The 51,810-nt window shown below is 71.3% G+C and carries 45 protein-coding genes; 38 read left to right on the top strand and 7 right to left on the bottom strand.

All coding sequences use genetic code 11. The annotated features are described in order from the left end of the window. The 5 genes from ACTIF1_RS22225 to ACTIF1_RS22245 all read left to right on the top strand — a co-directional run. On the top strand, positions 1-465 hold a 465-nt coding region (locus ACTIF1_RS22225), incomplete at its 5' end, for a cupin domain-containing protein (protein WP_439598637.1). A gap of 330 nt (positions 466-795) precedes the next feature. Next, a complete protein-coding gene (locus ACTIF1_RS22230; protein WP_439598638.1) occupies positions 796-4,575 on the top strand; it encodes a glycosyltransferase in 3,780 nt (1,259 codons plus the stop codon). Position 4,576: 1 nt separating this feature from the next. After that, positions 4,577-5,644, top strand: coding sequence for a glycosyltransferase (locus ACTIF1_RS22235; protein WP_439598639.1), 1,068 nt, complete (start codon positions 4,577-4,579; stop codon positions 5,642-5,644). 188 nt (positions 5,645-5,832) lie between these two features. After that, positions 5,833-7,566, top strand: coding sequence for a glycosyltransferase (locus ACTIF1_RS22240; protein WP_439598640.1), 1,734 nt, complete (start codon positions 5,833-5,835; stop codon positions 7,564-7,566). Beyond that, the gene (locus tag ACTIF1_RS22245; protein WP_439598641.1) at positions 7,563-8,330 is read left to right on the top strand and encodes a hypothetical protein; all 768 of its coding nucleotides are present in this window, start codon (positions 7,563-7,565) and stop codon (positions 8,328-8,330) included. The genes ACTIF1_RS22240 and ACTIF1_RS22245 overlap by 4 nt, the downstream gene beginning before the upstream one ends. Before the next feature lie 36 nt (positions 8,331-8,366). Here ACTIF1_RS22245 and htpG read toward each other — a convergent pair whose 3' ends face one another. The 3 genes from htpG to ACTIF1_RS22260 are packed head-to-tail and all read right to left on the bottom strand — an operon-like array spanning position 8,367 to position 11,166. Then, positions 8,367-10,196, bottom strand: a complete 1,830-nt coding sequence (gene htpG, locus ACTIF1_RS22250; protein ID WP_439598642.1) for a molecular chaperone HtpG — start codon at positions 10,194-10,196, stop codon at positions 8,367-8,369. Positions 10,197-10,252: 56 nt separating this feature from the next. Further along, positions 10,253-10,603 carry a hypothetical protein gene (locus ACTIF1_RS22255; RefSeq protein ID WP_439598643.1) on the bottom strand — a complete coding sequence of 117 codons (351 nt, stop codon included), beginning with the start codon at positions 10,601-10,603 and terminating at the stop codon, positions 10,253-10,255. Next, positions 10,600-11,166 carry a histidine phosphatase family protein gene (locus tag ACTIF1_RS22260; protein WP_439598644.1) on the bottom strand — a complete coding sequence of 189 codons (567 nt, stop codon included), beginning with the start codon at positions 11,164-11,166 and terminating at the stop codon, positions 10,600-10,602. Before ACTIF1_RS22260 ends, ACTIF1_RS22255 begins: the two co-directional genes overlap by 4 nt. 147 nt (positions 11,167-11,313) lie before the next feature. On the opposite strand from ACTIF1_RS22260, the gene ACTIF1_RS22265 reads away from it, so the two are divergent. The 21 genes from ACTIF1_RS22265 (at position 11,314) to ACTIF1_RS22365 (ending at position 35,859) form a co-directional block, all read left to right on the top strand. Next, complete coding sequence (locus ACTIF1_RS22265; protein WP_439598645.1) at positions 11,314-12,393, top strand: methyl-accepting chemotaxis protein; 1,080 nt, start codon at positions 11,314-11,316, stop codon at positions 12,391-12,393. 82 nt (positions 12,394-12,475) lie between these two features. Further along, on the top strand, positions 12,476-12,778 hold the full coding sequence (locus ACTIF1_RS22270; protein ID WP_439598646.1) for an STAS domain-containing protein: 303 nt from the start codon (positions 12,476-12,478) through the stop codon (positions 12,776-12,778). A gap of 4 nt (positions 12,779-12,782) precedes the next feature. Beyond that, complete coding sequence (locus tag ACTIF1_RS22275) at positions 12,783-13,148, top strand: response regulator (RefSeq protein ID WP_439598647.1); 366 nt, start codon at positions 12,783-12,785, stop codon at positions 13,146-13,148. A 5-nt stretch (positions 13,149-13,153) separates the two neighbouring features. Beyond that, on the top strand, positions 13,154-15,187 hold the full coding sequence (locus tag ACTIF1_RS22280) for a chemotaxis protein CheA (protein ID WP_439598648.1): 2,034 nt from the start codon (positions 13,154-13,156) through the stop codon (positions 15,185-15,187). A gap of 17 nt (positions 15,188-15,204) precedes the next feature. Beyond that, a complete protein-coding gene (locus ACTIF1_RS22285) occupies positions 15,205-15,735 on the top strand; it encodes a chemotaxis protein CheW (RefSeq protein WP_439598649.1) in 531 nt (176 codons plus the stop codon). A gap of 22 nt (positions 15,736-15,757) precedes the next feature. Then, positions 15,758-17,992 (top strand): methyl-accepting chemotaxis protein, encoded by a 2,235-nt coding sequence (locus tag ACTIF1_RS22290; RefSeq protein WP_439598650.1) that lies wholly within the window; start codon positions 15,758-15,760, stop codon positions 17,990-17,992. A gap of 66 nt (positions 17,993-18,058) precedes the next feature. Continuing rightward, a complete protein-coding gene (locus ACTIF1_RS22295; RefSeq protein ID WP_439598651.1) occupies positions 18,059-20,434 on the top strand; it encodes a methyl-accepting chemotaxis protein in 2,376 nt (791 codons plus the stop codon). Next, on the top strand, positions 20,431-21,273 hold the full coding sequence (locus ACTIF1_RS22300; protein WP_439598652.1) for a CheR family methyltransferase: 843 nt from the start codon (positions 20,431-20,433) through the stop codon (positions 21,271-21,273). The genes ACTIF1_RS22295 and ACTIF1_RS22300 overlap by 4 nt, the downstream gene beginning before the upstream one ends. Before the next feature lie 17 nt (positions 21,274-21,290). Continuing rightward, positions 21,291-21,842: a chemotaxis protein CheD gene (locus ACTIF1_RS22305; protein WP_439598653.1), complete on the top strand. Its 552-nt coding sequence runs from the start codon at positions 21,291-21,293 to the stop codon at positions 21,840-21,842. Beyond that, positions 21,842-22,870, top strand: coding sequence for a protein-glutamate methylesterase/protein-glutamine glutaminase (locus ACTIF1_RS22310; RefSeq protein WP_439598654.1), 1,029 nt, complete (start codon positions 21,842-21,844; stop codon positions 22,868-22,870). The genes ACTIF1_RS22305 and ACTIF1_RS22310 overlap by 1 nt, the downstream gene beginning before the upstream one ends. Before the next feature lie 82 nt (positions 22,871-22,952). After that, the gene (locus ACTIF1_RS22315) at positions 22,953-23,828 is read left to right on the top strand and encodes a TauD/TfdA dioxygenase family protein (RefSeq protein WP_439598655.1); all 876 of its coding nucleotides are present in this window, start codon (positions 22,953-22,955) and stop codon (positions 23,826-23,828) included. A 58-nt stretch (positions 23,829-23,886) separates the two neighbouring features. Next, positions 23,887-24,924 (top strand): ABC transporter substrate-binding protein, encoded by a 1,038-nt coding sequence (locus tag ACTIF1_RS22320; RefSeq protein WP_439598656.1) that lies wholly within the window; start codon positions 23,887-23,889, stop codon positions 24,922-24,924. Then, positions 24,924-25,553 (top strand): cysteine hydrolase family protein, encoded by a 630-nt coding sequence (locus ACTIF1_RS22325; protein WP_439598657.1) that lies wholly within the window; start codon positions 24,924-24,926, stop codon positions 25,551-25,553. Before ACTIF1_RS22320 ends, ACTIF1_RS22325 begins: the two co-directional genes overlap by 1 nt. A gap of 96 nt (positions 25,554-25,649) precedes the next feature. Further along, on the top strand, positions 25,650-26,405 hold the full coding sequence (locus ACTIF1_RS22330) for an ABC transporter ATP-binding protein (RefSeq protein ID WP_439598658.1): 756 nt from the start codon (positions 25,650-25,652) through the stop codon (positions 26,403-26,405). Positions 26,406-26,415: 10 nt separating this feature from the next. Then, complete coding sequence (locus ACTIF1_RS22335) at positions 26,416-27,234, top strand: ABC transporter permease (protein ID WP_439598659.1); 819 nt, start codon at positions 26,416-26,418, stop codon at positions 27,232-27,234. Beyond that, positions 27,231-28,379 carry an acyl-CoA dehydrogenase family protein gene (locus tag ACTIF1_RS22340; protein WP_439598660.1) on the top strand — a complete coding sequence of 383 codons (1,149 nt, stop codon included), beginning with the start codon at positions 27,231-27,233 and terminating at the stop codon, positions 28,377-28,379. Before ACTIF1_RS22335 ends, ACTIF1_RS22340 begins: the two co-directional genes overlap by 4 nt. After that, a complete protein-coding gene (locus tag ACTIF1_RS22345; RefSeq protein WP_439598661.1) occupies positions 28,376-29,245 on the top strand; it encodes an amidohydrolase family protein in 870 nt (289 codons plus the stop codon). The genes ACTIF1_RS22340 and ACTIF1_RS22345 overlap by 4 nt, the downstream gene beginning before the upstream one ends. Further along, positions 29,242-30,687 (top strand): class I adenylate-forming enzyme family protein, encoded by a 1,446-nt coding sequence (locus tag ACTIF1_RS22350; RefSeq protein WP_439598662.1) that lies wholly within the window; start codon positions 29,242-29,244, stop codon positions 30,685-30,687. Before ACTIF1_RS22345 ends, ACTIF1_RS22350 begins: the two co-directional genes overlap by 4 nt. A gap of 156 nt (positions 30,688-30,843) precedes the next feature. Beyond that, positions 30,844-32,043 carry an efflux RND transporter periplasmic adaptor subunit gene (locus ACTIF1_RS22355; RefSeq protein WP_439598663.1) on the top strand — a complete coding sequence of 400 codons (1,200 nt, stop codon included), beginning with the start codon at positions 30,844-30,846 and terminating at the stop codon, positions 32,041-32,043. A gap of 10 nt (positions 32,044-32,053) precedes the next feature. After that, the gene (locus ACTIF1_RS22360; protein WP_439598664.1) at positions 32,054-35,212 is read left to right on the top strand and encodes an efflux RND transporter permease subunit; all 3,159 of its coding nucleotides are present in this window, start codon (positions 32,054-32,056) and stop codon (positions 35,210-35,212) included. Continuing rightward, complete coding sequence (locus tag ACTIF1_RS22365; protein ID WP_439598665.1) at positions 35,209-35,859, top strand: TetR/AcrR family transcriptional regulator; 651 nt, start codon at positions 35,209-35,211, stop codon at positions 35,857-35,859. The genes ACTIF1_RS22360 and ACTIF1_RS22365 overlap by 4 nt, the downstream gene beginning before the upstream one ends. Positions 35,860-35,862: 3 nt before the next feature. On the opposite strand, the gene ACTIF1_RS22370 is transcribed toward ACTIF1_RS22365, so the two are convergent. The 4 genes from ACTIF1_RS22370 to ACTIF1_RS22385 are packed head-to-tail and all read right to left on the bottom strand — an operon-like array spanning position 35,863 to position 42,912. Further along, positions 35,863-36,681 (bottom strand): helix-turn-helix domain-containing protein, encoded by an 819-nt coding sequence (locus ACTIF1_RS22370; RefSeq protein ID WP_439598666.1) that lies wholly within the window; start codon positions 36,679-36,681, stop codon positions 35,863-35,865. Next, the gene (locus ACTIF1_RS22375; protein ID WP_439598667.1) at positions 36,678-38,213 is read right to left on the bottom strand and encodes a UxaA family hydrolase; all 1,536 of its coding nucleotides are present in this window, start codon (positions 38,211-38,213) and stop codon (positions 36,678-36,680) included. Before ACTIF1_RS22375 ends, ACTIF1_RS22370 begins: the two co-directional genes overlap by 4 nt. Positions 38,214-38,239: 26 nt before the next feature. Further along, a complete protein-coding gene (locus ACTIF1_RS22380) occupies positions 38,240-41,704 on the bottom strand; it encodes an AAA family ATPase (RefSeq protein ID WP_439598668.1) in 3,465 nt (1,154 codons plus the stop codon). After that, on the bottom strand, positions 41,701-42,912 hold the full coding sequence (locus ACTIF1_RS22385) for a metallophosphoesterase family protein (RefSeq protein ID WP_439598669.1): 1,212 nt from the start codon (positions 42,910-42,912) through the stop codon (positions 41,701-41,703). Before ACTIF1_RS22385 ends, ACTIF1_RS22380 begins: the two co-directional genes overlap by 4 nt. Positions 42,913-42,985: 73 nt before the next feature. Between ACTIF1_RS22385 and ACTIF1_RS22390 the strand changes: the two genes are divergently transcribed. The 12 genes from ACTIF1_RS22390 (at position 42,986) to ACTIF1_RS22445 (ending at position 51,712) form a co-directional block, all read left to right on the top strand. After that, the gene (locus ACTIF1_RS22390; protein WP_439598670.1) at positions 42,986-43,735 is read left to right on the top strand and encodes an MBL fold metallo-hydrolase; all 750 of its coding nucleotides are present in this window, start codon (positions 42,986-42,988) and stop codon (positions 43,733-43,735) included. Continuing rightward, on the top strand, positions 43,732-44,385 hold the full coding sequence (locus tag ACTIF1_RS22395) for a hypothetical protein (protein WP_439598671.1): 654 nt from the start codon (positions 43,732-43,734) through the stop codon (positions 44,383-44,385). Before ACTIF1_RS22390 ends, ACTIF1_RS22395 begins: the two co-directional genes overlap by 4 nt. Next, a complete protein-coding gene (locus tag ACTIF1_RS22400; protein WP_439598672.1) occupies positions 44,382-44,654 on the top strand; it encodes a DUF3297 family protein in 273 nt (90 codons plus the stop codon). Before ACTIF1_RS22395 ends, ACTIF1_RS22400 begins: the two co-directional genes overlap by 4 nt. Before the next feature lie 52 nt (positions 44,655-44,706). After that, positions 44,707-45,192 carry a YcgN family cysteine cluster protein gene (locus ACTIF1_RS22405; protein ID WP_439598673.1) on the top strand — a complete coding sequence of 162 codons (486 nt, stop codon included), beginning with the start codon at positions 44,707-44,709 and terminating at the stop codon, positions 45,190-45,192. 24 nt (positions 45,193-45,216) lie between these two features. Next, positions 45,217-46,155 (top strand): dihydrodipicolinate synthase family protein, encoded by a 939-nt coding sequence (locus ACTIF1_RS22410; protein WP_439598674.1) that lies wholly within the window; start codon positions 45,217-45,219, stop codon positions 46,153-46,155. Next, a complete protein-coding gene (locus ACTIF1_RS22415; protein ID WP_439598675.1) occupies positions 46,152-46,466 on the top strand; it encodes a cupin domain-containing protein in 315 nt (104 codons plus the stop codon). Before ACTIF1_RS22410 ends, ACTIF1_RS22415 begins: the two co-directional genes overlap by 4 nt. Before the next feature lie 3 nt (positions 46,467-46,469). After that, entirely contained in the window at positions 46,470-47,087 is a 618-nt protein-coding gene (locus ACTIF1_RS22420; RefSeq protein ID WP_439598676.1) for a DNA-3-methyladenine glycosylase I, read from the top strand. A 32-nt stretch (positions 47,088-47,119) separates the two neighbouring features. Further along, positions 47,120-47,821, top strand: a complete 702-nt coding sequence (locus ACTIF1_RS22425) for a M48 family metallopeptidase (RefSeq protein ID WP_439598677.1) — start codon at positions 47,120-47,122, stop codon at positions 47,819-47,821. Positions 47,822-47,842: 21 nt separating this feature from the next. Then, positions 47,843-48,595, top strand: a complete 753-nt coding sequence (locus ACTIF1_RS22430; protein WP_439598678.1) for an SDR family NAD(P)-dependent oxidoreductase — start codon at positions 47,843-47,845, stop codon at positions 48,593-48,595. After that, positions 48,592-48,966 (top strand): hypothetical protein, encoded by a 375-nt coding sequence (locus tag ACTIF1_RS22435; RefSeq protein ID WP_439598679.1) that lies wholly within the window; start codon positions 48,592-48,594, stop codon positions 48,964-48,966. Before ACTIF1_RS22430 ends, ACTIF1_RS22435 begins: the two co-directional genes overlap by 4 nt. 123 nt (positions 48,967-49,089) lie before the next feature. After that, positions 49,090-49,542: a (2Fe-2S)-binding protein gene (locus tag ACTIF1_RS22440; protein ID WP_439598680.1), complete on the top strand. Its 453-nt coding sequence runs from the start codon at positions 49,090-49,092 to the stop codon at positions 49,540-49,542. 13 nt (positions 49,543-49,555) lie between these two features. Beyond that, positions 49,556-51,712: a molybdopterin cofactor-binding domain-containing protein gene (locus ACTIF1_RS22445; RefSeq protein WP_439598681.1), complete on the top strand. Its 2,157-nt coding sequence runs from the start codon at positions 49,556-49,558 to the stop codon at positions 51,710-51,712. The last annotated feature ends 98 nt before the right edge of the window (positions 51,713-51,810 follow it).

Genomic DNA, 51,810 nt, shown 5'->3' on the forward strand with positions numbered 1-51,810 from the left:
CTGGAGGATGTGGTGCTGGTGGTGACGGACGACGCGGTGCTGGCCTGCCACCGGGACCGGGCCCAGGACGTGAAGAAGATGGTGGAGCAGCTGAAGGCGGGGGGCCACAAGGAGGCGACGGAGCACCGGCGGGTCTACCGGCCCTGGGGGTCCTATGAGGGGGTGGCGCTGGGGACGCGGTTCCAGGTGAAGAAGATCACGGTGCGGCCGGGCAGCAAGCTGAGCCTGCAGAAGCACTACCACCGGGCGGAGCACTGGGTGGTGGTGGCGGGGACGGCGGTGGTGGAGCGGGACGGGGAGCGGATCCTGCTGCGGGAGAATGAGAGCGTCTACCTGCCGCTGGGCTGCGTGCACCGGCTGGAGAACCCGGGGATGATCCCGCTGACGCTGATCGAGGTGCAGTCGGGGTCCTATCTGGGCGAGGACGACATCGTGCGCCTGGAAGACACCTACGGCCGGGCCTGACCAGCGTGCCGTGGCACAACCGTGACGGGTGGCGACACAGCCCTGACGCGTGGCGGCTTGATTTTTACTTACATCGATTCCCTAATGTCCTGGGGAACCCAGGAAGCCGCTACGGTCGTAACGCCTTGAGCGCGACCAAATTTGGATCGGGATGGTCTCCCTATTTAGATGAATTCCAATTAATTGATCATCGCATGGACGGTGGCTTGACCTTGGGGTATGGCGCCCTTGCCGTCCGGGCGCCGGGTTCGTCTTGTCTCGTTGGCGTTTCGGCGGCTGTTCCAGGAAGGCGCCGGGCCGACAGGCTTCCAGCAGGAATCGGAGCGCGCCTTGTCTGAATCCAACCCGGAAGTGGCGGTCAAGGACGGCAATCTGCGCGCCGCACCGAAGCCGCCCGCCTGGGCCGCGGGCCTGGTGGACCTGCTGCTCGGGCAGGCGGATGCCTCCCGGCTGCCCCCGGGCGCCACGGACCCGCTGGCGGCGGCGCGCGCGATCCTGCTCTCCGATGCCTTCGCCGAGACGGTGCTGGCGCCGCTGGCCGCCGGTACCGCCCCGCCGCAGGCGGCGCGCGGCGCCACGGTGCCGGAGGCGCTGCGCCGGCTGGCCGAGATCCATGTCTTCGCGGGGCGGCTGCAGCTCTCCGGTCCCAGCTTCGCCGATCGCTGGCCGCGCTTCCTGCTGCGCCTGCTGACGCATGAGGATTCCGCGCTGCGGCTCGGCACCCCCGGCTGGCAGTCGGCACCGCCCGAGGCGCAGGCCCGGCTGGCGGAGCGGACCGAGGCGGCGCTTCGCGCGCAGGCGGTGGAGGATCCGCTGCTGCGGCATCGTGTCTTCACCGCCGCCACCTCGCCGCTCGGCGTCGATACGCTGTTCCGCTACGTGCTCGGCCGCCCGCCGACCCCGCGCGACAATCTGGTGGCCTCGGCGCGGGAGGGCTACCACCACTGCATCCGACGCTTCCTGCTGGCGCCGGAATTCGACCGCAACGTGCTGGTCCCGCTGCGCGACGGCAAGCCGCCGCAGCACGCGGCGCAGCAGCCGCTGGAGCCGGGGCACCTGGCGATGCTGCAGGCGCTGTTCGGCCGCGCCGAGGTGCCGCTGGAGGATTGGTCGGCGGAGGTGCTGCACTTCCTCGGCCAGGCGGATCTGATCACCGGGCTGATCGGCCCCGCGGCGGCGCTGAACCCGAAGCAGCGCGCCGTCGCCGCGCGGCTGCGGGCGGTGGTCGCGGTGGCGGGCGCCACGGCAGCCCCCGGCGCCGCCAGGCTGCCGGTGACCACGCGCTGGCGCGATGGCCGCGTGCTGGTGGTGCATGTCGATACCGCGCAACTCGCCCTGGCGCAGCCGCTGCGCTGCCCGCTGCGGCTGGAGCTGACGGCACCGCAGCCGCTGGCGCTCGACTTCAAGCCCGAAAGGCTCGTCCGCGGGCTGCTCGAGGCGAGCGTGACGGTGCCGCTGCTGGCCCCGGTCCCGCATACCATCGAGGGTGAGCTGCTGGTGCATCCGGCGGAGGCGCCGGCGGCCGCGCCGCTGGCCCGCGTGCCGGTCTATGCGGAACTGCCGGCGGAAGCGATCCAGGGCATCCTGGCCCGCAAGAAGGAGGAGCTGGACCGCGCCGGCTATCTGGCCCATCGAGGCCGCACCGGCGATGCGCTGAAGCAGCTGGATGCGCTGCTGGCCGATGCGCCCTGCCTGCCGCTGCCGCGCGCCCTGTCGCTCAGCCTGCGGCTGCTCTCGGGCCTCATCGATCCGGCCTCCGCGCTGCAGCAGATCGACCAGGCACCGCGCGACCCGGCGCTCGCGCGCCTGGCGGTGGCGCTGCAGCTGCAGGCGGATGCGCCGGCGGAGGCGCTGCGGCGGCTGGAAGCCCTGCCCGCGGCCACCGAGCCCGCCTGGCGGGTGCTGGAGGCGGTGATCCGCCAGCGTGCCACGGGCGCCCCCGGCGCCGCGCTGGAGGGGCTGGCGCCGGGCTGGGCGCAGCGCCTTCTCCTCGGCCTTTTTGAAACGGGCGCCCGGTCGCCGGCCATGCCGGCCAGTGCGCTCGGCGTGCTGCCGCCGGATGCGGTGCGCGCGGCCCTGGCGCGCGGCGTGGTGCAGGCCATGGCGCTTGCCTTCCTGCCGCCGCGCCGCATCGCGGAGACGGTGCAGGCCTTCGACCGCGCCGGGCTGCTCGGCATCGCGCAGCTCTGCAAGGACGCGATGGCGCAGGACTGGATGGCGCAGCTGCTGCCGGCGCTCGGCCTGCTGCCGCCGGAATCCATCGTCGATCCCTGGATGCAGCTTTCCGCCGCCCGCGTGCAGCAGGCCGCGGGCCAGCTGGAGAATGCCCTGGGCCTCGCGGAATCGGTGCTGCGCCGCAAGCCGGCGGAGATGGATGCGCTGCTGCTGGCGGCGACGCTGAAGCACCGCCTGGGCGCGACGGAGGAGGCGATCCGCCTGCTGGATCGCGCCCTGCTGCAGAAGCCGAAGGATCCGCGCCTGAATGAGCGGGTGCTGGCGCTGGAGCTGGACCTGAACAAGCGGGAGCCGCTGCGCTCCCGCCAGCGCGCCGACCGGCTGATGGCGCAGCTGCTGGAGATCCGGCAGCGCGAGCTGGCCGCGGCGCCGAGCGATGCGCCGACGCGCTACGAATATGCCCGCACCGTCGCCATGGCGGAGCGTTTCGACGAGGCGATCCCGATCCTCGAAAGCCTGGCCGAGGCGGCGCCGGAGGAGCTGCGCTACAAGACCGAGCTGATGCGCCTCGGCCAGCTCTCCGGCGACCACAAGACGGTGCTGCGCTGGTTCCGCGCGATGCAGCCGGAGGAGCGGGACGAGCGCGCCACCGTCTTCGCCATCCGCGCCCATCGCGGCCTGGGCGAGGTGGAGGAGGCGCAGGCCCTGCTGGATGGCGCCGCCTCCCGCGACAGCGGGCAGATGCAGCGCGAATACGTCCGCAACCTGTTCTTCACCGGCCATTTCGACCGTGCGCTGGAGGCCGCCGAGGAGGCGATCGCGCGCACGCCGGCGGATCTGGAACTGCGCCTGCTGGCGGCCGCGGTGAACCTGGAGACCGGCAACAACGCGCGCGCCGCGCAGCATGTGGACTGGACGCACCGGCATGGCGGCGCTGCCGCCTATCCGCTGGAGATGCCGCTGTTCCGCTACGCCGTCGCGCACAAGGCGGGCGATACGCCGGGCGCGCTGCGCTGCCTGGACCCGATGTTCGCGCGCGTCGGCGCGCAGCCCGTGCTGCTCGACCGCAGCCAGGGCGCCCAGGCCTTCGACCAGCTGGTGGGCAGCGGCCGGCATGGCCGCTTCGCCGGCGCCTTCCCGCCGGTCTTCGACGGGCCGATGGTCTCCGTGGTGATGACCTCCTACAACGTCGAGGCCTATCTGCCGACCGCGGCGCGCTCGATCCTGCAGCAGAGCTACCGCAACCTCGAGCTCATCATCGTCGACGATGCCAGCACGGACCGCACGCCCGAGATCCTGATGGAGCTGGAGCGGTCGGACCCGCGGGTGAAGGTGATCCTGAAGACCACCAATGACGGCACCTATGTCAGCAAGAACACCGGCATGCTGCAGGCCCAGGGCGAATTCATCGCGCTGCAGGATTCCGACGACTGGTCGCATCCCGACCGCCTGGCCAGCAGCATCAGCGTGCTGCTGCGCCGGCCGGATGTGGTGGGGCTGACCACGGACTGGCTGCGCATGACCTCGGACGGCGACATCGTCATCAAGGCCGGCGGCCAGATCTCGCATCTCTGCTGCATCTCGCTGGTCTTCCGGCGCGATCCGGTGATCGACAAGGTCGGCTTCTTCGACAGCGTGCGCATCGCGGCGGACCTGGAATTCATCCAGCGCATCGGCCTGACCTACGGCGCCCGCGCCGTGCCGCGGCTGCGCTGGCCGCTGCTGTTCGGCCGGGCGCGGTCGGACAGCCTGACGGCGAGCGAGGAATTCGGCATCTCCCGCACCGGCTTCACCGAGCCGCGGCACATCTACCACGAGAATTCCGAATCCTTCCACGCGCGCATCAAGGCCGGCGAGCCCGCCTATATGCCCTTCCCGCTGCGCGTCAGGCCTTTCGTCGCGCCGAAGATCATCCTGCCCGTGCGAGAGAGCTGACATGCCGGTTCCGGTGATCAACTGCACCATGTATCGGGACAACCCCTATACGGAGGTGCTCTATTCCGGCCTGGCCGAACGCTACGTGCCGCTGCGTGGGCGCATCGACGATGCCATCGCCCGCCTGCAGGCGCGGGAGAAGGTGCTGCTGCACATCCACTGGGAGGAGCACATCGTGCGCCCCTGCCGCACGGAGGTGGAGGCGCGCGTCGCCGCCGACTATTTCCGCGGCGCGATCGAGCGTTTCGTCGCCATGGGCGGTCGACTGGTCTGGACCGTGCACAACAGCCTGCCGCATGAGCTGGAGCATGTGCAGCAGTTCCTGCAGATCCGCCAGGCGATCGGCGATGGCTGCGACCGGATCCTGGTGCACAATACCGAGGCGATCAACGTGCTGGCGGACCAGATCCGCCTCGACCGCCGCAAGATCTACTTCCTGCCCCATCCCTCCTATCTCGGCGTCTATGAGCCGGAGGCCGCGGCCCAGGCCGCCATCGCCGCGCCGCCCGCCACGCCGCATGGCCGCAATATCCTCTCCTTCGGCAAGATCCGCCGCTACAAGGGCACGGAGCGGCTGATCGAGGTGCTGACGCCGGATTTCCTGGCCGCGCAGCAGGCGAAGCTGCAGATCAGCGGCGAGCCGATTCCGGAGGATCCCTTCCTCGATGAGCTGCGCACCCAGGCCGCGGGGCGCGAGGATATCCTGTGGGACATCCGCAAGGTGGAGGATGCCGAGGTGCCGGCGCTGATGCGCGGCGCCGCCTGCGTGGTGATCCCCTATGAGCGTTTCCTCACCTCCGGCGTCGCGCTGCTCGCGCTCAGCGTCGGCTCCCTGCTCATCGGCCCGGCGACGCGCCAGCTGCGCGAACTGCTGCCCGTCGTCTCCCAGCGCTTCCTCTTCGAGCCGGATTCGGCCGAGGATCTGCGGCGCGCGGTCGCCGATGCGCTGGCGCTGACGGCGGAGGAGCGCGCCGGGCTGGCGCGCGCCTATCTGGACCGCGCCGCGCATTTCCATCCGCAGCGCATCAGCCAGCACCTCGGCCGCGTGCTCGACCCCCTGCTGCACTGATGTTTCCGGCCGCCGGCGCCGCCGCCCGCAGGCTGGTGCCGCCCCTGTCGCGATGTTAGCCTTGGTCCAGCCATGCAATGGTTGCCTTTCGCCTGCAGGGCCCCGGCAGGGGGCGCCTGCGGCCCGCGTGACTGGCCTGCCTTTCCCCCTCCGAACCCAGAGGCCCCCCGGTGCCTGAGGCTCCTTCCTTGATCGACGCAAGCAAGACCGAGATCGGCCTGTCCCAGGCCTATGCCGAGGCCGCCGCCCTGCTGCGGGACCTGGCAGCGATGCCGGGCGAGGCGCTGGCCGGGGCCGCGGCGCAGGCGATGGACCGGCTCTGGGCGCTGCCCGACCCGGCGGGCGCCTGCGCCCTGTTCCGGCAGACGCGGGACCGCGTGGCCGGCGCGGCGCCGGAGGCCGTGACACCCTTTCTGCTGCGCGGCGCCGCCGCGCTTTTCGCCACCGGCGCCGTGGCGGAGGCGCGGGCGCTGCTGCAGGGGCTGGTCGCCAGCCAGCCGGAACTGCTGGCCGCGCGCCGCCTGCTTGCCGCCGGCCTGCGGGCGGAGGCGCCGGCCCAGGCGCTCGCCAGCCTTGCCGCCGCGCGTGGCACGCCCGCCTTCCAGGCGGATGCCGCTTCCGTCGCGCTCTATCTCGACCTGCTGCTGCGCAACCGCCAGTCCGGCCTGGCGCATCTGGAGGCCGGCCGCCTGCAGGCGGCGCTGCCCGCGCCGGAGCTGATGCTGCTGCTGGCCAATGCCGAGCCGCTGGCCGCCGACAAGCTGGTGCTGCTGAACGCCTTCTTCGAAAGCCAGCAGCTGGCGCCCCTGGCGGCGCGGCAGCCGGCGCCGGCGGGCGGGCTGCTGGATGGCTTCGCCTGGCCCTGGCGCGCCGCCGGCGACGGGCCGCTGGTCTCCGTGCTGATGGTGGCGACCGACGCCGCCGCCAGCCTCGCCTCCAGCCTCGCCGCGCTGCAGGCGCAGACGCATGGCAATTGGGAGGCGCTGGTCGTCGACAATGCCAGCACCGATGCCACATCCGGGCTGCTGCGCGGCCTGGCGCAGCAGGACAAGCGTATCCGCCCGATCGTGCAGGCCAGGCGCCTGCCGGCCGGCGCCGCGCTGAACCTGGCGCTGCAGGCCGCCGCCGGCGAATTCGTGCTGTGTCACGCGCCGGGCGTGGTGTCCCACCCCGAGCGCCTGAAGCGGCAGGTGGCGGCGCTGGCGGCGCAGCCCACGCTGCTCGCCTGCATCTCGCAGCTGGTCCAGCTTGACTTCGCCGGCCAGGCGCTGGCGGGGCCGGAGGGCACCTTCCGCCAGCCGCATCGCGCCGCGCTGCTGTTCCGCCGGGCGGAGGTGGTGCGCGACATCGGCTATTTCGCCGCCATCGACCAGGGCGCGGAGCAGGACTTCCTGGCCCGCATCACCGGCTTCTGCGGCACCGCCAGCCTGGTGCAGCTGCCCGAGGCCCTGGCCCTGGCGCCGGAGGGCCCCGGCGCGGGTTCGGCCGCGCTGCCGGCGCTGGACCCCTGGCTGGACTGGCTGGCCGCCTGCCTGGCGGAGGGCCGCGCGCCCTTCATCCTGCCGGATGGCACGCCGGGCGCGGCCGGGGATGGCCTGCCCGATCCGCAGGCCCCGAAGGCTGACGCGGCGGCCTTTGCCCGGCTGCACCTGACCCCGCGCACGGCGCCGCGGGTCGGGGCCGAGCCGGCCTCCCCGGCGCCGGGCGCCGATCTGCGGCCGGTGCTGCATGTCGCGGATCTCGGCTCGGATTCCCAGCTGGCGACGATGCTGCTGAACCACGCCGTGATCGAGCATCGCCAGGGCCTGCGCAGCCAGGTCTGGAACATCCTCGGCACCGCGCCCAAGGCGCTCTGCTGGCAGGCGCAGCGGCTGCGCGGCGCCGGCATCGGCATCCTGGACGAGCGCCCGAGGGGCCGGTGAGCCTCTTCGTCTATGGCCGCCGGGCGCTGGACATGCTGGCCCATGCGACGCGGCCGCATGCCGAGAGCCAGCTGGTGGTGCTGGTGCCGACGCCGGCGGAAGCGGCCGAGGCCGGCAAGCGGCTGGCGGAGCTGCGCCTGCCCGGCCGCGTGCTGCCGGTGAACTTCGCGCTTTTCGTCAACCGGCCGGACCTGGCGCAGGGCCAGGCGCTGCACGACCGCTGGGACATCGCCCTGGCCAGCAATCTGTTCGGCGACAGCCGCCCGGCAGCGGAGCTGGGCGGCATCGGCGTCTCGCTGGTCGGCCGTGGCGTGACGGAGGAGGATCTGGCCTTCATCGCCGCGCTGAAGGCGGCCACCGGCACCGCCCCCGTCGTACTGGTGGACCCCGATGCCAGGGACAGCCTGGCCGGGTCCCCCGCCCGGGTGGTGCTGGCCAGCCGCGGGCGCAACTTCTGGAACGACTTCTTCGCCGATGTGACCCTGCTGGTGGAGCGCGAGGCGAAGGTCGCCAAGCTGGGCCTGCTGAGCGGCGTGGCGCAGGCCCTGCTGCGCGCCCGGCCGGTGGCGCTTGTGACGGAGGAGGCGGCCGCCACGCCGGGCGTGCTGACCTTCCCGCAAGCGGAGGAGATGCTGGGCTTCCTGGCCGACCTGGCGCGCAACCCCGCTTCCTATGCCGCCATGCGGGAGACCGGGCAGGCCGAGCTGCGCGCGCAGCTCGGCGATGGCTTCCACATGCAGCGGCTGCGCGAGCTGGAAGGCTGAAGCCCGGCGCGGCGGAGGCCCGCCGCGCCGGCTCGCTCAGCCGAGCGCCAGCGCCTCCGCCACCCGGCGGGCGAAGGCCACCGGGTCGCGCGGCGTATCGCCATCCTGCACCCGGGCCAGGTCCAGCAGCAGGCCCGCGCTATCGGCCATATCGGCATCGCCCGCGGCCTGTTCCGCCAGGCGGCGGATCAGGGCGTGGCGAGGATTCACCTCCAGCACCGGCAACCCGCCCGGGAAACCGCGTCCGGCGCGGCGCATCAGGCGCTGCATCTGCAGGTCCGGCCCCATCTCGCCGGCGGCCAGCACCACGGCGCTGTCCACCAGCCGGTCCGTGGCGCGCACATCGGCCACATCGGCCTTCAGCGCCTCCTTCAGCAGCGGCAGCAGGCGGGAGAGGTCGGCGGCCTCACCCTCCTGCGCCGTGCCCTCAATGGCCGAGAGGTCGATGCTGCCCTGGGTGATGCTGCGGATCGGCTTGTCCTCGAACTTCTCCAGACGCTCCGGCCAGAAGGCGTCGATCTGGTCGGTCAGCAGCAGCACCTCCACGCCCTTGGCCCGGAACCCTTCGAGCTGCGGCGACTTGGCCAGCGCCGCGGCATTGTCGCCGAGCAGGACATAGATCGCCTCCTGCCCCGGCTTCATGCGGGACACGTAGTCGGGCAGGGAGGTCCAGCCCTCGACCGCGGAGGAGCGGAAACGCAGCAGGGGGGCGAGGTCCTTGCGATGCTCCGCATCTTCCCAGACGCCCTCCTTCAGGATGGCCCCGAAATTCTCCCAGAATTTTCCAAAGCTCTCGGCGTCCTTGGCCTTGGTCTTCAGCTCGGACAGCACGCGGCTGGTCACCGCGCGGCGGATGCGGGCCAGCACCGGCGTGGCCTGCAGCATTTCCCGGGAGACGTTGAGGGGCAGGTCCTCGGTATCCACCACGCCCTGCACGAAGCGCAGCCAGGGCGGCAGCAGCGCCGCTTCCTCGGTGATGAACATGCGGCGGACATGCAGCCGCACGCGGCTTTCGCGCTCGCCCTCCACCGCCTGGAAGGGCTTCATGCCGGGGATGAACAGCAGGGCGGTGAAATCCAGCGCGCCCTCCGCGCGCCAGTGGAGGGTTGCCCAGGGCTGGTCAAAGATATTGCCGAGGTGGCGGTAGAATTCGGTGGTCTGCTCCTCCGTCACCTCGGACTTCGACTTGCGCCACAGCGCCGTGCCTTCGTTCGCGGCTTCCTCCACCCCGTCCTTCGCCACGGTGATGGGGATGGTGATGTGGTCGGCCCATTTGCGGATGATGGTCTGCAGCCGCAGCGGCTCCAGGAATTCCTCCGCATCCGCCTTGATGTGCAGCACGATGTCGGTGCCGGCCTCGGCGCGGCTGCCCGGCGCCAGCGTATAGGCCCCGGCGCCCTCGCTGGCCCAGATCCAGGCCTCCTCGGCCCCGGCGCGGCGGGAGGTGACCTCGACGCGATCCGCCACCATGAAGGCGGAATAGAAGCCGACGCCGAACTGGCCGATCAGGCTCGGCTTTTCGGCGGCCGGCGCATCCGCCAGCGACTTCGCGAAGGCCAGCGTGCCGGAGCGCGCGATGGTGCCGAGATGCTGCGCGAGGTCGGCCTTGGACATGCCGATGCCGGCATCCGAGATGGTGAGCGTCCGCGCCGCCTTGTCGGGCACGATGCGCACCTTGGCGTCCTCCGGCAGCATCAGCGCCGCATCGGTCAGGGATTCGAAGCGGCGGCGGTCCACCGCATCCGCCGCATTGGCCACCAGCTCGCGCAGGAAGATCTCGCGTTCCGAATACAGCGCATGCACCACGAGATCGAGCAGGCGGCCGACCTCGGCGCCGAATTCATGCCGCTCCACGGTTTCGCTCATGACGGGTCCCTTCTGGCTATGCGCGGCCGGCGATATGCGAGAGGGCGGCGGGCTTTTCAACCGCCCCCGCGCAGCCAGGCCAGCAGCACCAGGAAGCCCGCCACGCCGACCAGCGCATGGGCGGCCAGCGCCAGCCTGGCGCGGGGGCGGCCGCGGCCGAAGAGGCGCGGCGCGAACCAGCCGGCGGCCAGCGCCAGGCCCAGCAGCAGCGGCGGCAGGGCATCCGGCGGGCTGCCGCCGCGCGGGGCGGAGACCGCCAGGCCCGCCACCAGGGCGGTGGCGGCCAGGGCCAGCAGCAGATGTGCCCGCGTCAGCCAGGGCCGGCGCGCCCGCTGCAGATAGAGCAGCCCCGCCGCCACGCCGGCGGCCAGGGTCAGCACCACCAGCAGGATGGCCGCGGCCCTCACGGCAGCAGCCGCCCGGCGGGCTGCAGCGCCGCCCCCTGGCGCCGCAGCAGCATGGCCTCGCCCGAGGCGGGGAACAGGCCCGTCAGCGCCGTGATATTCACCTGGTGGGTGACGGCGACCAGCGCGCCCGGCCCCTCCCAGCCCAGCAGGATGCGTCGCGCGGCGGCGGTCCGCTCCGGCTCCGCCGCCCGGTTGCCGAAGAAGGAATCGAAGGCCGGCTCCAGCCGCACCGCGCCGGGAAAGGCCAGCTCCGCCGTCTCCCGCGTGCGGCACCAGGCGGAGGCGAGCACGGCGCCGACCGCGATGCCGCGGCTGCGGAAGGCCGCGCCGATGCGGCGGGCCTGGTCGCGGCCCGTCTCGTCCAGGTTGCGCTGGGTCTCGCAGGCGCCGAGGCGCATCCCCGGCGGGTCGCCGCCGCCCGGCGCCTGGGCATGGCGGAACAGCGCGATGCCGCCCTGGCGCAGCACCTCCCAGGCCGGGTCGTCCCCGGGCTGCGCGGCCCAGCCGGTGGCCGGGCCGGCCAGCAGGCCGAGGGCGGCGCGGCGCGTCAGGGCGGGCGTCATCCGGTGGCGGTTCCTCCCCTTCCGCCCCGCATGTCGGGGCGCGCGGGCGGAAGGCAAGCGTCCCGGCCAGGCCGGCGCCGCTTTACCGAATCTTGTCACCCCCCCGCGCAGGATGCCCCCGCACTGGCAGGAAGCGGGATTTTCAGCGTGGCAGGTCTGCAAGCCCAGGCGGCATTGGCCGAACCCCGGGAGGCCATGGCCGATCCCAAGCTGGAGCTGCTGCGCCGCTGGCTGGAGCTCGGCGAGATCGAGCGCCGCGCCTTCATCGCCATGACGGAGGAGCTGACCGCCTCCGCCGGCCTGATCGAGCAGAGCACCATCGAGCTGAGCGGCCGCTTCCGCGAGCTGGCCGATGCGGCGGAGACCCAGGGCGGGCTGGTGACGCGCGTCGCCGGCATCGTCGAGACCATCCAGGTGGCCGGCGAGGCCGTGCCCATGGTGCAGGCCACGCGCTTCGTGGAGACGGCGCTGCTGCAGGCGATCGAGGCGCTGGGCCAGGTCTCCGACCAGGCGACGCGGATGGTGCAGGCCCTGGCCGAGGTGACGGCGGAGGTGGTGGGCGCTGAGCAATGCGTGGCGCGGATCGATACCATCAACCGCCAGACCCGCTTCGTGGCGCTGAATGCGGCGATCGAGGCGCAGCGCGCGGAAGGCGCCGGCGGCACCTTCAAGGTGATCGCCATGGAGCTGAAGGAGCTGTCGCAGGAGACCGACACCACCTCCCGCCTCGTGCGCGAGAGAATCGCGGCGGTGGCGCGCGGCGTGCGCGGCGCGCATGCGGAGCTGCAGGCGATCGCCGGCCGCGACCGTTCGGCGGAGGCCGCGACGCGCGCGCGGCTGGATGCGGTGCTGGAGGGGATGGTGGCGCAGAACCAGGCCCTGGCCGCCGTGCTGGCGGAGGCCGTCACCGCCTCCACCGCCATGGCCGGCACCATCTCCCACCTCGTCACCGGCGCGCAGTTCCAGGACCGCACGACCCAGCACCTGACCCATGTGACGGATGCGATCGGCGCGCTGGGGGAGGCGACGGAGGCGCTGCAGGGCGACAGCCGCGCGGCGGTGCCGGAGCTCGGCGGCGCCATCGCGCCGGATGCGGCGCTGCTGCAGCGCATGCTGGACCGGCAATCGCTGAGCAGTGTGCGCCAGCGCTTCCTGGCCCGGCTGCTGGACGATTCCGGCGCGGCGCCGGAGGCGCATGCGGCGGGCGGCGAGGTGGAGCTGTTCTGACCGCACCCGGCGGGCCGGCCGCTTAACCGGCCGCCAATCTAATTGGCGCAGGATGCGCGAGACTCGCAACGGACCAGGCCCCATGCCCACAACCCGCGATCCGGCCTCGCAGGATTCCCCAAGCCTGGTCCTTCCGGCCTCGCTGGACCTCACCCAGGCGGAACCGCTTTGCCAGGCGCTGCGCGAGCGGCTGCAGGATTCGGCGCTCTGCCTGGAGGGCAGCGCGGTGGAGCGCGTCTCCACCCCCTGCCTGCAATTGCTGGCGGCCGCCCATGCCAGCGCCCGGGCGCGCGGCATTCCCTTCCGCCTGCATGGCGCCTCCGCCGTGCTGGTCGCCGCGATCGCCGATCTCGGCCTTTCCACCGCCATCCCCCTCGAGGTCTGACACCATGGCGAAGCGCGTGATGACGGTGGATGACAGCCGCACGATGCGGGAGATGGTGGCCTTCACCCTCCGCAAGGCCGGCTTCGAGGTGAGCGAGGCGGCGGATGGCAAGCTGGCGCTGGCCGCGCTACAGGCCGCGCCGGTGGATGTGGTGATCACCGACCTCAATATGCCGAACATGGACGGCGTCGCGCTGATCCGCGCGCTGCGCGCCGATCCGCGCATGCGCGCCGTGCCGATCCTGATGCTGACGACGGAATCGGAAGCTTCGAAGAAAGCCGAGGGCAAGAGCGCCGGCGCCACCGGCTGGCTGGTGAAGCCCTTCGACCCCGAGAAGCTGGTCGATGTCGTGAAGCGCGTGGCCGGCTGAAGGCGATGAGCTTCGACCACCTCCGCGCCACCTATTTCGAGGAGAGCGCGGAGCTCCTCGAAAGCGCCTATGCGCAGCTCTCGGACCTCGCCGAGGGGCGGGAGGATGGCGAGACGGTCCATGCGCTGTTCCGCGCCATCCATTCCATCAAGGGCGGCGGCGGCGCCTTCGGCTTCGAACGCCTGGTGCGCCTGGCGCATGGCATGGAGACGCTGCTGGACCTGCTGCGGGACGGCACCCTGGCGCTGGACCAGGGGCGGGTGGCGCTGCTGTTGCGCGGCGCCGATGCGCTGGCCGACCTGCTGGCGGCCGAACGCGCCGGCACGCAGGTGGCCGCGGGCTTCGAGGATGCGCTGATGCAGGACTTCCGCATCGCGGCCGAAGCACCGGCCAGCGCGCCGAGCGCCGCGGCGGCGCCGGCGGCCCGGGCGACCGCCCAGCTGCCCGAGGGGTGGCGCATCGACTTCCGGCCGCGGCCGGAGCTTTTCCGCAACGCCAATGAGCCGCTGCTGCTGGTGCGGCAATTGCAGCGCCTGGGCCCCGTCACGGTCAGCGCCGACCTGACCCGCCTGCCGTCGCTGGAGCGGATGGAGGCGGAGGATGCCTATCTCGACTGGCATTTCGGGCTGCAGGCCGCGGTGCCGCGCGAAAGCGTCGAGGAGGTCTTCGAATTCGTCGCGGACGATTGCGAGCTGACCATCTCGCCCATCGAGGCGGAGGTGGTGGCCAAGGCAGACACGCCGCAGGAGGCCGCGCCGGCCGCTGTTGCATCCTTGGCCGCACAAGCTGTCGCCGCCACGCCGCAAGCCGCCGCCGCAAGCCAGCCCACCGCGCAGTCCATGCGCGTGGACGTGCAAAAGATCGACCGGCTGGTGAACCTGGTGGGGGAGATGGTGATCGGCCAGGCCATGCTGGTGCAGCATGCCAGCAGCCTGCCGCCCGATCTCAGCCCCGGCCTGACGGCGGGGCTGGAGGCGCTGTCGCAGCATCTGCGGGAATTGCAGGAGGGCGTCATGTCCATCCGCACCCAGCCGGTGAAATCCGTCTTCTCCCGCATGCCGCGGCTGGTGCGCGAATTGTCGGCGCAGCTCGGAAAGGATGTGCGGCTGGTGGTGACCGGCGAATCCACCGAGATCGACAAGACCGTGGTGGAGCAGCTGGCCGATCCGCTGACGCATCTGCTGCGCAATGCGCTGGACCATGGGATCGAGACGCCGGAGCAGCGCGAGGCGGCGGGCAAGCCGCGGCAGGGCACGGTGCATCTCAGCGCGGCGCAGCGCAGCGGCCGCATCGTCATCGAATTGTCCGACGACGGCCGCGGCATCGACCGTGCGCGCGTGCTGGCGCGGGCGCGGGAGCGCGGGCTGGTCGCGCCCGATGCGGTGCTGAGCGACGCCGAGATCGATGAGCTGATCTTCCTGCCCAGCTTCTCCACCGCCGCCACCATCTCCGCCGTCTCCGGCCGTGGGGTCGGCATGGATGTGGTCCGCCGCAATATCCAGGCGCTGGGCGGGCGCATCGCGCTGGAATCGCGCTTCGGCGCGGGATCGCGCTTCCTGCTCTCGCTGCCGCTGACGCTGGCGGTGCTGGATGGGCTCGTCGTCTCCGTCGGACGGGAGGCCTATATCCTGCCGATCGCCGCCATCGTCGAAAGCCTGCGGCCGCGGCGGGAGGATATCCATGCGGTGGTCGGGCGCGGCGAGGTGCTCTCGATCCGCGGCGCCTATATCCCGCTGCTGCCGCTGCATCGTCACTTCGCCGTGCCGGAGGCGGAGGCCGATCCCGCGCGCGGCATCGTCGTGATCGTGGAGACGGATCATGCCGGCCAGATCGGCCTGCTGGTGGATGACCTGGTCGGCCAGCAGCAGGTGGTGGTGAAAAGCCTGGAGGCGAATTACGGCCGCGTCGAGGGCATCGGCGGCGCCACCATCCTGGGCGATGGCCGCGTCGCGCTGATCCTCGACATTCCCGGCCTCGGCCTGGGCCAGGCCGGCGCCACGGCCACGCGACCCGTCGCCCCGCATTTCGCCCTGCAATAGCGCGCAAGGATCCCCCCATGGACCTTCCCATGAACCATCACGCCCAGCCCGCCGGCTTCGGCGCGCCGGCCGGCGACCTCGCCAGCGGCACCGCCGGACAGTTCATCACCTGCACGCTGGATGCGGCCGAATTCGGCATCGACATCATGGCGGTGCGCGAGATCAAGGGCTGGACGGAAACCACCGCGATTCCGCATGCGCCATCCTGGATCCGCGGCGTCATCAACCTGCGCGGCGTGATCGTGCCGATCCTCGACCTGCGCGCGCGCTTCGGCATGGCGGCCACCGCAGCGACGCCGATGCATGTGGTGGTCATCATCCAGACCGGCACGCGCCTGGCGGGCCTGCTGGTGGATGCGGTCTCCGACATCATCGCGGTCGCACCCGGGGAGGTGCGCCCGGTGCCGGAGATGGGGGCGCAGGCGCCTGAATGCCTGCTCTCCGGCCTGGTGCCGCTGGAACGCGGCATGGTCGCGCTGGTCTCGCTCGATGCGCTGCTGAACTTCGGCGAGGACATCCTCGCCGCGCCTGCACCGATGAACGCCTGAAGCCGGAGCACCTGCCATGTTCATGAGCCGGGTCAAAACGCCCCCCTCGCCGCTGGGCTTCCTGGATCGCCGCGCCGCGCGCGACCGCCGCGCCTCCGTCCGTGAGATGGAGGCGCGGCTGGCGGCGCTGGAAGCGGCGCAGCCGATGATCGAGCTGGCGGCCGATGGCACGCTGCTGGATGTCAACGCGGCCTTCGCCGCGCTGCTCGGGGCGCAGCCGGAGTCGCTGCGCGGCCGGCCCTATGCCAGCCTGCTGACGGAGGCGGAGCGCGCCGCGGCGACGCCGCAGCGTGGCCTGGGCCGCCTGCTGTCGCGGATCGCCTCGGGCGAGGCGGCCACGGCCCTGCTGCGCCATCAGGGAGAAGGCGGCGGCGCGCGGCCGCTGCGCCTGTCGGCGATGCCACTGGCGAGCGAGGAGGCGGGACCCCGCCGGGCGCTGGTGCTGGCGCAGGATGCGCAGGAGGAAGCGCGGAGCCTGCATGCCGGCCAGGCGCTGGAGCGGGCTTCCGTCGCCGTGATGATGGTGGATCGCGACTTCGTCGTGACGCATGTGAACCGCACGACGCAGGAGCTGCTGGCGCAGCATGCGGAGAATTTCCGCAAGCTGTGGCCGAGCTTCGATCCCGCGCGCATCGTCGGCATGTGCATCGACACCTTCCATCGCGATCCTTCGCATCAGCGCCGCATGCTGGCGGATCCGTCGAAGCTGCCCTTCCGCACCGACATCACCGTTGGCGCGCTGAAGTTCGCCCTGAACGTCAATGCCAGCTACGACGCGGACGGCGTCTATGACGGCAATATCCTGGAATGGATGGATGTGACGGAGCTGCGCACCCAGCAGGGCCAGCTGGCCGCCATCGAAAAGTCCCAGGCGGTGATCGAGTTCAGCCTGGATGGCCGCATCCTGCATGCCAATGCGAATTTCCTGAACGCGCTGGGCTACAGCCTGGAGGAGGTGCGCGGCCAGCATCACAGCCTCTTCGTCGATGCCGCCTATCGCCAGAGCCCCGAATACCGAGTCTTCTGGGACAAGCTGGGGGCCGGCGAATACGATGCCGGCCAGTACCGGCGCATCGGCAAGGGCGGGCGCGAGGTCTGGATCCAGGCCAGCTACAATCCGATCCTCGACCAGAACGGCCGCGCCTTCAAGGTGGTGAAATACGCCACCGACATCACCGCGCAGGTGCGTGCGGCGCAGGCGCTGAAGGACGCGGTGGCGGAGACGCAGGGCATCGTGGCCGCGGCGCAGGCGAACGACCTGAGCCGCCGCATCGGGCTGGAAGGCAAGGAAGGCGCGATCGGCGAGCTCTGCGCGGGCGTGAACGGCATGCTGGACACCATGTCGGGCGTGGTCGCGACTATCACCGAAAGCTGCGGCACCATCAGCACCGCGGCGCGGGAGATCGCGATGGGCAATACCGACCTGTCGCAGCGGACGGAGGAACAGGCTTCGAGCCTGGAGGAGACCTCCGCCAGCCTGGAGGAACTCACCGGCACGGTGCGCCAGAACGCCGACAATGCGCAGCAGGCGAACAAGCTCGCCAGCTCCGCCTCGGAGATCGCGGAGCGTGGCGGGCGGGTGGTGACGGAGGTGGTGCAGACGATGGACGGCATCACCCAGTCCAGCCGCAAGATCAACGACATCATCGGCGTGATCGACGAGATCGCCTTCCAGACGAATATCCTGGCGCTGAATGCGGCGGTGGAGGCGGCCCGCGCCGGGGAGCAGGGGCGCGGCTTCGCGGTGGTGGCGGCGGAGGTGCGGAACCTGGCGCAGCGCAGTGCGAATGCGGCGAAGGAGATCAAGGCGCTGATCTCGGACAGCGTGGGCAAGGTGGACAGCGGCTCGAAGCTCGTGGCCTCCGCCGGGCAGACGATGGAGGAGATCGTCATCTCGGTGAAGCGGGTGACGGATATCATGGCGGAGATCTCGGCCGCCTCGCAGGAGCAAAGCACGGGCATCGAGCAGGTGAACACCGCCGTGGTGCAGATGGACAAGATCACGCAGCAGAACGCGGCGCTGGTGGAGGAAGCGGCGGCCGCGGCGAAATCGATGGAGGAGCAGACGGAGCAGCTGGCCTCCATGGTGGCGGGCTTCGTGCTGCCGCCGGGGCTTGCCATCGCGGGGCCCTCGCCTGTCGTGAAGCCCGGCGCCAGGACCAGTGCCAAGCCCAGTGCCAAGCCCAGCCCGCCCGCCGCGCCCAGCCGCAAGCCGGCGCCGGCGGCCGCGCGCGAAGACGCCTGGAAGGAATTCTAGCCGGGCGCGCGCCAGGCGCGCCCCTCGGCGGCCCGCGATCGGGCCGTCCCCCAACCGGAGACCACCATGTTCATCAGCCGTACCACCCAGGCCCTGCAGCCGATCGGATTCATGGATCGCCGCGGCGCCCGCGACCGTCGCGCCGCCGTGCGCGACCTCGGAGCGCGCATGGCCGCGCTGGAACTGGCGCAGCCGATGGTGGAAATCGGCCTCGATGGCAGCCTGATCGATGCGACGCCGCCCTTCGCCGCGCTGCTCGGCACCACGGTGGAGGCGCTTCGCGGCCTGCCGCATGCCGGGCTGCTGGCGGAGATGGAACGCGGCAGCGAGGCGCAGCGGCGCTTCCAGGAGGAATGGCAGCGTGGTGCCGCGGCCACGGCGCTGCTGCGCCATCGCCATCCGGACGGCACGGAACGCCTGCTGAAGCTTTCCGCCATGCCGGTGCGCGACGAGGCGGAGCGCATCGAGAAGGCGCTGGTGCTGGTGGCGGATGTCACGGCGCGCAAGCAGGCGGAGGCCAATGCCCAGGGCCAGCTCGCCGCGATCGACAAGGCGCAGGCGGTGATCGAATTCACCCTCGATGGCCGCATCCTGCGTGCCAATGCGAATTTCCTGGCCACGCTCGGCTATACTCTGGAGGAGGTGCGCGGCCAGCATCACAGCCTCTTCGTCGAAGCGGCCTATCGCCAGAGCCCCGAATACCGCGCCTTCTGGGACAAGCTGGGCCGCGGCCAGTATGATGCCGGCCAGTACAAGCGCATCGGCAAGGGCGGGCGCGAGGTCTGGATCCAGGCCAGCTACAATCCGATCCTGGACGCCGAGGGCAAGCCCTTCAAGGTGGTGAAATACGCCACCGACATCACCGAGCAGAAGCTGCAGACCGCGAATTTCGAAGGCCAGCTCGCCGCGATCGACAAGGCGCAGGCGGTGATCGAGTTCAGCCTGGATGGCCGCATCCTGCAGGCCAATGCGAATTTCCTGCGCGCGCTGGGCTATACGCTGGAGGAGGTGCGCGGCCAGCACCACAGCCTTTTCGTGCCGCCCGACCAGCGCCATACGCCGGAATACCGCGCCTTCTGGGACAAGCTGGGACGCGGGGAATACGATTCCGGGCAGTATCTGCGCATCGGCAAGGGCGGGCAGGAAATCTGGATCCAGGCCAGCTACAACCCGATCCTCGATCTCAATGGGCGGCCCTTCAAGGTGGTGAAATACGCCACCGACGTGACCGCGCAGGTGCGCGCCGCGCAGGCGCTGGCGGCCGCCGTGGCGCAGACGGAGGAGATCGTGGCCGGCGCCCAGCGCAACGACTTCTCCCGCCGCATTCCCCTGGCTGGGCTGGATGGCGCCATCGGCCGGCTCTGCGGCGGCGTCAACAGCATGCTGGACACGATGGAAGCGCAGCTGCGCGTCGCCCAGGCGCTGAAGGATGCGGTGGCGGAGACGCAGGGCATCGTGGCCGCGGCGCAGGCGAACGACCTGAGCCGCCGCATCGGGCTGGAAGGCAAGGAAGGCGCGATCGGCGAGCTCTGCGCCGGCGTGAACGGCATGCTGGACACCATGTCGGGCGTGGTCGCGACTATCACCGAAAGCTGCGGCACCATCAGCACCGCGGCGCGGGAGATCGCGATGGGCAATACCGACCTGTCGCAGCGGACGGAGGAACAGGCTTCGAGCCTGGAGGAGACCTCCGCCAGCCTGGAGGAACTCACCGGCACGGTGCGCCAGAACGCCGACAATGCGCAGCAGGCGAACAAGCTCGCCAGCTCCGCCTCGGAGATCGCGGAGCGTGGCGGGCGGGTGGTGACGGAGGTGGTGCAGACGATGGACGGCATCACCCAGTCCAGCCGCAAGATCAACGACATCATCGGCGTGATCGACGAGATCGCCTTCCAGACGAATATCCTGGCGCTGAATGCGGCGGTGGAGGCGGCCCGCGCCGGGGAGCAGGGGCGCGGCTTCGCGGTGGTGGCGGCGGAGGTGCGGAACCTGGCGCAGCGCAGTGCGAATGCGGCGAAGGAGATCAAGGCGCTGATCTCGGACAGCGTGGGCAAGGTGGACAGCGGCTCGAAGCTCGTGGCCTCCGCCGGGCAGACGATGGAGGAGATCGTCATCTCGGTGAAGCGGGTGACGGATATCATGGCGGAGATCTCGGCCGCCTCGCAGGAGCAGAGCACGGGCATCGAGCAGGTGAACACCGCCGTGGTGCAGATGGACAAGATCACGCAGCAGAACGCGGCGCTGGTGGAGGAAGCGGCGGCCGCGGCGAAATCGATGGAGGAGCAGACGGAGCAGCTGGCCGCCATGGTGGCGGGCTTCGTGCTGCCGCCGGGCCTCCTCACCGCGCCGGCCGCGCCCGCCGCCAAGCCCCGCGCCAAGGCCGCGGCGCCGCGCAGCAAGGCCGTGCGCGCGGCGGATGATGACAGGTGGGAGGCATTTTGACGCAGGCTGCCACCCTGGCGGATCCGCTGCTGGCCGAGGTGCCGCTGACGGAACAGGATTTCGCCCGCATCGTCGCGCTGGTCCGCAGCCATTCCGGCATCGCGCTGAGCGACAGCAAGCGCGACCTGGTCTATGGCCGGCTGCGGCGCCGCCTGCGCGCGCTGCGGCTCGACAGCTTCGCCGCCTATCTGGAGGTGCTGGAGGGGCCGGAGGGGGCGGAGGAGCGGGTGCGGATGATCAATGCGATCACCACCAACCTCACCGGCTTCTTCCGCGAGGCGCATCACTTCGAACACCTGGCGCAGGCCGTGCTGCCCAACCTGCCGCGCGGCCAGCGGCGGTTGCGCATCTGGTCCGCGGGCTGCTCCTCGGGCGAGGAGCCCTATACCATCGCGATGACGCTGCGCAGCGCCATGCCCGACCTGGCCGGATGGGATGCGCGCATCCTCGCCACCGATATCGACACGGACATGGTGGCGCATGGCGAGGCCGGGCGCTACGCCGCGGACCGCGCGGCGGCGATTCCCCCGCAGCTGCGCCGCACCCATACGCAGGCGGCGGGGGCGGAGGTGGAGATGGGGCCGGAGCTGAAATCGCTGATCAGCTTCCTGCCGCTGAACCTGCTGGAAGCCTGGCCGATGCGCGGGCCCTTCGATGCGATCTTCTGCCGCAATGTCGTGATCTACTTCGACAAGCCGACGCAGCGCACCCTGTTCGACCGCTTCGCCGATATGCTCTGCCCCGGCGGCCATCTTTTCGTCGGCCATTCGGAGACGCTGTTCCGCGTGAGCGAGCGCTTCCAGCATCTGGGCCGCACCATCTACCGCAAGCTGCGGTGAGCGGGCAGCAGGCGTGCATGAACCCCGCGGCCGGCCGTCGGATCATCAAGGTCTCGCCCGGCGAGCACTATGTCACGGCCGCGGCGGAGGAGGCGATCGCCACTGTGCTCGGCTCCTGCGTCGCCGCCTGCATCCGCGATCCGGTTGCCGGGATCGGCGGGCTCAATCACTTCATGCTGCCGGAGAGCCGCGAAGGTGTCTGGGGTACGGGCGAGGCCAGCCTGCGCTATGGCAACTTCGCCATGGATCGCTTGATCGACGACATCCTGCGGCGCGGCGGCCAGCGGCCGAGACTGGAGGTGAAGCTCTTCGGCGGCGCCCAGCTTGCGCAGGACCGCGGCCAGATCGGCGGCCGCAATGTGAGTTTTGTCGACGCTTATCTGAAGCAGGCGCATATCAGCCCCGTGGTGCGGCAGCTGGGTGGGCGGCAGGCCCGCCGCATTCTCTACATGCCGGTCAGCGGCCAGGCCTTCATGATGCTGCTGCCGGATGCGCCGGCCAGGCAGGCTTGGGCGCCGCGGGGCGCGGCGCTTGATGCGGGGCCGCTCCCCGCCGCGGAGATGATCTGATGCCCGTGAAGGTCCTGGTGATCGATGACTCGGCGCTGATCCGCCAGCTGCTAACCGAATTGCTGTCGCGTGATCCCGGCATCACCGTGGTCGGCACCGCGCCCGACCCCATCATCGCGCGCGACCGCATCAAGGCGCTGTCGCCGGATGTGCTGACGCTGGATATAGAGATGCCGCGCATGGACGGGCTCAGCTTCCTCGAAAGGCTCATGGCGCTGCGGCCGATGCCGGTGGTGGTGATCTCCACGCTGACGCAGAAGGGCGCGGAGGCGGCGCTGCGGGCGATGGAACTCGGCGCGGTGGATTACGTGCCGAAGCCGCTGATCGATATCCGCAGCGGCATGCTGGAACTGGGGGCGGAGCTTGTCGCGAAGGTGAAGGCCGCCGCCGCCGCACGGCCCCAGGCCCGGCAGGCGCGCACGCAGGCGAGCGCGCCGCTGCAGGTGGATCCGCGCCTGTCCACCGCCGGGCGCATCGTCGCCATCGGCGCCTCCACCGGCGGCGTCGAGACGCTGCAGCGCATGATCACGCGCCTGCCCGCGACCACGCCGGCGCTGCTGGTGACGCAGCACATGCCGGCCGGCTTCACCTCCTCCTTCGCCCGGCGGCTCGATGCGCAATGCGCGATGACGGTGACGGAGGCCGAGGATGGCCGCCGGGTGATGCCCGGGCACGTCTATATCGCGCCCGGCGCGCGGCACCTGGAGCTGGTGCGCGATGGCGCGCATTTCGCCTGCCGGCTGCATGACGGTGCGCCGGTCTCCGGCCATCGCCCTTCGGTCGATGTGCTCTTCGCCTCCGTCGCCGCCGTGGCAGGGCGCGCGGCGATGGGCATCATCCTGACCGGCATGGGGCGGGACGGCGCCGCGGGGCTGCTGGAGATGCGCCGCGCCGGCGCCCGCACCCTGGGGCAGAGCGAGGCGAGTTGCGTGATCTACGGCATGCCCAAGGCGGCCATGCAGGCCGGCGCGGTGGAGCTGGAAATGCCGCTGGACCGGCTGACGGAGGAGATCGTGACGCTGCAGTAGCGCTTGACCTCGCCCGGCCGCTGCGGTTCCCTTTTCGCGTCACCATCAGCCTCGCCTGATGCACGAATGAAGGGGAACGCCCATGAACCATGTCACGGCAAAGACCGGGCCACGCTACCGCCATTCCGCCGATGCCGCCGAGCCCTATCGCAGCATCACGGTCCAGAAACTCACCCCCATCATTGGCGCGGAGATCGGCGGCGTCGACCTCGGCACGCCTTCCGCCCAGCAGATGCAGGAGATCCATCGCGCGCTGGCCGAGAACCTGGTGATCTTCTTCCGCGACCAGCAACTGACGCCGCAGCAGCATCTCGATTTCGGCCGGCAGTTCGGCGAGCTGCACATCCATCCGGCGGCGCCGACCGAAGGACATCCCGCGCTGATGATCATCAAGGCGGATCGCGACAGCCCGCGGGCCAATGGCGAGTTCTGGCATTCCGACGTCTCTTGCGACGAGGAACCGCCGATGGGCAGCATCCTCTACATCAAGCAGCAGCCAGAGGTCGGCGGCGACACGCTGTTCGCCAGCATGTACGCCGCCTATGACGCGCTCTCGGACCGGATGAAGACCTATCTGGAAGGCCTGACGGCCGTGCATGACGGGGAGGAGGTCTATCGCGGTACCTATGCGAATCTCGGCGTGCAGGACAAGCCGGTGTATCCGCGCGCGGTGCATCCGGTGATCCGCACGCATCCCGTCACGGGCCGCCGCGCGCTCTTCGTCAACAAGGGTTTCACGCGGCGGATCCTGGACATCCCGCTGGATGAGAGCACGGCGATCCTGGACTATCTGTTCGAGCACAGCGCCAATCCGCTGTTCCAGTGCCGCTTCCGCTGGCGGGCGAATTCGGTGGCCTTCTGGGACAACCGCTGCGCGCAGCACCGGGCGATGTGGGACTACTGGCCGGCGACGCGCTACGGCAACCGCGTGACCATCCAGGGGGATCGCCCGGTTTAGCTGCTGGGATGCAAGTGCCATTGACGGCGGGGCCGGCACGGTTTCAGCTTGGGGCGCCATGCCCGAGGAGCTGACCATGCCGAACCCGACCCTTTCGCGCCGCGCCGCGCTCGCCCTGGGCGGCGGCGGGCTCGTGGCCATCACCCTGCGCGATGCCGGGGCGCAGTCCGCGCGGGCGATGACCTTCGTCACGCCCTTCTCCTATATCCTGGCCTTCGTCGACGTGCTGAACGCCAAGGGCGGCGGCTATTTCGAGCGTGAGGGGCTGGACGTGACCATTGAGCAGGGACGCGGCTCCGCCATGGCGGTGCAGCAGATCGTGGGCGGCGGCGGGTTGCTGTCCCGCACCGGGGTCGGCGACCATATCCGCGCCTCCTCCCGCCCTGGCGGCGACGACCTGATCGCGGTCGGCACCATCAGCCAGGGCTCGCCCTTCTTCGTCATCAGCTCGCCGGCCAAGCCGGTGCGCACGCCGGCGGATATGATCGGCAAGACCATCGGGGTGCTGTCCGTGGGCGGCGCCACCGAGATTGTGCTCGATGTGATGCTGCAGGATCGCGGCCTGGACCGGGCGCGGGTGGCGCGGCAGGTGGCGCCCAATTCGCCGGCCGGGCTGCAGCTGATCGCGCAGGGGCGGCTCGATGCCTATATCGTCTCGGCCGGCGTGCCGGTGGCGCTGCAGGCGGCGAATACGCCGCATGTGTCCTGGAACACGGACGATGTCGCGCCGATCCCGGGCCAGTGCTACATCGCGCGCCGTTCGACGCTGGCGCAGAATGGCGACCTGGTGGTGCGCTTCCTGCGCGCCGTGAAGCGCTCGCTGGACGACATGCTGGCGGATACGGATCTGTCGAAGACGCTGGCCAATCTGCGCGGCTTCGAGATTGCCGAGATGCGCAACGCCGCCACCGCGCCGCTGATCCTGCGCAACGAGATGCAGTTCTGGCTGACCGCGGGGCGCGAGAATATGCTGCGCAACGTGCCGGACCGCTGGCAGCGTGGCTACGACCTGATGGCGGCGGCGGGCTTCGCCCCGGCGGGCGTCAAGGCCGAGACGCTCTATACCAACGAGTATGTCGAGCGCGCGCTCGCCTGATGCGCTTCCGTCGAGGCGAGGCGGCGCTGCTGCTGGTGGACTACCAACGCGGCTTTTTGGATCCGCAGGGGTTCGTGGCCGCGCAGGGGCGGGATGTCTCGGCCTGCGCCGAGGCTGCGCGACAGGGCTATGCGCTGGCCCGCACGGCGCGCGCCGCGGGCATGCCGGTGATCTGGACGCGGCATGTTTTGCGTGCGGATCATGCCGATGGCGGGCTGCTGACGACGGAGCTGCGGCCGCGGCTGGGCGAGCTGCGCGCGCTTGCCGCCGGCAGCGCCGATATCGAGATCCCGGACGAGGCGGGCGTGCAGCCCGGCGACGTAGTGCTCGACAAGCCGCGCTACTCCGCCTTCTTCGGCACGGCGCTGGATGTGGTGCTGGCCACGCGCGGCATCCGCGCGCTCATGGTCGGCGGCGTCACCACCTCCATGTGCGTCGAGAGCAGCGTGCGCGACGCGGCGCAGCGCGACCTGCGCTGCTTCGTGGTGCGCGATGCCGTGGCGGATTTCGACGAGGCGCGCCACGCCGCCTCGCTCTCCGCCATGCAGTTCGGTTTTGCCCGCGTCATCGGCGCGAACCAGGCTGCGGTTGCCATCGCGGCGGGGGAGGCGGATTTTCCGCTTGCCTGAAACGGGATGGACAGCGGTGGACAGGCGCGCGATCCTGGCGGGATGCAGGCTGCACACACATCACCCGAACACCACCCGGCCATCGCCTTTCAGGCCGTGGAAAAATGGTACGGCACGCGCGATGAGCCGGTGCATGCGCTCGCCGCAACCGATCTCGCGGTGGCGGAGGGCGAGTTCCTCGTGCTGCTCGGCCCCTCCGGCTGCGGCAAGACCACGCTGCTGCGGATGATCGGCGGGCTGATCGCGCCGACCTCCGGCGAGATCGCCATCGAGGGCCACAGCCTCTGGCGCAACGGCCAGCGCCAGGCGGAGGCGCTGTCCGACCTCGGCATGGTGTTCCAGGAGGCGAATCTGTTCCCCTGGCTCAGCATCGAGCAGAACATCGCCCTGCCGCTGGAGCTGAAGGGCGCGCCGAAGGCCGATCGTGCGGCCCGCGCCCAGGCGCTGGCGAAGCTCGTCGGCATCCAGGGATTCGAGAAACGCTGGCCGCGCGAGCTGTCGGGCGGCATGCGCCAGCGCGCCGCCATCGCGCGCGCCCTGTCCTACGACCCGCGCATCCTGCTGATGGACGAGCCTTTTGGCGCGCTGGATGCGATGACGCGGGAGGCAATGAATATCGAGCTGCAGCGCATCTGGATGGAAACCCGCAAGACTGTCGTGCTGGTCACGCATTCGATTGCGGAGGCGGTGTTCCTCGCGGACCGCATCCTGCTGCTCTCGCCGCGCCCCGGTCGCGTGGATATGGAGGTGCAGGTGCCCTTCGCGCGGCCGCGCGGGCCGGACCTGCAATCCACCCCCGAATTCCAGGCCATCGTCCGCCAGCTGCGGCACCGCCTCAACGAGATCAGCTGAGGGCGCCGCGATGACCGCAAAACCTGCCCCCGCGCAATTCGCCAAGCGCTTCGTCACCATGGATGGCGCGCTGCCCTGGATCACCACGCCCATCCTGCTGGCGCTGCTGGTACTGATCTGGGATTCCTATGTGCGCTACGCCGGCGTTTCGCCGCTGATCCTGCCGCGCCCGGGCGCCGTCTGGACCGCCTGGCTGGAGATGCTGCGCGACCCGCGCGCCTGGCACCACACCTGGATGACGGTCTATGCCACGCTCTCCGGCTTCGCCTATGCCAGCGTCATCGGCGTGGTGCTCGGCGTGCTGATCGCGCGGCTGCGCTGGCTGGAGCTGACGCTGAATCCCTTCATCGTGGCGACGCAGGTGATCCCGAAGGTCGCGCTGGTGCCGCTCTTCGTGCTGTGGTTCGGTTTCGGCGTGACCTCGAAGGTGATCGTCGCCGCGGTGCTCGCCTTCTTCCCGATCCTGACCAATACGGCAATGGGCGTGAAATCCATCGACGAGGGGCATCGGGATGTCATGGTCTCGCTGAATGCCACGCGCTGGCAGGTGTTTCGCCGATTGGAGTTTCCCTCCGCGCTGCCCTTCATCATCACGGGGCTGGAGATCGGCATCGTGCTCGCCATCATTGGCGCCGTGGTCGGCGAATACCTTGGCGGCAATGCGGGGCTCGGGCATCTGCTGATAGCGCGGCTGAACGCCTTCGAGACGGATCAGATGTTCGCCGTGCTGATCCACATGTCGCTGCTGGGCTTCATCTTCTATTTCGCCATCGGTGCGCTGCGCAAAATGCTGGTGCCCTGGCATGCCTCGGCCGGGCCACGGGTGTGACTCCGGAACAGGCGCAGATCCTCGGCTCGGTCGAGGCCCTCTTGGCGAAGCGCCTGCCGCCCGCCGAAATCCGGCGGCGCGATGCGGGCCATGTGCCGCCCTACGACCTGCTGCCGGAGATGGGCGAGCTCGGCCTGTTCGCGCTGGCGGTGCCGGTGGCGGAAGGTGGGCTTGGCGCGGATTGGGCGACGGTCGCGCTGGTGCAGGAGGCGCTGGGCCAGCACGCCTATATGGCGGCCTCCATCTTCAACCGCGTGGTGGGCTTTGGGCTGGCGACGATCCGCGGCCATGGCAGCGCTGCCCAGCGCGCCGAGATGCTGCCGCTGCTGATGACGGGCGAGGCGTTCTGCGCCCTGGCGCTGACGGAACCGCAGGCGGGCAGCGACGCCGCCGCCATCCGCACACGCGCCACGCGTCAGGCCGGCGGCTGGCGCATCAATGGCCGCAAGACCTGGATCAGCGATGCCGAGGGCGCGCGCTGGCTCATCCTGCCGGCCCGCACGGGGCCGGAGAAGGAAGGGGCGCGCGGCATCTCGCTGCTCCTGGTGCCGACGGATGCGCCCGGCATCGTCATGACGCCGCTGCCCAAGGTCGGCAACAACTGCATGCCCAGCTTTGACATCGGGCTGCAGGATGTGGACCTGCCGGAGGACGCCCTGCTCGGCCAGGAGGGCCAGGGCTTTGCGCATCTGATGTCGACGCTGCACTACTCCCGCGCCTCCATGGCCGCGACGGTGACCGGCGCCGCGGAAGCCGCGCTGCGCATCGCGCTGGATCATGCGCGAAATCGAGAACAATTCGGCCAGCCGATCGGCCGCTTCCAGGCCATCGCGCATCGTCTGGTGGATATGCGCCTGCGCGTCGACCAGTCCCGCCTGATGGTGCGCCACCTGGCCCGGCTGATCGACCAGGGCGCGCCCTGCCGGCGCGAGGCGGCGCAGGCCAAGATCATCGCGACCGAGGCGCTGCGCGACGTCGCCGATGCCGGCATGCAGATCATGGCCAGCGCCGGCTACTCCGCCGAGAGCGACATGCAGCGGCTGTGGCGGGATTCGCGCCTCTACACTTTTGGTGAGGGCGCGAACGAAGTGCTGCGCGATTCCATCGCGCGGGAGATGGGTCTGACTTCAAGGGGGAAAGCGTGACAGGCATCCGGGCGATCGATGCGGTGGTGAATATCTGGACGCCGGAGGCGCTGGCCGGCCGGCCGGACCGCACCGGCTTCTACACCAGCAAGATGCGCGTGAAGCGCGAAATCTTCGAGGGCATGAGCCTGAAGGACATGATCGCGCGCATGGACGCCGCGGGCATCGAGAAGGCCTTTCTCATCGCGGCCAAGGTCGGCCGGCTCGGCCATCCCGCCTGCTACCATGTGGACTACAGGCTGGTGGCCGATGCGGTGCAGGCGCATCCGGATCGCTTCTATGGCCTGGCGGGCCTCGACCCGACGGAGGGCATGCGCGGTGTGCGCGAGCTGTCCCGCGCCGTCACCGAATACGGTTTCATCGGCGCGCATTTCTATCCGCATTGGTTCGAGCTCGCCCCGGACCATGCCAAATGGTACCCCTTCTACGCGAAGTGCGCGGAGTTGGACGTGCCGGTGCAGCTGCAGGTCGGCCAATCCATGGTCTATGACCCCAGCTATCCGCTGCGCTCCGTCGGCCGCCCGATCGCGCTCGATGCCGTGGCCTGCGACTTCCCCGAACTGAAGATCATCGGCATTCATGTCGGCATCCCCTGGACCGAGGAGATGATCGCCATGGCCTGGAAGCACAGCAACGTCTTCATCGGATCCGACGCGCATAGCCCGCGCTACTGGCCGGACAGCTTCAAGCACTACATTCGCAGCTATGGCCAGGACAAGGTGATCTTCGGCACGGATTTCCCGGTGCTCGACTTCGGCCGCACCATGGCGGAGATCGCCGAGCTGAACCTGCCCGAGGCGGTGCTCCAGAAGTTTCTGCGCACGAATGTGGAGCGCATCTACAAGCTGGATGGCGTGAAGGCATGAACCTCGCCGATGCGCTGGACATCCACGCCAAGGCGCGGCCTGGCCACATCGCGCTGATCGACGGCGCGCTGGTGCTGACCCATGCCGAATTCGTCGCGCGCGTGCGGCGCATGGCGGCCTGGCTGCAGGGGCTCGGCCTGCCGGGTGACCAACCCATCGGCCTCTGCCTGCGCGACACGGCGCAGCATGTGGTGGCGCTGTATGCGGTGGCGCGCGCCGGCCTGCCGATCCTGCCGATGGATGTGCGCTGGACCGCCGAGGAACAGCGCAATGTCGCGGACCATTTCGGCGCCTCGCTGGTGCTGCAGGAGCCGGATGCGTCACCGCTGCCCGGCCTGCGCTGCGACACGCCGCAGGAGGTCGATGCAACCGGCGCCGAATTTGCCAGCGATCCGGAAGCACCCTTCGTGCTGTCGCTGTCCTCCGGCACCACGGGCCGGCCGAAGGGGCCGCTGATCGCGCACAAGCATTTCCTCGCACGCTTCCGCACGCATTGGATCAATCTCGGCCTGAACGGCCGCGACCGCTTCGTCTGCGCCACGCCGCTGTATTTTGGTGGCGGCCGCACCTTCGCGATGTCCGTTCTCTTCGCCGGCGGCACGCTGATCCTGAAGCCGCCGCCCTGCACGCCGGAGGAGCTGGTGGCCTGCGTCGCGCAGCACGGCGCCACCAGCCTCTTCCTGGTACCGACGCAATTTCGCCGGCTGCTCGCGCTGGACGATGCCGCGCTGGCACCGCTCCACAACCTGAACCTGCTCTTCTCCTCCGGCGCGCCGCTCTCCGCCGAGGAGCGGCGCGCGATCCGCGACCGGCTCTGCCCGCGCTTCTTCGAATATTATGCGAGCACCGAGGGCGGCGGCGTCTCCCTGCTGACGCCCGAGGATCTCGCCACGCATGGCGATACGGTCGGCCGCCCCGTCTTCGGCGTGGAGGTGGAGGTGGTGGACGACGCCGACCGCCCCCTGCCGCCCGGCGAGACCGGCCTGCTGCGCTACCGTGGCCCCGCCTGCGCCACCGGCTACTACCGGGACCCCGAAGCCTCCGCCGAGGCTTTTCGGCACGGCTGGTTCTACCCGGGCGACCTTGCCTCGCTGGACAGCGAAGGCTTCGTCACTCTGCGCGGGCGGCAGAAGGACATGATCATCCGCGCCGGCATCAACATCCACCCCGCGGATATCGAGGCGGCGCTGACCGCCCATCCGGCGGTGGCGGAGGCCGCGGTGCTCGCCTGGCCCTCGCCCGAATTCGGCGAGGAGATCGCGGCCTTCGTCCGCCTCGCGACACCGGTGGAGCCGGAGGCGCTTCTCGCCTTCGCCCGCGCCCGGCTGCCCCGGCCGAAATGGCCGCGCGAGGTCTTCGTGCTGGACGACCTGCCACGCAACAGCGCCGGTAAGGTTTTGAAACGCGACCTGGCGCAGCGCCTGCCGCCGCTGCCGCGCTGATCGGCGGCGCAGGAGGCCTTTGTTAAGGCAAGGCATGGTTCCTGCCATCCGGGCGCATGGCGCCGGATACCGGCGGTTACAACGCGGCGGCTTGACTTGCGATGGAAACTGGCGCGTATCGCAACGCGAAAACTAAGCAGTTTCCAAAGAGGTCCCATGTCTCCACAGCATGCTTCGCGCCTGCCGCTCCGCCTGCCGGCGCTCGGGCTGCTCGCCCTGCTGGCGGCCTGCGAGGAGCAGCCGGTGCGGCCGGCCGCCGCCCAGGGTGCCGCCCCGCCGCCCACGCCCGTCACCGTCGTGACCCTGCAGCGCCAGGAAGTGCCGGTGACCACGCTGCTGCCCGGCCGCACCACTGCCTTCCAGGTCGCCGAGGTGCGCCCCCAGGTCGGCGGCGTGGTGCGGGAGCGTCTGTTCACCGAAGGCCAGGTGGTGACCGCCGGCCAGCCCCTGTTCCAGATCGAGCCCTCGAGCTACGAGGCCGCGGTGACCCGCGCAGAGGCGGCTTTGGCCCGGTCCGAGGCCACGGTGCGCGGCGCGGCGGCCACCGCGACCCGCTATCGCGCCCTGGTGCGGTCCCAGGCCGTCAGCCAGCAGAGCCTGGACACGGCGGAGCAGACGCTTCGGGAAGCGCAGGCGGATGTACTGTCCAATCGCGCGGCGCTGGATAGCGCACGCATCGACCTCGGCTATACCCGCGTCACCTCGCCCATCGCAGGGCGCAGCGGCCGCTCCAACGTGACCGCCGGCGCGCTGGTCACCGCCAGCCAGACCACCGCGCTGGTCACCGTGACGCAGCTCGATCCGATCTATGTCGACGTGACGCAGCCGAGCTCGCTGCTGCTGCAGCAGCGCCGCGATATCGCCAGCGGCGCGCTGCGCCGCGCCTCCGCCGACCGCGCCGCGGCCCGGCTGATCCTGGAGGACGGGACGGAATATGCGCATCCCGGCGAGATCCAGTTCTCCGAGGTGATCGTCGACCAGGGCACCGGCTCCGTCACGCTCCGCGCCGTCTTCCCCAATCCGGACCAGCTGCTGCTGCCGGGCATGTTCGTGCGCGCGCGGGTCGAGGAGGGCGTCACGGACCGTGCCATCCTGGTGCCGCAGCAGGCCGTCTCCCGCACCCCGCGCGGGGAGCCGGTGGCCCTGGTGGTGAATGCGGAGGGCGTGGTGGAACAGCGCATGCTGCAGGCCGCCCGCGCCATTGGCACCAACTGGCTGGTGACGGAGGGGCTCGCCCCGGGCGATCGCGTGGTGGTGGAGGGCGTGCAGCGCATCCGCCCCGGCGCACGGGTGAATGCCACCGAACGCGCACCCGCGCCCGCCGCAGCGCCCGCCGCCGCGCGGCCCGCGAGCTGAGGCCCCGCCCATGGCACGCTTCTTCATCGACCGCCCGGTCTTCGCCTGGGTCATCGCCATCGGCATCATGCTCGCCGGCCTGCTGGCCCTGCGCACGCTGCCCATCGCGCAATATCCGGCCATCGCGCCGCCCGCCATCTCCATCACCGTCAGCTATCCCGGCGCCTCGGCCGAGACGGTGCAGTCCACGGTGGTGCAGATCATCGAGCAGCAGCTGAGCGGCATCGATGGGCTGATCTACTTCTCCTCCCAGACCACTAAGGACGGCGCCGCCACCATCCAGCTCACCTTCGCCCAGGGCACCAATCCGGACACCGCCCAGGTGCAGGTGCAGAACAAGGTGCAGCTCGCCACGCCGCGCCTGCCGCAGACCGTGCAGCAGCAGGGCATCCGCGTGGCGAAGTCCACCAGCAACTTCCTGATGGTGGTGGGCTTCGTCTCCACCGACGGGCAGCTCGGCAGCGCGGATATCTCGGACTTCCTGGTCAGCACCATCCAGGACCCGCTGAGCCGCACGCCGGGCGTCGGCGACTACCAGGTCTTCGGCTCCCAGTTCGCCATGCGCATCTGGCTGGATCCGGCGAAGCTGGTGAATTACGGCCTGACGCCGGGCGATGTGCGCGACGCCATCCAGGCACAGAATGTGCAGGTCTCCTCCGGCGAGATGGGGGCGCTGCCGGCGGTGCCCGGCCAGCAGCTGAACGCCACCATCATCGGCCCCTCCTATCTGCAGACGCCGGAGGCCTTCGGCGCCATCCTGCTGCGCGTGCAGACCGATGGCGCGCAGGTGCGGCTGCGCGACGTGGCGCGCATCGAGATCGGCGCGGAAAGCTACAGCAATTCCGCCCGCTTCAACGGCAGCCCCGCCGCCGGCATCGGCGTGCGCCTGGCCAGCGGCGCCAATGCGCTGAACACCGCGACCGCCGTGCGCGCCACGATCGAGAACCTGCGCCCGAACTTCCCGGCGGGGCTCGAGGTGGTCTATCCCTACGACACCACCCCCTTCGTGCGCCTGTCCATCACCAGCGTGGCGCATACGCTGGTCGAGGCGGTGGTGCTCGTCTTCCTCGTCATGTTCCTGTTCCTGCAGAACTGGCGCGCCACGCTGATCCCGACGCTCGCCATCCCCGTGGTGCTGCTCGGCACCTTCGGCGTGCTGGCGGCGGCGGGCTATTCCATCAATACGCTGACCATGTTCGGCCTGGTCCTGGCCATCGGCCTGCTGGTCGACGACGCCATCGTGGTGGTGGAAAATGTCGAGCGCGTGATGGCGGAGGAACATCTCTCCCCGCTCGAAGCCACGCGCAGGTCGATGGACCAGATCACCGGCGCGCTGGTCGGCATCGCGCTGGTGCTCTCCGCGGTCTTCCTGCCGATGGCCTTCTTCGGCGGCTCCACCGGCGTGATCTACCGGCAGTTCTCCATCACCATCGCCACCGCCATGGCGCTATCGGTGCTGGTGGCGATCTTCTTCACCCCCGTGCTCTGCGCCACGCTGCTGAAGCCGCACAAGCCGGGCCAGGGCAAGCGCGGCCTCTTCGGCCTGTTCAACCGCGGTGTGGACCGCACGACGGCGGTCTATGAACGCGGCGTGCGCGGCAGCCTGCGCCGGCCCTGGCGGATGATGACGATCTATGCCGCGCTGCTGGCCGGCCTCGGCTTCGCCTTCCTGCGCCTGCCCGGCGGCTTCCTGCCGGATGAGGACCAGGGCACCGCCTTCGTGCAGATCATCGCGCCCCCCGGCGCCACCAGCGAACGCACCCAGCGCGCGCTGGATGAGCTGAACCGCTACCTGCGGGAGGAGGAGAAGGATGTCGTCGCCTCCAACTTCGGCATCAACGGCTTCAGCTTCACCGGCCGCGGCCAGAATACCGGCCTCGGCTTCATCAGCCTGCGCCCCTGGGACGAGCGAACCTCCCCCGCCAGCAGGGCGCAGGCGCTGACCGGGCGCATCATCCGCCACTTCGCCACCTGGCAGGATGCGATCGTCATCGCCTTCGCCCCGCCGGCCATCACGGAGCTCGGCAATGCCACCGGCTTCACCTTCCAGCTGCTGGACCGCGGCGGCGCCGGCCATGCGGCGCTGATGCAGGCGCGCAACCAGCTGCTCGGCATGGCCGCGCAAAGCCCGGTGCTGGCGCAGGTCCGCCCGAACGGGCAGGAGGACGAGGCGCAGTTCCGCCTGCTGGTGGATTGGGAAAGGGCCAGCGCGCTGGGGCTTTCCGTCTCCGACATCAATACCACGCTCTCCACCGCCTGGGGCGCGACCTACGTGAACGACTTCCTGGACCGCGGCCGCATCAAGCGCGTCTATATCCAGGGCGATGCGGACTCGCGCATGCTGCCCGGCGATCTCGACCGCTGGTTCGTGCGCAATGCCAGCGGCCAGATGGTGCCCTTCTCCGCCTTCGGCCGCACCGAATGGAGCTATGGCTCGCCGCGTCTGGAACGCTTCAACGGCATCGCCTCCCGCGAGATCCAGGGCATGCCGGCGCCCGGGCGCACCAGCGGCGAGGCGATGGCGGAGATGGAGCGGCTGGCAGCCCAGCTGCCGCCCGGCTTCGACCATGCCTGGAGCGGCGTATCCTATGAGGAACGTGGCGGCTCCGGCCAGGCGCCGGCGCTCTATGCCATCTCGCTGATCGTCGTCTTCCTGTGCCTGGCGGCGCTCTATGAAAGCTGGTCGATCCCGACGGCGGTGATGATGGTGGTGCCGCTCGGCGTGCTCGGCGCGGTGGTGGCCACGCTGCTGCGCGGCATGTCGAACGATGTCTATTTCCAGGTCGGCCTGCTGACCACCATCGGCCTCTCGGCGAAGAACGCGATCCTGATCGTCGAATTCGCGCGGGAAGGCTTCAACCGCGGCCTCTCGCTGGTGGAGGCGGCGGCGGAGGCGGCGCGGCAGCGCCTGCGCCCCATCGTCATGACCTCGCTCGCCTTCACCCTCGGCGTGGTGCCGCTGGCGATCGCGAACGGCGCGGGCTCCGGCGCGCAGAATGCCATCGGCACCGGCGTGATCGGCGGCGTCATCGCCGGCACGCTGCTGGCGCTGGTCTTCGTGCCGCTGTTCTTCCTGCTAATCCTGCGCCTGTTCCGCACCAGGCCGGTGCCGCCGCCGGGCCAGGGTGATGCAGCCCCCGCGGCACAGCCGCAGGTCGCCGCGCCATGAGCGAGGCGGAGGCGCCGGCGCGGCGCAAGCCGGGCCGCGCGCCGATGCCGGAGACGGCGCGGCGCCACCTGCTCTGCGAGGCGGCGACGGAGGTCTTCATGCGGGACGGCTATGCCGCCGCCAGCATGGACGACGTCGCGCGCGCCGCCGGGATGTCGAAGCGCACGCTCTACCAGTTCTTCCCCTCCAAGGCCGCGCTCTTCGAGGCGACGGTCGCCGCGGCCCTCGCCCCGCTGCATGTGGCCTCGGAGCTGGAGACGGAGCCGGACCTGCGGCGCGCGCTGTGCGGCATGCTGGAAGCGGCGGCGGGGCATCTGCTGGCGCCGCTCCAGACCGGCATCTTCCGCCTCGTCATCGCCGAGGTGAAACGCTCCCCGGAAATCGCGCAGGCGACGCATCGCGTGCTGTTCAATCGCGGTGCCGGTTCGCTGCAGCGGCGCATCGCGGCCGAGATGGCGCGCGGGGCGATCCGCCTGCCCGATGCCGAGATGGCGGCGCAGCTGCTGTTCGGAATGACCCTGGGCAAGACCCATATGATGATCCTGCTCGGCCTGCGCGATGCACCCGATGCGGAGGAGGTGGCGGCGCTGGCCCGCGCGGCGGTGGATGTCTTTCTCCATGGCGCGCGGCGGGGTGAGGCGGACTGACCTCTACTCGCCGAAGCCCAGCCCATCCGCCAGGCGCCGGCGCAGCAGCGCGGCCGGGGACAGGCCGGTGAAGGCGCGGACCTCCCGGATCAGATGCGACTGGTCGGCAAAGCCCGCCTCCACCGCCAGCCCGGCCCAGCCCGCCTCCGGCACTTCCGGCAGCCGCGCGATCACGCCGCTGAAGCGCTGCAGCCGCGCGGCGAGTTTCGGCGTCAGCCCGGTGCGGTCATGGAAGTGGCGCACCAGCGTCTGGCGCGACAGGCCGAGGTCGCGCGCCAGGGCGCCGATGCCGATGCGCCCGGCGCTGGCCTCGATCCGCCGCCAGGCCTCCGCCACCGCATCGGTGGGCGGGTCGCCCGCCAGGCGGCGCAGCAGCATGCCCTCCAGCAGGTCGAGGCAGCTTTCCGGATCGGTCGTTTCCGCCAGCCGCGCAGCGAGGCCGGGCCCCTCGCGGCCCAGCATCTCGGACAGATCGAGGAATTGCGCCGGCACGCCGGAGATCGGGCAGCGCAGCAGGCGTTCCGCGCCCAGCGGCGTCAGCATCACCTGCACCCCGCGCTGGCTGCCCTGCATGGAACTGCGCGCCGGCGCCGGATGCGGCCGGGCCAGGAAGCCCGTGGCGGTGTCGAAGCGCGTCTCGGCCGCCGGGTCGGGCCAGGCGACGCCGATGGCCGGGCCCAGGTTGATCAGCAGCACCGCCTCCGCGCAGGGCATTTCGCGCCGGCGCTGCGGCGCCTCGCGGCGTTCCGCGTAGTACCAGAGGCCGCGCACCAGCCCGCGCAGCGCCGGATGCGGGCGGCGCGGGTGGAAGCGGGCCGTCACATCGTGGCGCCGATCACCCAGGGGGCGAATTCGGCGCCGCCGAAATCGTAGCTCTCGCTCTTGGTCCGCTCGCCGCTGGCCACCCGCAGCATGAGTTCGAAGATGCGCTGGCCGGCCTGCTCGATCGTCTCCTCGCCGGTGACGATGGTGCCGCAATTCACGTCCATGTCCTCCGACATGCGCTCATACATGGCGCTGTTGGTGGCCAGCTTGATGGAAGGCGCGGGCTTGGCGCCGAAGACGGAACCGCGGCCGGTGGTGAAGCAGACCAGGTTGGCGCCGCCGGCCACCTGCCCCGTCGCGGCCACCGGGTCGTAGCCGGGGGTGTCCATGAAAACAAAGCCCTTGGCGGTGACGGGTTCCGCATAGCGGTAGACCTCGACCAGATTGGTGGTGCCCGCCTTGGCCATGGCGCCGAGCGATTTTTCCAGGATCGTGGTCAGCCCGCCGGCCTTGTTGCCGGGGGAGGGGTTGGCATTCATCTCCGCCCCCTCCCGCGCCGTGTAATCCTCCCACCAGCGCATCAGATCGACCAGCTTCTCGCCCACTTCGCGGGAGACGGCGCGGCGGGTCAGCAGGTGTTCGGCGCCATAGGTCTCTGGCGTTTCCGAGAGGATCACCGTGCCGCCGTGGCGCACCACCAGGTCGCTGGCCGCGCCGAGGGCCGGGTTGGCGGTGATGCCGGAATAGCCGTCGCTGCCGCCGCATTGCAGGGCCACCACCAGCTCGCTGGCCGGGATGGGTTCGCGCCGCAGCGCATTGGCCTCCGCCAGCACGCCCTTCACGAATTCGATGCCGGCTTCGACGGTCTTCCGCGTGCCGCCCATCTCCTGGATGTCCATGCTGCGCAGCCTTCCGGCCAGGCGCTGTTCCTCGAGCATCCCGCCCAGCTGGTTCACCTCGCAGCCCAGGCCGATGGCGATGACATGGGAGAAGTTGGGGTGCCGCGCATAGCCGGCGAGCGTCCGGCGCAGCAGCCGCAGCGGCTCGCCCTCCGTCATGCCGCAGCCGGTCTTGTGCGTCAGCGCGACCACGCCATCCACATTCGGGAAGTCGGCCAGCGGGTCGTTGCCCGCGAAGGGGTTGCGCTTGAAGGCATCGGCGATGAGGTCCGCGACATGGGCGGAGCAGTTCACGCTGGTGATGATGCCGATGTAGTTGCGCGTGGCCGCCCGCCCATCCGGGCGGCGAAAACCCATGAAGCTGGCGGGGGTATTGGCATAGGCGGTCGCCTTCACCTCCCGGCTGTAAGCATAATCCTTCGCGAAATCGCCCATGGCGCAGTTGTGGGTATGCACCCAGTCGCCGGGCGCGATGGGGGTGGTGGCGAAGCCGATGATCTGGCCGTAGCGGCGGATCTCCTCGCCCGCCGCATGCGGACGGATCGCCACCTTGTGGCCGGGCGGGATGCGCTTCTCGCCGACCGTCACGCCCGGCGCCACGGTGGTGCCGGGCGGCAGGGCGATGCGCGCGATCAGCACGCCGTCTTCGGGGGCCAGGCGGAGCACCGGCGGCAGCGTGGTGGCGTCCATGGTTGTCTTCCTCCGTTTGGCCAAGCCTACGCCGCCCGCGCGGCGCCTTGGAAGCCCGGCATCTCCCGCAGCACCGCGCCCTGCCGCGCGGCGAGCTCCGCCAGATGCGCGTGATGGGTGAAGAGGATGGTCTGGGTGGTGGCGCCGAGGCGCGCCAGCAGGGCCAGGGCGGCGCTGGCGCGGGCATCGTCGAAGGTGGCCAGCAGGTCGTCCGCGATGAAGGGCAGCGGCTCCGCGGCCTCCGCCTGCGCCTCCACCGCCGCCACGCGCAGCGCGAGGAACAGCTGGTCCCGCGTGCCTTCGCTCAGCGCATCCACCGGGCATTCGGCGCCGCTGTCGCGCACCGCGCGCAGAAGGGTGCGGCCGGCCTCGTCCTCGTCGGTGGCGAGGCGGGTGTAGCGACCCTCGGTCAGCAGGGCGAAATGGGCGCCGGCCTGGCGCAGCAGCGGGCCCTGGCGTTCCTGGCGGATGCGCTCGATGCCGGATTGCAGCAGGCTGCGCGCCAGGTGCAGCCGGGCATAGCGTTCCGCCGCCGCGCTGGCCTCCGCCAGGTGGTGGCGGGCGGCCTGGGCATGGGCGGCGGCGTCCCGGCCCTGCTGCATGGCGGCCAGCTTCGCCTCCGCCTGCTGCCGCTGGCCGCCGAGCTCGGCCAGCCCCTCCCGCAGCGCGGCCTGCTCGGCCTCGATTCGCTGCAGCCGGGCGGTGGCCAGGTCCGGGTCGGTGCCGGCCGCCTCGGCGCGCAGCGCCGCCTCGTCATGGCCATCGCCCTGCGCCAGCAGCGCGGCCTCCGCCTGGGCGATGGCGCCGTGCAGCCGGCTGCGGGCCGCGGCGCGGGCGATCGCCGCCTCCAGCGCCGCCAGGTCCTCGGCGCCGGCGGCCTCGCGCAGGGCGGCGAGACGCGCCTCGGCCTCGCGCAGCCGCGTCGCGGCGCCGGCGGCGGCCTGCTGGCGGTCCTGCAGGCGGCGGGCGAGGGCGGCGGCTTCCTGCGCCGTGCCGCGCGCCGTGGCGAGCCGCCGCGCCAGCTGGGCGACGATGGCGGCCGGGGAGTCCTCGCCGTGTGGCAGGGCGAGGCGATCCTGCACCCGCCGCGTCGCCGCCGCGAAATCCGCCAGCGCCTCCGTCATGGCCGCGACCCGGGCCGCATCGCCGCGCCAGGCCTTGGCGGCCTCCGCCACCCGGGTCCAGGCGCCGAGCGCGGCTTCCACCAGTTCCGGCGAGGCCTCCGCCGGCAGGCGCAGCGCCGCGGTCGCCGCGTGCCATTGCGGGGCGAATTCGGCCAGCGCGGCGGCGGCGGCGGCTTCGGCATGGCGGGCGGCCTCCGCCTGCGCCGCCGCCTCCGCGGCGCGGCGGGCGAGGTCGCGGTGCTGCTGCTGTGCCGCCTCGGCCTCGGCCAGGGCATCCTCGGCGCGGGCGAGCAGCGGCGCCAGCAGGGTTTCGGGGCCGGGCAGGGTGGCGTGCAGCGCGGCCAGCGCGGCCTCCCGCCGCGCCGCCAGCTCCGCCTGCTTCCGGCGCGCCGCGGCCTCCTGCTCCGCCAGGCGCAGCACCTCGTCGCGGCCGCGGCGCCATTCGGCCATGCTGGCGGCGTCCATGGCGAGTAGCCCGGCCGGCTGCCACAGCGCCTGCCAGGCGGCCGCGGCCTCGGCCGCGGCCGCCTCGGCCTGCTGCCGGGCGGCGCGGGCCAAGGGTTCGCGGGCGTGCAGCAGGTCGCGGCGGGCGGATTTCGTCGAATAGTCGCTGACCCGGCCGGCATCCTCGGCGCGGGCATCGGCCAGGCGGTCGGCCTGGTCGCGCAGCGCCTCGAAGGTCTCGGGCAGGGCCGGGTCGAAGGGGGTGCCGGCGGACAGATGCGCGCGCAGCGCGGCCCAGGCGGCGTCGCGGCGGGCGCGTTCGGCGGCAATGCGGTCGGGGGTGGGCACCGTCCCGCCCCGGGCGAGGCTTTGCAGCGCCTCCTCCAGCTCCGCGATCTCGGCGGCCAGCGCCGCTTCGGCCAGGCGGGCGGCCTCGGCCGCGGCGCTGGCCTCGGCCAGGTGCTTCGCGGCGGCCTCCGTCGCCGGGGGCAGGGGCAGGGGCAGGGCGGCCAGCGCCTCGGCCGTGCCGGACCAGAGGGGCAGGGCGGCCAGCGCGGTCGCCGTCCGCCGCGCCGCCTCCGCCACTTCGCGTTCCGCCGCCGCCAGCTCCCGGTCCAGCTGGCCCTCGCCGCGCGCGGCATCGATGGCGCGGCGCAGCGGGGCGGTGGCGGGCGGGGCGGGGCAGCCGGCGAGCCGGGTCGCCAGCGCATCCCGCAGCCGGATCGCCTCCGCCAGCTTCGCCGCCTCGCTGCGCCGGGCGGTGGCGAGTTCGGTATGGCGGCGGATCAGCGCCTGGGCGGCCTGGCGATCGGCGGCGCGGGGCAGGGCCTCGCGCAGCTCCTCCGGCGTCGCGCCGCTGCCGAGCAAAGCGGCGGCTTCCTCCACCTCGGCCCGGAAGGCCTCCACCTTGCGCTGCACGGCGGGCAGGTCCCGTGCGGCCTCCAGGGCGGCGCCGCGCCGCGCCGCCAGTTCATCCACCGCATCCTGCACCGCCAGCACCGCCGGGTCCTGCCGCAGGGCGGCGGCCTCGGCCGCCAGCGCCGCCGCCTCCGCCGCCTCGCGCCGCTGGTCCTCGGCGGCCAGGCGGTGGTCGTCCAGAAGCTGGCGCAGCGTCGCCGCGGCATCGGCGGGCAAGGCGGGGGCATCGGCCACGGCGGCGGCCTCGGCGCGCAGCGCGTCCAGGCTGGCGAGCAAAGGCAGGATGCGGCGGGCGCGGTGCAGCCGGGCGGCCTCGGCGGCCAGGGCATCCCCCTGCGCGCTGGCCTGTTCGATCGCGGTGGAGAGGCTGTCGTAGCGCGCCTTGGTGTCGAGCCATTCGCGCGGCCGCACCGCGGCCTCCTCCGCCGCGCGGCGCTGCTCGGCCCAGGCCTCCGCGGCGGCGGCGAGCGCCCGGCGGCCGCGGCCATCGCCATGCAGGGCGCGGGCCTCGGCATCCAGCCGGTCCAGCGCGCGGCGCAGATGCGGCAGGCCCATGCCGGCCAGCAGGCTTTCGCCGGCCTCGCCGCCGCTGGCGAGCAGCGACAGCGCGCCCTCCCGCAGGCTCGCGCCGTTCAGCCCATAGGTGGTCTCGAACAGCGCCCGGCTGGCGCCGCCCAGCAGGTGCAGCAGCGCCGCCTCCGGCACCGGGTTTTCCGCCGCATCGAGCAGCGTGTTCTTGTTGCCCTTGCGTCGCAGGAATCTGGTGCGGCTGCCGTCGCGCCCGAGCACGTCGAAGCCGAGCCGCAGCGCGCTGGTCTCGTGCAGGAAGGCATGCGGACTGCGCGCCGGAAAGCCCCAGAGCGCATCGCCGATGGCCGAGAGGGTGGTGGACTTGCCGGCCTCGTTCGGGCCCAGCACCACCACCAGCGGCGCGTCTTCGGGAAACGCCAGCCGCGCATCGGTCAGGTGGCCGTAGCGCAGCAGGTCCAGCTGCAGCAGCCTCATGCCGGCTGTTCCGCCGCGATGGCGGCTTCCGCGAGGGTCCAGGCTTCCTCCGCCAGCCGGGCAAGGCCGGCCGCGTCCTCCGGCAGGTCCAGCCCATCCCGCGCCGGGGCGGGGACCTTGGCGCGCAGCGCGGCCATCTCGGCCAGCAGCGCCGCGCTGCGGGCGGGGTCGGCCAGGCCGGCGGCGAAGGCGCTGCGCAGCGGGTCCAGCGCGCCGGCCTCCAGGCTGCGGCGCGGGCGGGTGCGCAGGCGCACCGCCTCGATGAACAGGGATCCGCCGGCGGCGATGGCGGCGTTGCGGCATTCGGCGGCCAGGCGCTCGGCATCCGCGGCCAGGCCGGGCTGCGCCTCCCCGGCCAGGACCAGGCGGGCGAGCAGGGGGCGGTCCTCGGCCTCCGCCAGGGCCTGGCCCACCGCCTCGGCGATCCGGGCGGCGAGGATGTCGTCCTCCGCCGCCTCCACCTCCAGCAGCGCCCAGCGCAACCTGTCCAGCGCGCGGTGTTCCACCGCGACGATGCGGCCCTCCTCCACCGTCACCAGGCTGCAGCCCTTGGCGCCCGTCTCCCGGATATGGCGGCCCTGGATATTGCCGGGAAAGACGATCCAGGGGTGCTCGGACAGCACCTGGCGCTGGTGGATATGGCCCAGCGCCCAGTAGTCGTAGCCCTTCAGCCGCAGCAGGCCGGGGTCGCAGGGGGCATAGGTCTCGTGCTCGCCGGGATCATTGGCGCTGGTATGCAGCAGGCCGATGTTCAGCCAGCCGCGGCTGGGCTCGGGATAGCCGAGGGAGAGATCCTCCGGCACCGCGCGGTTCGGGAAGGAATGGCCGTGGATGGCGATGCCGAGCTCGCCCAGCTCATGCGTCTGGCAGGTCCGGGTGGAGAATTCGAGGACATTGGCCGGCAGCGCCAGCTCCTTGGTGATGACGGAGCGCGCATCATGGTTGCCGCGCAGCAGGAAGCAGGGGCGGCCGAGGCGCTTCATCTGCTCCGCCACGAAAAGCCCGGTGGAGAAATCCTTCCAGTCGCCGTCATAGAGGTCGCCCGCGATCAGCACGAAGGCGACGTCCTCGGCGATCGCCAGGTCCACCAGGGCGGCGAAGGCGCGGCGGGTGCAGTGGCGCAGCAGGTCCGGCGGCAGGTCGGCGCGCGCCTGCAGCCCGGCCATGGGGCTGTCCAGGTGGATATCGGCGGCGTGCAGGAATTTCATCCCTGTCAGAATCGGCCGGCTTGGCGCCCTCCGCAACCCCGCTACTGTGGCAGGGAGGATCGGGGGCGCTGGGATGTATTCGCTGGACGTGCTGGTGCAGGGCTATCCCGGCAAATCGGTCTGCCATGGCGCGCTGGGCTGGAGCACCATCGCCCTGCTGCGGGGCGAGGGGCGGATCGCCCTGGTGGATGTGGGGTCCTTCGGCGTGCGGCCGGAACTGGCGAAGCAACTGGCCGCCCGCGGCGTGAAGCGGGAGGATGTGACGGATATCCTGCTGACCCATGCCCATTGGGACCACAGCGTGAATGCGCCGCTCTTCCCCAATGCCACGGTCTGGATCGGCGCCGAGGAAATGGCCTGGGCCGAGGCCGAGCCCTGGGATTTCAACGCCCTGCCGGAGCTGCATGTGCGGGAGCTGGCGACCAGCCCGCGCACGCGCAAGATCGCGGCGGGGGATCAGCCGCTGCCGGGCCTCCATGCCATCGCAGCCCCCGGCCATACGCCGGGCTGCCTGGTCTATTACTTGGCGGCCAATGACCCGCCGGTGATCTTCAGCGGCGATGCGGCCAAGAACCGGGCGGAGATGCTCTCCATGGCGGCGGACATGACCATGGATGCGGCGGCCTCCCACGCCTCCATGGCCGGCATCTGGTCGCTCTGGCGGGCGGTGCCGGGGACGCTGCTGGTGCCCGGGCATGACCTGACCATGCGGCTGGATGCGGAAGGCCGGCCGGAATACTGCGGCCAGCGCCAGGCGGCGGTGCGGTCCTGGTTCAGCGAGGACCTGGCCGTGACCGCCGAATTCGACCTGGCGGCGCCTTGAGCGGGACGGCCCGCGCCTGGGTCCGCCTGCCCTCCGGCCGCAGGCTGGATCTGCTGGCGCCCACCCCCTTCGACTGGACCGATGAGGACCTGGCCACCGGCCTGGCGCGGACTTTTCGGTGGGGCGGGCATTCCATCTGGCCGGGCGCGCCGCTCTCCGTCGCGCAGCATTCCCTTGCCGTGCTGGCGCTGCGGCTGCGGGCGAAACCTGCGCCCAGCCGGGCGGAGGCGCTGCGCGAATTGCTGCATGATGCGGAGGAGGGGCTGACCAATTTCGACTGCATCTCCCCCCTGAAACCCTTCCTGGGGGCCGGCTTCCTCGCGCTGCAGGACCGTCTCTGGTCCGTGGTCGCCCAGCGCTACGCGCTGCCGCCCTGGGACCCAACGGCCAGAAAACTGCACAAGCGGCTGGATGTGGCGATGGCGGCGGCGGAGGCGGTGCATGTCGCCGGCTGGTCCCGGGCCGAGGTGCGGGACACGCTCGGCATCCGCGCCGCCGTGATGGAGGAGGATCCGCTGGTCGCGGAGCATGGCGGCACGCCCTGGCAGCCCTGGCCGCCGGAACAGGCCGCGGCCCGCTTCCTGGCCGCGCTGCGCCGCTTGCAGGAACCCTTGGCAGCGCCGCCCGCTGCGACTACCACCCCCGCATGAGCGAAGAAGCCCCCGCCAATACCTCCGACACCCTGCCCGACCGGCTTTCCGTCGATCCGCGCAGCCCCTTCTACCAGGAGGCGCTGCTGGCGCGCGGTGTCGGCATCCGCTTCAACGGCACCGAGAAGACCAATGTCGAGGAATACTGCGTCAGCGAAGGCTGGGTGCGGGTTTCCGTCGGCAAGGCGGTGGACCGCAAGGGCCAGCCGCTGACGCTGAAGCTGAAGGGCACCGTCGAGCCCTATTTCCGCGACACAGCCGAGGGCTGATATGCGGCCGGCGGCGTTCCCACCCGCCGCCGCAGGGTCTAGCGTGGCGCGCATGGCCTCTGTCGAACCCTTCTGGCGGGCGAAAACCCTCGGCGCCATGACGCGCGCCGAATGGGAAAGCCTGTGTGATGGCTGCGGCCGCTGCTGCCTGCACAAGCTGCGCGATGCGGAGACGGAGGCGCTGGTCTGGACCAGCGTCGCCTGCCGCCTGCTGGATGGGCAGAGCTGCCTCTGCAAGGATTATGCGAACCGCAAGGCCAAGGTGCCGGATTGCGTGAAGCTGACGCCGGCCAAGGTGGCGGCGATCGACTGGCTGCCGCCGACCTGCGCCTATCGCCTGCTGGCCGAGGGCCGCGACCTGCCCTGGTGGCACCCGCTGGTCTCGGGCTCGCGCGAGACGGTGCATGAGGCCGGCGTCTCCGTCCGCGGCCGCGTGGTGGCGGAGCGGGATGCGGAGGCGCTGGAGGACCATGCCGTGGACTGGCCGGGGCAGTGGCCCCGGGCGGCGCGGCCCATTCCCCGCCCGCGGCGGGCGTAATTGCAACGGGAAGGACCCGAGACGATGAAGGACGCGCTTTTCGGCGGCATCAATGCGGCGGCGCTGACCGCCATGAAGGCCGATTTCTCGCCGGACCTCGACCGCTACGCGGCGCATTGCAACTGGCTGCTGGCCAATGGCTGCAACGGCCTCGGCATCCTGGGCACCACGGGCGAGGCGAACAGCTTCGGCTTCGAGGAGCGCAAGCAGATCCTGGAGGGCATCATCGCCCGCGGCGTGCCGGCGGCGAAGCTGATGCCGGGCACCGGCTGCGCGAGCCTCGCCGATACGGTGGAGCTGACCAAGCATGCCAAGGCGCAGGGCTGCCGTGGCGTGCTGGTGCTGCCGCCCTTCTACTACAAGGCGCCGTCGGATGACGGGCTGTTCGCCTATTTCTCCGAGCTGGTGAACCGGGTCGGCGGCGGCATCGCCATCTACCTGTACCACTTCCCGCAGCAGTCCGCGGTGCCCTTCAGCCTCGACCTGATCGGCCGGCTGCTGAAGGCCTTCCCGGGCGTGATCAAGGGCGTGAAGGACAGCTCGGGCGACTATGCCAACATGAAGGCGATGATCGACGCCTTCGCCGAGGACGGCTTCGAGGTCTATTCGGGCTCGGACGAGTTCGTCCAGAAGATCCTGGCCGAGGGCGGCGCGGGCTGCATCACCGCGGCCGGCAACGTGAACGCCCGCTTCGGCGCCATCGTCTACAAGCACCGCACGGGGCCGGAGGCCGATGCCGCGCAGGCGGTGCTGAACGCGACCCGCAAGGCCGCCACCAGCTCCCCGCTCATCCCCGGCCTGCGCGAGATCATCGCCCGCAGCACCGGCGACAGCGCCTGGCGCAACATCCGCCCGCCGCATCTGCCGCTCTCCGCCGAGGCGGGCCAGAAGGCCTGGGACAATATGCAGGCGACCGGCGCGCTGCCGCTGCCGGGTCTCGGGCTGAAGGCCGCCGCGGAGTGACGACTCCCCTGACATGCCGGGCGCCGGCGATCGGCACCGTGCAGCAGGACGACGCCATGGTCCGCGTCACGCGCTGGGATTTCGATCCCGGCGCGGAGACCGGCTGGCATCGCCATGGCTGGGGCTATGTGGTGATCCCCGTCACCGACGGCACGCTGCTGCTGGAACTGCCGGGCGGCGCCACGGCCAATGCCACGCTGACCGCCGGCGTCTCCTACACCCGCGACCCGGGCGTGGAGCACAATGTGGTCAATGCGGGGACCCAGAAGCTGTCCTTCGTCGAGGTCGAGCTGAAGGCGCTGCCGGGCTGAGCCATGGCAGACCCGTTCACCGGCCCCGATGGACGTCCACGCTGCCACTGGTGCGCCGCGACGCCCGCCTACATGGCCTACCACGACCGGGAATGGGGTTTCCCGGTCGCGGATGACCGCCGGCTCTTCGAGAAGCTCTGCCTGGAAGGCTTCCAGTCCGGGTTGAGCTGGCTGACCATCCTGAACAAGCGCGAGAATTTTCGCGCCGCCTTCGACAACTTCGAGATCGACCGCATCGCGGCCTATACCGAGGCCGATGTCGAACGCCTGCTGGCCGATGCCGGCATCGTCCGCCACCGCGGCAAGATCCAGGCGGTGATCAACAATGCCCGCCGGGCGCAGGAGCTGGTGCGGAGCGAAGGCTCGCTCGCCGCCTATGTCTGGTCCTTCGAGCCGAGTGCCGAAAACCTGCCGCCGCAGGGCGCGGCCACCTCCGCCGCCTCCATCGCCTTGTCCAAGGATCTGAAGAAGCGCGGCTGGGCCTTTGTCGGGCCGACCACGGTGCATGCCTTCCTGCAGGCCATGGGCCTGATCAACGACCATGCCGAGGGTTGCGCTTTTCGGGCCGAGGCCGCCGAGGCCCGGGCCAGCTTCAAGCGCCCCACGGCACGCGGCGATTGAGCGCGGCCGTCCCGCCGGGGCAGGCTGGCCCGATGGCCGAATCGGAACTCGTCTCGCTGCCGGGCGCACCGGACCCCTGCCTGGTGCAGTGGCGTCCCTCCACGCGGGCGCGAAACGTCTCGCTGCGGATCTGCCCGCGGGCGGGGGCGGTGGTGGTGACCCTGCCGCCAAAGGCGGGCCGTCGCGCCGGGATGAAGCTGCTGCGCGACAACGGCGCCTGGGTTGGGCAGAAGCTGGCGGCCCTCGCCCCGCAAACGCCCTTCATCGCCGGCGGCAGCGTGCCGCTGGGCGGGCGCGACCATGCCATCATCCATGACCCCGCGGCGCGCGGCGGCGCCTTCCTGCGCGAGGACAGCATCGTGGTCACCGGCGACCCGGCCTTCCTGGCACGCCGCGTGGCGGATTTCCTCCGCGCCGAGGCGAAGCGCCGCATCGCCGCCCTGGCCGCGCCCCATGCCGCCGCGCTGGCGGTGACGCCGCGCGCCATCCGGCTCAAGGACCCGCGCAGCCGCTGGGGCAGCTGCGCCCCGGATGGCACGCTCGCCTTCTCCTGGCGCCTGGTCATGGCCCCTTCCTGGGTGCTGGATTATGTGGTGGCGCATGAGGTGGCGCATCTGCGGGAGATGAACCACTCGGCCCGCTTCTGGGCGCATGTCGCCCGCCTCTCCCCGCATCGGGAGGCGGCGGTGGCCTGGCTGCGCATCCATGGGCCGGGCCTGCTGCGGGTCGGTTGAATGAAATCGGAGAGTGTTGCGATGCGCCTTGCCTTCATCACCGGCGCCACCGCCGGCTTCGGCCTCGCCATTGCGCGGCGCATGGCCGCCGATGGCTGGCGCATCCTGGCCGCCGGGCGGCGGGCGGAGCGGCTGGATGCGCTGGTGGCGGAACTCGGCGCCGATCGCTGCCACCCCCTGGTGCTGGATGTGCGGGACCGCGCGGCGGTGGAGCAGGCGGTGGCGACGCTGCCGCCCACCTTCGCCGAGATCGACCTGCTGGTGAACAATGCCGGCCTGGCGCTCGGCCTGAACCCGGCCCAGGGCGCGGACCTCGATGACTGGGACGCGATGGTCGACACCAATTGCAAGGGGCTGATGTATGTCACCCGCGCCGTGCTGCCGGGGATGGTGGCGCGCAACCGCGGGCATGTGGTGAATATCGGCTCGACGGCCGGCGAATTTCCCTATCCGGGCGGCAATGTCTATGGCGCGACCAAGGCCTTCGTCCGGCATTTCAGCCTGAACCTGCGTGCCGACCTCTTCGGCACCGCGGTGCGCGTGACGGAGATCGAGCCCGGCCTGGTCGGCGGCACCGAATTCAGCGCCGTGCGCTTCAAGGGCGATGCCGAGAAGGCCGCCGCCCCCTATGCGGGGACGGAGGCGCTGGAGCCCGAGGATATCGCGGATGCCGTGCATTGGGTGGCCACCCGGCCGGCCCGGGTGAACGTGAACACCCTGCAGGTGATGCCCGTGGCGCAGAGCTTCGGGCCGCTGCGCGTGCACAAGCCATGACGGAGGAAGGCTCCCGCGCGCTGCGCCGCGTGGTGCGGGGCTTCGTCGCAGCCTCCGTACTCTCCATGGCCGCCGGCATCTGGCTCAGCATCGGCACCGGGGACTGGATGTGGTTCGCCCGGTCGGGTGCCATCCTCACCGCCCTCGGCCTGGTGCTGGCCAGCCGCAAGGTGCTGATCGCGCGGGCGGACCTGCTGGCGCTGCTCTCGGACATGGAACGGGTGGACGGCGCCGAGCGCACGGTGCGGCTGGCCAGCTTCAAGCGCCTGCAGCGCGACATCGACCGGCAGGTGATGGAACGCGCCGGCTTCGCGCTGCTGATCCTCGGCACGCTGGTCTGGGGTTTCGGGGATCTGCTCGGCCGGCTCTGAGTGGCGGCGTGAAGACCCTGTCATCTTCGCGCTTGCATATGGTTCATAACAAACGCTACCGCTTGGCCATCCGGGCAGGAACGCACCGTCAACACGGGCGGCCCGGAAGGGGAGCGTTCCGGGATGATCGACCTGACCGTCAACGGGCAGCCGCATCGGCTTGATGCGGAGCCCGACATGCCCTTGCTCTGGGCGCTGCGCGACCTGCTGAACCTGACCGGCACGAAATACGGCTGCGGCATCGCGCAATGCGGCGCCTGCACCGTGCATCTGGACGGCCAGCCGGCGCGATCCTGCCAGACCACGCTGGGCGAGCTCGCCGGCCGCAAGGTCACCACCATCGAGGGTCTGCACCCCGAGGGCGCGCATCCCGTGCAACTCGCCTGGGTGGCGGAACAGGTGCCGCAATGCGGCTTCTGCCAGTCCGGGCAGATCATGTCCGCCGCCGCCATGCTGGCCGAGAAGCCGCAGCCGACGGATGCCGATATCGACGTCGCCATGGCCGGCCATATCTGCCGCTGCGGCACCTACCAGCGCATCCGCGCCGCCATCCACCACGCCGCGGCGAAGACCTGAGAGGGGGTGAGCCATGCAGCGCAGAACCCTTCTGCAGGCCGGTGCCGCCACCCTGCTGGTGCCGCTCGCCCCCGCCCAGTCGCAGCCCGCGCCGCCCCCCGTCATCACCGCCGCCGCGGCGAACAGCCCGAATGCCGGCCCCGGCCAGATCACCGCCTTCCTGCGTATCGGCCAGGACGGCATGGTGGATTTCGCCTCCCCCGTGACGGAGATGGGGCAGGGGACGCACACCGCGCATGCCATGATCGTGGCGGATGAGCTGGACGTGCCACTCGCCGCCGTCCGCGTCACCGCGGGCCAGCCCGAACCTGCGCTGCGCCTGCAGCCGGTGGGGGAGATGTATTCCGGCGCCAGCTTCGGCATCCGCTTCTGGCACGACCGCATCCGCCGCGCCTCCGCCCAGGCGCGCATGGCGCTGCGCGCGGCGGCGGCGGAGCGGCTCGGCGCACCGGTCGGCGAACTCACCACTTCGGAAGGCCGCGTGCTGCACGCCGCTTCCGGCCGCAGCCTGGCCTATGGCGAGTTGGTGGACCTGGCGGCGCGACTGCCGCTGAACGACCAGCCGCAACTCAAGCCGGCCTCCGCCCGGCGCATCACCGGTCGCGCCGCACCGCGTGCCGATATCCCAGCCAAGACGCGGGGCGCCGCGATCTACGGCCATGACGTGAAGCTGCCCGGCATGGCCTATGCCGTCGCACGGCTCTCCCCCGTCTTCGGCGCGGAGCTGGAGAGTTTTGACCGCGCCTCCATCGCCGGCCTCCGCGGCCTCATCGACGTGGTGCCGCTGCCGAACGGCGTGGCGGTGGTCGCCGAGAACACCTGGGCCGCCATGCAGGGCGCGCAGCGCATCACCCTCCGCTTCAAGCCCACGCCCGACCAGGCGCTGGACAGCGCCGAATTGTCGCGCCGCCTCCAGGCCGGCCTCGCCGCGCCCGAGGCCTTCCGGGGCAAGAACGACGGCGATATCGAGGCCACGCTGCGCGGCGCCGCGAAGGTGGTGGAGGCCACCTACGAGGCACCCTACCTCGCCCACGCCCCCATGGAGACGGAAAACGCCACCGTCCATATCCAGGGCGACCGCGTGGAAGTCTGGTGCTCCACCCAGCACCAGGACTGGTGCATCCGCGACGCCGCCCGCGTCGCCGGCGTGCCCCGCGAAAATGTCCGCATCCACACGCCGATGACCGGCGGCGGCTTCGGCCGGCGCCTGGTGACCACCATCGTCGAGCAGGCCACCACAGTCGCCAAGGCCATCAACCGCCCCGTCAAGCTGATCTGGACGCGGGAGGAGGAATTCGCCCAGTCCTACTGGCGCCCCGCCTTCGCCGCCCGCATCCAGGCGGCCCTCGACGCCCAGGGCAAGGTGGTCGGGCTGAACCTGCGCGCCGCCGGGCAATCCGTGATGGGCGACTACCGCCCCGCCCTCTTCGCCGGGCCGCTGCGGGGCAACGACCCCTTCTCCCTGCAATCCATCAGCGACACCCGCTACCGCTTCGGCGCCTTCCGCGCCGAATGGCACCGGGTGCAGGCCGCGCCAAAAGTCTGGCTCTGGCGCTCGGTCGGCTCCTCGCAATACGGCTTCTTCCTGGAATCCTTCCTGGACGAAGTCGCGCTCGCCGCGAACAAGGACCCGCTGGCCCTGCGCCAGGAACTCCTCGCCCACGACCCGCGCGCCCTCAACGTGCTCAACACCGCCGCCCGCGAAGGCGGCTGGGGCAGCCCCGCGCCCGCCGGGCGCCACCGCGGCCTCGCCTATGTCGAATGCTACGGCAGCCTCTGCGCCCAGGTCGCCGAAATCTCCGTCACCGGCCGCGACATCCGCATCCACAAGGTCACCGTCGCCGTCGACTGCGGCGACGTCGTGAACACCGACACCGTCGCCGCCCAGATGCAGGGCGCCGTCGTCTGGGGCCTCTCCGCCATGGCCGCCGAACACATCACCCTGAAAGACGGCGCCGCAATCCAACGCAACTTCGACACCTACCCCATCCTGCGCATCAACCAGGCCCCCCAGGTCGACACCCACATCATCCGCAGCGGCGAACCCCTCGGCGGCATCGGCGAACCCGGCGTGCCCCCACTCGCCCCCGCCGTCTGCAACGCCATCTTCGCCGCCACCGGCCGCCGCCTGCGCAGCCTGCCCTTGGTCGACCAAGGACTGCACGTTTAGGCGGGGGTTTGGAGGGTCGGCGCTGGAGGCCATGCAAGGGGGCTTTGCCCCCCTGCACCCCCCACCAGGAGGCAGTGGCCTCCTGGACCTCAGGACCT

Source organism: Falsiroseomonas sp. (assembly GCF_051860665.1).
GTDB lineage: Bacteria > Pseudomonadota > Alphaproteobacteria > Acetobacterales > Acetobacteraceae > Falsiroseomonas.

Bases quoted from the DNA above. Each gene is read 5' to 3' on its own strand.
- ACTIF1_RS22390 (WP_439598670.1), top strand. From the start codon at position 42,986: ATGTATTCGCTGGACGTGCTGGTGCAGGGCTATCCCGGCAAATCGGTC.
- ACTIF1_RS22320 (WP_439598656.1), top strand. From the start codon at position 23,887: ATGCCCGAGGAGCTGACCATGCCGAACCCGACCCTTTCGCGCCGCGCC.
- ACTIF1_RS22290 (WP_439598650.1), top strand. From the start codon at position 15,758: ATGAGCCGGGTCAAAACGCCCCCCTCGCCGCTGGGCTTCCTGGATCGC.
- ACTIF1_RS22430 (WP_439598678.1), top strand. From the start codon at position 47,843: ATGCGCCTTGCCTTCATCACCGGCGCCACCGCCGGCTTCGGCCTCGCC.
- ACTIF1_RS22280 (WP_439598648.1), top strand. From the start codon at position 13,154: ATGAGCTTCGACCACCTCCGCGCCACCTATTTCGAGGAGAGCGCGGAG.
- ACTIF1_RS22410 (WP_439598674.1), top strand. From the start codon at position 45,217: ATGAAGGACGCGCTTTTCGGCGGCATCAATGCGGCGGCGCTGACCGCC.
- ACTIF1_RS22420 (WP_439598676.1), top strand. From the start codon at position 46,470: ATGGCAGACCCGTTCACCGGCCCCGATGGACGTCCACGCTGCCACTGG.
- ACTIF1_RS22355 (WP_439598663.1), top strand. From the start codon at position 30,844: ATGTCTCCACAGCATGCTTCGCGCCTGCCGCTCCGCCTGCCGGCGCTC.
- ACTIF1_RS22325 (WP_439598657.1), top strand. From the start codon at position 24,924: ATGCGCTTCCGTCGAGGCGAGGCGGCGCTGCTGCTGGTGGACTACCAA.
- htpG (WP_439598642.1), bottom strand. From the start codon at position 10,196: ATGAGCGAAACCGTGGAGCGGCATGAATTCGGCGCCGAGGTCGGCCGC.
- ACTIF1_RS22305 (WP_439598653.1), top strand. From the start codon at position 21,291: ATGAACCCCGCGGCCGGCCGTCGGATCATCAAGGTCTCGCCCGGCGAG.
- ACTIF1_RS22385 (WP_439598669.1), bottom strand. From the start codon at position 42,912: ATGAAATTCCTGCACGCCGCCGATATCCACCTGGACAGCCCCATGGCC.
- ACTIF1_RS22375 (WP_439598667.1), bottom strand. From the start codon at position 38,213: ATGGACGCCACCACGCTGCCGCCGGTGCTCCGCCTGGCCCCCGAAGAC.
- ACTIF1_RS22435 (WP_439598679.1), top strand. From the start codon at position 48,592: ATGACGGAGGAAGGCTCCCGCGCGCTGCGCCGCGTGGTGCGGGGCTTC.
- ACTIF1_RS22350 (WP_439598662.1), top strand. From the start codon at position 29,242: ATGAACCTCGCCGATGCGCTGGACATCCACGCCAAGGCGCGGCCTGGC.
- ACTIF1_RS22235 (WP_439598639.1), top strand. From the start codon at position 4,577: ATGCCGGTTCCGGTGATCAACTGCACCATGTATCGGGACAACCCCTAT.
- ACTIF1_RS22310 (WP_439598654.1), top strand. From the start codon at position 21,842: ATGCCCGTGAAGGTCCTGGTGATCGATGACTCGGCGCTGATCCGCCAG.
- ACTIF1_RS22445 (WP_439598681.1), top strand. From the start codon at position 49,556: ATGCAGCGCAGAACCCTTCTGCAGGCCGGTGCCGCCACCCTGCTGGTG.
- ACTIF1_RS22405 (WP_439598673.1), top strand. From the start codon at position 44,707: ATGGCCTCTGTCGAACCCTTCTGGCGGGCGAAAACCCTCGGCGCCATG.
- ACTIF1_RS22360 (WP_439598664.1), top strand. From the start codon at position 32,054: ATGGCACGCTTCTTCATCGACCGCCCGGTCTTCGCCTGGGTCATCGCC.
- ACTIF1_RS22365 (WP_439598665.1), top strand. From the start codon at position 35,209: ATGAGCGAGGCGGAGGCGCCGGCGCGGCGCAAGCCGGGCCGCGCGCCG.
- ACTIF1_RS22400 (WP_439598672.1), top strand. From the start codon at position 44,382: ATGAGCGAAGAAGCCCCCGCCAATACCTCCGACACCCTGCCCGACCGG.
- ACTIF1_RS22260 (WP_439598644.1), bottom strand. From the start codon at position 11,166: ATGACGCCCGCCCTGACGCGCCGCGCCGCCCTCGGCCTGCTGGCCGGC.
- ACTIF1_RS22270 (WP_439598646.1), top strand. From the start codon at position 12,476: ATGCCCACAACCCGCGATCCGGCCTCGCAGGATTCCCCAAGCCTGGTC.
- ACTIF1_RS22440 (WP_439598680.1), top strand. From the start codon at position 49,090: ATGATCGACCTGACCGTCAACGGGCAGCCGCATCGGCTTGATGCGGAG.
- ACTIF1_RS22315 (WP_439598655.1), top strand. From the start codon at position 22,953: ATGAACCATGTCACGGCAAAGACCGGGCCACGCTACCGCCATTCCGCC.
- ACTIF1_RS22335 (WP_439598659.1), top strand. From the start codon at position 26,416: ATGACCGCAAAACCTGCCCCCGCGCAATTCGCCAAGCGCTTCGTCACC.
- ACTIF1_RS22285 (WP_439598649.1), top strand. From the start codon at position 15,205: ATGGACCTTCCCATGAACCATCACGCCCAGCCCGCCGGCTTCGGCGCG.
- ACTIF1_RS22380 (WP_439598668.1), bottom strand. From the start codon at position 41,704: ATGAGGCTGCTGCAGCTGGACCTGCTGCGCTACGGCCACCTGACCGAT.
- ACTIF1_RS22425 (WP_439598677.1), top strand. From the start codon at position 47,120: ATGGCCGAATCGGAACTCGTCTCGCTGCCGGGCGCACCGGACCCCTGC.
- ACTIF1_RS22275 (WP_439598647.1), top strand. From the start codon at position 12,783: ATGGCGAAGCGCGTGATGACGGTGGATGACAGCCGCACGATGCGGGAG.
- ACTIF1_RS22295 (WP_439598651.1), top strand. From the start codon at position 18,059: ATGTTCATCAGCCGTACCACCCAGGCCCTGCAGCCGATCGGATTCATG.